The organism is Peribacillus deserti (assembly GCF_016909175.1).
In the GTDB taxonomy this organism is placed as follows: Bacteria; Bacillota; Bacilli; order Bacillales; family DSM-1321; genus Paraperibacillus; species Paraperibacillus deserti.
The window spans coordinates 1-43658 of the sequence record NZ_JAFBFI010000023.1; the positions used below are offsets into that span (position 1 = coordinate 1).

General features: G+C 39.8%; 46 protein-coding genes and 1 riboswitch. Of the genes, 17 read left to right on the forward strand and 29 right to left on the reverse strand.

What is annotated here, in order from left to right; all coding sequences use genetic code 11:
- Window positions 1-578: 578 nt before the first annotated feature.
- The 6 genes from JOC77_RS18455 to JOC77_RS18480 form a co-directional block, all read right to left on the reverse strand.
- A complete protein-coding gene (locus JOC77_RS18455; protein ID WP_204546652.1) occupies window positions 579-1778 on the reverse strand; it encodes a sensor domain-containing diguanylate cyclase in 1200 nt (399 codons plus the stop codon).
- 399 nt (window positions 1779-2177) lie between these two features.
- The gene (locus JOC77_RS18460; protein ID WP_204546655.1) at window positions 2178-3470 is read right to left on the reverse strand and encodes an ABC transporter ATP-binding protein; all 1293 of its coding nucleotides are present in this window, start codon (window positions 3468-3470) and stop codon (window positions 2178-2180) included.
- 1 nt (window position 3471) lies between these two features.
- On the reverse strand, window positions 3472-4536 hold the full coding sequence (locus tag JOC77_RS18465; protein ID WP_204546658.1) for a FecCD family ABC transporter permease: 1065 nt from the start codon (window positions 4534-4536) through the stop codon (window positions 3472-3474).
- Window positions 4502-5479, reverse strand: coding sequence for an ABC transporter substrate-binding protein (locus tag JOC77_RS18470; RefSeq protein WP_204546661.1), 978 nt, complete (start codon window positions 5477-5479; stop codon window positions 4502-4504). The genes JOC77_RS18465 and JOC77_RS18470 overlap by 35 nt, the downstream gene beginning before the upstream one ends.
- A 58-nt stretch (window positions 5480-5537) precedes the next feature.
- Entirely contained in the window at window positions 5538-5687 is a 150-nt protein-coding gene (locus JOC77_RS21905) for a nicotinate-nucleotide--dimethylbenzimidazole phosphoribosyltransferase (protein WP_204546675.1), read from the reverse strand.
- Window positions 5681-5806, reverse strand: coding sequence for a nicotinate-nucleotide--dimethylbenzimidazole phosphoribosyltransferase (locus JOC77_RS18480; protein WP_204546692.1), 126 nt, complete (start codon window positions 5804-5806; stop codon window positions 5681-5683). Before JOC77_RS18480 ends, JOC77_RS21905 begins: the two co-directional genes overlap by 7 nt.
- A 458-nt stretch (window positions 5807-6264) precedes the next feature.
- Window positions 6265-6450, reverse strand: a riboswitch (cobalamin riboswitch).
- A 135-nt stretch (window positions 6451-6585) separates the two neighbouring features.
- On the opposite strand from JOC77_RS18480, the gene JOC77_RS18485 reads away from it, so the two are divergent.
- On the forward strand, window positions 6586-7575 hold the full coding sequence (locus JOC77_RS18485) for a potassium channel family protein (protein WP_204546695.1): 990 nt from the start codon (window positions 6586-6588) through the stop codon (window positions 7573-7575).
- Here JOC77_RS18485 and JOC77_RS18490 read toward each other — a convergent pair.
- The 3 genes from JOC77_RS18490 to JOC77_RS18500 all read right to left on the reverse strand — a co-directional run bounded on the left by JOC77_RS18490 (window position 7572) and on the right by JOC77_RS18500 (window position 11060).
- Entirely contained in the window at window positions 7572-7973 is a 402-nt protein-coding gene (locus tag JOC77_RS18490; RefSeq protein WP_204546698.1) for a YugN-like family protein, read from the reverse strand. The two genes, JOC77_RS18485 and JOC77_RS18490, sit on opposite strands and share 4 nt — an antisense overlap.
- A gap of 100 nt (window positions 7974-8073) precedes the next feature.
- A complete protein-coding gene (locus tag JOC77_RS18495; protein ID WP_204546701.1) occupies window positions 8074-9420 on the reverse strand; it encodes a glucose-6-phosphate isomerase in 1347 nt (448 codons plus the stop codon).
- Window positions 9421-9896: 476 nt separating this feature from the next.
- The gene (locus tag JOC77_RS18500) at window positions 9897-11060 is read right to left on the reverse strand and encodes an iron-containing alcohol dehydrogenase (protein ID WP_204546704.1); all 1164 of its coding nucleotides are present in this window, start codon (window positions 11058-11060) and stop codon (window positions 9897-9899) included.
- 260 nt (window positions 11061-11320) lie between these two features.
- Here JOC77_RS18500 and JOC77_RS18505 point away from each other — a divergent pair, with 260 nt between their 5' ends.
- Window positions 11321-11560, forward strand: coding sequence for a DUF378 domain-containing protein (locus tag JOC77_RS18505; protein WP_204546707.1), 240 nt, complete (start codon window positions 11321-11323; stop codon window positions 11558-11560).
- Between the two features lie 320 nt (window positions 11561-11880).
- Here the strand turns inward: JOC77_RS18505 and JOC77_RS18510 are convergent, their stop codons facing one another.
- Both JOC77_RS18510 and yugI read right to left on the reverse strand, forming a co-directional pair.
- The gene (locus JOC77_RS18510; protein ID WP_204546711.1) at window positions 11881-13080 is read right to left on the reverse strand and encodes an ornithine--oxo-acid transaminase; all 1200 of its coding nucleotides are present in this window, start codon (window positions 13078-13080) and stop codon (window positions 11881-11883) included.
- Between the two features lie 189 nt (window positions 13081-13269).
- Entirely contained in the window at window positions 13270-13671 is a 402-nt protein-coding gene (yugI, locus tag JOC77_RS18515) for a S1 domain-containing post-transcriptional regulator GSP13 (RefSeq protein ID WP_204546714.1), read from the reverse strand.
- Between the two features lie 231 nt (window positions 13672-13902).
- Between yugI and JOC77_RS18520 the strand changes: the two genes are divergently transcribed.
- On the forward strand, window positions 13903-14271 hold the full coding sequence (locus tag JOC77_RS18520; protein ID WP_239558895.1) for a helix-turn-helix domain-containing protein: 369 nt from the start codon (window positions 13903-13905) through the stop codon (window positions 14269-14271).
- A 620-nt stretch (window positions 14272-14891) separates the two neighbouring features.
- Here JOC77_RS18520 and JOC77_RS18525 read toward each other — a convergent pair.
- On the reverse strand, window positions 14892-15212 hold the full coding sequence (locus JOC77_RS18525) for a transporter suffix domain-containing protein (RefSeq protein WP_204546721.1): 321 nt from the start codon (window positions 15210-15212) through the stop codon (window positions 14892-14894).
- A 182-nt stretch (window positions 15213-15394) separates the two neighbouring features.
- Between JOC77_RS18525 and JOC77_RS18530 the strand changes: the two genes are divergently transcribed.
- The gene (locus JOC77_RS18530; protein ID WP_204546734.1) at window positions 15395-15652 is read left to right on the forward strand and encodes an alpha/beta-type small acid-soluble spore protein; all 258 of its coding nucleotides are present in this window, start codon (window positions 15395-15397) and stop codon (window positions 15650-15652) included.
- Window positions 15653-16060: 408 nt separating this feature from the next.
- Window positions 16061-16906, forward strand: a complete 846-nt coding sequence (locus JOC77_RS18535) for an alpha/beta fold hydrolase (RefSeq protein WP_239558897.1) — start codon at window positions 16061-16063, stop codon at window positions 16904-16906.
- A 6-nt stretch (window positions 16907-16912) separates the two neighbouring features.
- Here the strand turns inward: JOC77_RS18535 and JOC77_RS18540 are convergent, their stop codons facing one another.
- Window positions 16913-17173 (reverse strand): DUF1871 family protein, encoded by a 261-nt coding sequence (locus tag JOC77_RS18540; protein WP_204546737.1) that lies wholly within the window; start codon window positions 17171-17173, stop codon window positions 16913-16915.
- A gap of 161 nt (window positions 17174-17334) precedes the next feature.
- On the opposite strand from JOC77_RS18540, the gene JOC77_RS18545 reads away from it, so the two are divergent.
- On the forward strand, window positions 17335-18504 hold the full coding sequence (locus tag JOC77_RS18545) for a MalY/PatB family protein (RefSeq protein WP_204546754.1): 1170 nt from the start codon (window positions 17335-17337) through the stop codon (window positions 18502-18504).
- Between the two features lie 495 nt (window positions 18505-18999).
- Window positions 19000-19188, forward strand: a complete 189-nt coding sequence (locus JOC77_RS18550) for a hypothetical protein (RefSeq protein WP_204546757.1) — start codon at window positions 19000-19002, stop codon at window positions 19186-19188.
- Between the two features lie 39 nt (window positions 19189-19227).
- Here JOC77_RS18550 and JOC77_RS18555 read toward each other — a convergent pair whose 3' ends face one another.
- Together JOC77_RS18555 and JOC77_RS18560 are read right to left on the reverse strand one after the other, a co-directional pair.
- Window positions 19228-20244, reverse strand: a complete 1017-nt coding sequence (locus JOC77_RS18555; RefSeq protein ID WP_204546762.1) for an STAS domain-containing protein — start codon at window positions 20242-20244, stop codon at window positions 19228-19230.
- A gap of 288 nt (window positions 20245-20532) precedes the next feature.
- Window positions 20533-20733, reverse strand: coding sequence for a cold-shock protein (locus tag JOC77_RS18560; RefSeq protein WP_204546765.1), 201 nt, complete (start codon window positions 20731-20733; stop codon window positions 20533-20535).
- Window positions 20734-21028: 295 nt separating this feature from the next.
- Here JOC77_RS18560 and JOC77_RS18565 point away from each other — a divergent pair, with 295 nt between their 5' ends.
- Window positions 21029-21235, forward strand: coding sequence for a hypothetical protein (locus JOC77_RS18565; protein ID WP_204546769.1), 207 nt, complete (start codon window positions 21029-21031; stop codon window positions 21233-21235).
- Window positions 21235-21438, forward strand: a complete 204-nt coding sequence (locus JOC77_RS18570; protein ID WP_204546772.1) for a YwbE family protein — start codon at window positions 21235-21237, stop codon at window positions 21436-21438. Before JOC77_RS18565 ends, JOC77_RS18570 begins: the two co-directional genes overlap by 1 nt.
- Window positions 21439-21485: 47 nt before the next feature.
- Here JOC77_RS18570 and JOC77_RS18575 read toward each other — a convergent pair whose 3' ends face one another.
- Complete coding sequence (locus tag JOC77_RS18575; RefSeq protein ID WP_239558898.1) at window positions 21486-23729, reverse strand: bifunctional diguanylate cyclase/phosphodiesterase; 2244 nt, start codon at window positions 23727-23729, stop codon at window positions 21486-21488.
- A gap of 214 nt (window positions 23730-23943) precedes the next feature.
- On the opposite strand from JOC77_RS18575, the gene JOC77_RS18580 reads away from it, so the two are divergent.
- Both JOC77_RS18580 and JOC77_RS18585 read left to right on the forward strand, forming a co-directional pair.
- The gene (locus JOC77_RS18580) at window positions 23944-24138 is read left to right on the forward strand and encodes a hypothetical protein (RefSeq protein ID WP_204546775.1); all 195 of its coding nucleotides are present in this window, start codon (window positions 23944-23946) and stop codon (window positions 24136-24138) included.
- 12 nt (window positions 24139-24150) lie between these two features.
- Entirely contained in the window at window positions 24151-24450 is a 300-nt protein-coding gene (locus tag JOC77_RS18585) for a spore coat protein (protein WP_204546777.1), read from the forward strand.
- A 766-nt stretch (window positions 24451-25216) separates the two neighbouring features.
- Here JOC77_RS18585 and JOC77_RS18590 read toward each other — a convergent pair.
- The 3 genes from JOC77_RS18590 to JOC77_RS18600 all read right to left on the reverse strand — a co-directional run bounded on the left by JOC77_RS18590 (window position 25217) and on the right by JOC77_RS18600 (window position 27482).
- On the reverse strand, window positions 25217-26344 hold the full coding sequence (locus JOC77_RS18590; RefSeq protein WP_204546779.1) for a serine hydrolase domain-containing protein: 1128 nt from the start codon (window positions 26342-26344) through the stop codon (window positions 25217-25219).
- Between the two features lie 82 nt (window positions 26345-26426).
- Window positions 26427-26630, reverse strand: coding sequence for a hypothetical protein (locus tag JOC77_RS18595; protein ID WP_204546780.1), 204 nt, complete (start codon window positions 26628-26630; stop codon window positions 26427-26429).
- Window positions 26631-26747: 117 nt separating this feature from the next.
- A complete protein-coding gene (locus tag JOC77_RS18600; RefSeq protein ID WP_204546781.1) occupies window positions 26748-27482 on the reverse strand; it encodes a peptidylprolyl isomerase in 735 nt (244 codons plus the stop codon).
- A gap of 127 nt (window positions 27483-27609) precedes the next feature.
- Between JOC77_RS18600 and kapB the strand changes: the two genes are divergently transcribed.
- Complete coding sequence (gene kapB, locus JOC77_RS18605) at window positions 27610-28008, forward strand: kinase-associated lipoprotein KapB (protein WP_204546782.1); 399 nt, start codon at window positions 27610-27612, stop codon at window positions 28006-28008.
- A gap of 38 nt (window positions 28009-28046) precedes the next feature.
- On the opposite strand, the gene kapD is transcribed toward kapB, so the two are convergent.
- Window positions 28047-28673 carry a 3'-5' exonuclease KapD gene (kapD, locus tag JOC77_RS18610; protein ID WP_204546798.1) on the reverse strand — a complete coding sequence of 209 codons (627 nt, stop codon included), beginning with the start codon at window positions 28671-28673 and terminating at the stop codon, window positions 28047-28049.
- A gap of 241 nt (window positions 28674-28914) precedes the next feature.
- On the opposite strand from kapD, the gene JOC77_RS18615 reads away from it, so the two are divergent.
- Entirely contained in the window at window positions 28915-30786 is a 1872-nt protein-coding gene (locus JOC77_RS18615) for a transglycosylase domain-containing protein (protein ID WP_239558900.1), read from the forward strand.
- 159 nt (window positions 30787-30945) lie between these two features.
- Here the strand turns inward: JOC77_RS18615 and JOC77_RS18620 are convergent, their stop codons facing one another.
- From JOC77_RS18620 to JOC77_RS18635, 4 genes are all read right to left on the reverse strand, one after another.
- Window positions 30946-31503: a DUF5366 family protein gene (locus tag JOC77_RS18620; RefSeq protein ID WP_204546801.1), complete on the reverse strand. Its 558-nt coding sequence runs from the start codon at window positions 31501-31503 to the stop codon at window positions 30946-30948.
- A 118-nt stretch (window positions 31504-31621) separates the two neighbouring features.
- Window positions 31622-32008 (reverse strand): hotdog fold thioesterase, encoded by a 387-nt coding sequence (locus tag JOC77_RS18625; RefSeq protein ID WP_204546817.1) that lies wholly within the window; start codon window positions 32006-32008, stop codon window positions 31622-31624.
- Window positions 32009-32602: 594 nt separating this feature from the next.
- Window positions 32603-32881, reverse strand: a complete 279-nt coding sequence (locus JOC77_RS18630; protein WP_338047248.1) for a hypothetical protein — start codon at window positions 32879-32881, stop codon at window positions 32603-32605.
- A 175-nt stretch (window positions 32882-33056) separates the two neighbouring features.
- Window positions 33057-34562: a leucyl aminopeptidase gene (locus JOC77_RS18635; RefSeq protein ID WP_204546823.1), complete on the reverse strand. Its 1506-nt coding sequence runs from the start codon at window positions 34560-34562 to the stop codon at window positions 33057-33059.
- Between the two features lie 376 nt (window positions 34563-34938).
- Here JOC77_RS18635 and JOC77_RS18640 point away from each other — a divergent pair, with 376 nt between their 5' ends.
- Together JOC77_RS18640 and JOC77_RS18645 are read left to right on the forward strand one after the other, a co-directional pair.
- The gene (locus JOC77_RS18640; RefSeq protein WP_204546825.1) at window positions 34939-35415 is read left to right on the forward strand and encodes a divergent PAP2 family protein; all 477 of its coding nucleotides are present in this window, start codon (window positions 34939-34941) and stop codon (window positions 35413-35415) included.
- 11 nt (window positions 35416-35426) lie between these two features.
- On the forward strand, window positions 35427-36233 hold the full coding sequence (locus JOC77_RS18645) for a cobalamin-binding protein (RefSeq protein ID WP_204546827.1): 807 nt from the start codon (window positions 35427-35429) through the stop codon (window positions 36231-36233).
- A 56-nt stretch (window positions 36234-36289) separates the two neighbouring features.
- Here the strand turns inward: JOC77_RS18645 and JOC77_RS18650 are convergent, their stop codons facing one another.
- The 4 genes from JOC77_RS18650 to JOC77_RS18665 all read right to left on the reverse strand — a co-directional run bounded on the left by JOC77_RS18650 (window position 36290) and on the right by JOC77_RS18665 (window position 39509).
- Window positions 36290-36988 (reverse strand): 3D domain-containing protein, encoded by a 699-nt coding sequence (locus tag JOC77_RS18650; protein WP_239558902.1) that lies wholly within the window; start codon window positions 36986-36988, stop codon window positions 36290-36292.
- 226 nt (window positions 36989-37214) lie between these two features.
- Window positions 37215-37532 (reverse strand): YuiB family protein, encoded by a 318-nt coding sequence (locus JOC77_RS18655; protein WP_204546829.1) that lies wholly within the window; start codon window positions 37530-37532, stop codon window positions 37215-37217.
- A gap of 155 nt (window positions 37533-37687) precedes the next feature.
- Entirely contained in the window at window positions 37688-37810 is a 123-nt protein-coding gene (locus JOC77_RS18660; RefSeq protein WP_204546831.1) for a YuiA family protein, read from the reverse strand.
- 481 nt (window positions 37811-38291) lie between these two features.
- The gene (locus JOC77_RS18665; protein ID WP_204546833.1) at window positions 38292-39509 is read right to left on the reverse strand and encodes an FAD-dependent oxidoreductase; all 1218 of its coding nucleotides are present in this window, start codon (window positions 39507-39509) and stop codon (window positions 38292-38294) included.
- A 416-nt stretch (window positions 39510-39925) separates the two neighbouring features.
- Here JOC77_RS18665 and yumC point away from each other — a divergent pair, with 416 nt between their 5' ends.
- Window positions 39926-40921 carry a ferredoxin--NADP reductase 2 gene (gene yumC / locus JOC77_RS18670; protein ID WP_204546836.1) on the forward strand — a complete coding sequence of 332 codons (996 nt, stop codon included), beginning with the start codon at window positions 39926-39928 and terminating at the stop codon, window positions 40919-40921.
- Between the two features lie 830 nt (window positions 40922-41751).
- Here the strand turns inward: yumC and JOC77_RS18675 are convergent.
- Window positions 41752-42114, reverse strand: coding sequence for a HesB/IscA family protein (locus JOC77_RS18675; protein WP_204546839.1), 363 nt, complete (start codon window positions 42112-42114; stop codon window positions 41752-41754).
- Between the two features lie 189 nt (window positions 42115-42303).
- Here JOC77_RS18675 and JOC77_RS18680 point away from each other — a divergent pair, with 189 nt between their 5' ends.
- Window positions 42304-42987: a DUF2225 domain-containing protein gene (locus JOC77_RS18680; RefSeq protein ID WP_204546842.1), complete on the forward strand. Its 684-nt coding sequence runs from the start codon at window positions 42304-42306 to the stop codon at window positions 42985-42987.
- Window positions 42988-43658: the final 671 nt, after the last annotated feature.

Genomic DNA, 43658 nt, shown 5'->3' on the forward strand with positions numbered 1-43658 from the left:
TTTTCGTGTTGCCTTTTTTACCCTTCTAGATTACTTTGGAGAGGATTGATCCCTAGTTCTTTTTTTATTTTCACAGAAAAAGCGGCAGCGAAAGGTCGTTCTTGCCTTTTGATGGCGATTGGCTTATGACCGAAGGTGTCAGTTCGCAGCTGGACAACAGGAAAAGCGGAAAGCGGTGCCTTCCAATACATCACTTAATTATGAGATGAATGATCTGCTAATAATTTTCATAACTTTTAAAAATGGAAGGCAGAGACCCGATAAAGAAGACTTGCTGATTGGCGAGCGAGAGTGAAGACAGAAGCTTAGTCGCACTTATGCGTTAGCCAAGCATAAGACGAGCAGGCCGTGAGAAGCGCTTTTTCTTCTCATGGACTGATTGGCTTATGACTCGAGGGTCTCAGCTTGCAGCTGGACAACAGGAAAAGCGGAGAACGGTGCTTTTCAAAAAGTTCTCGTGACATTCAGGATGATGAACAGTATTATTTAACACTATTAAAATGGCCAGGCTCTTCTCATCATATAAGAAGAAGAGCCTGGCCTTATTTAATCCCGCTTCGATTCATTCGGAAAGAACTCTAGAATCCTGTACCTGAATATATCATGTCTTGGTTTTTCCCCATTCTTTTAGACATATAAAGAACGTGATCTGCTGTTTTCTTTAATTCTTCTGCGGATTGAGCGTGGTCTGGATAAATAGCCGCTCCTCCGCTAAAACTCACAAATATGTCCGCTTCATTTATGCTGATAGGCTTATTTATTAAATAAGCTCTTAATTCAGTAAAAATACTGCTTAGATTGTCCATGGTAGGGTTTTTTAGAATTATCATAAATTCATCGCCAGAATAACGGTATACACTCGCATCAGGAAGTTTGATGTTTTTTAATGCAGCGGACAACGTTTTTAAGTATAAATCACCGGCATGATGACCATATGTGTCGTTAATGCCTTTTAAACCATCTGAATCTATCATCACTAAAGCAAGAGGATTACGATCCTGAATTAATCTCTCCAAGTCAGAATGAAAAGCTCGATAATTCCCGAGGCCAGTCATCTCATCTGTAAGTGACATCTTGTAATTCTTTGAATAGAGCTGTGCAGTAATGATCGAGCTCATCACCTGGTTTCCTATCATTTGAAGCAATTCTTCATGCTCTTTCCGATAAGCAAATTCTTGGTTGCTTTGGGCTGAAATAACCCCTTTTACTTTGTCATCAATAATGATTGGAACAAAGATGCAGGTTTTCCCTTGATTTCCAGTCCCAAACGTTTCATCGAATTCATCCAGCTCTTCCGCCGTTTTAGCATGAATTGTTTCTTTAGATTTAATAACCTTAGCTGTAAAGCTGTTGCTGTCTAATGGAATAATATCAGGCATAAGGATTTCTCCTTCATCAGCCATGAAAGGAAAATGAATTTCTGGACTTTCTTCTGTATGCAGTGCTATAAAGAAGGCGTCTGTTGGCATAACTCTAGACACAAGTTCATAGGCCTTTTCCATCAAGACCTGCTCATTCAAGGTCTGTGTACACGTTTGCCCGAAATCCTGTAAAATTCGCAAATGACTATTCAGCCATGTCATATCCTTTAATTTTTCATCGAGCTTATTTAGTTCTTCCTTAATTGATGAGAGAAGCTTGGTATGTTCTGTCTCTATCACACTATTCTCTGATACTTCCAGATTGCAGAAAGAAGTAGAGCCAATGGTTTTAAGTGCCGAAAGAATGCTGGCCAGCTGATTTGCCTCATCAATATTTCTCATTTTAACATCATCCATATCTTCACTCTTTTTTATGTTAATCTATTGAATATTAGTTTCGAATCCAGGAAACACATCAGCCATTGTTTGATATCAAAAAAATAGGCTAAAGCCCTAATTTGGCTAGATATGAACCGCCTCTGCATTTATTAATACCTATATATCCTTAAACAATGTAATAATAGTTTATCACTGCAAAAAAGAAAATGGTATAAAATTCTAATTATTTCAACTAATTTATATTAAAAGCGAAGATGATCTTCTACTGCTTTGGAACTGTGATACCCGCTTCATATAAATGATATTTTTCATGGTAATTAAGTAATCAGCTATTTTATTTTTTTCGTGAAATCATGCCAGCTATAATAAACCGATTTATTCCTTGTACACCCTGCTGAACCCAGGGGTTAGTCACCTTTACCTGAGGTTCTGAACTTTAGCCAATACCCAAATTTTTAATTCTTCCAAGAAGACCTTTTTCATTTCGTCTGTCTTGTTTTTTCTTTTGCTTCTATCTGTTCCTACCACTATACGGCCAGTCATTGATACAGGATATAACTTCATCCGGGATTCTGTAATGCTTATTGATAGATTCATTAAGTCGATATCACTTAGAGGGAATTCTGTAAATAGAGCCAAATGAACCTCTGCTCCATCCCAATGTTTCATAAGAATACAACTACTTCCAAGCAAGTCTTCCTGTATACATTCTATGCTGCTTTCAGGATATTCCCATCTTATGTAATGCTCGGGGACTTCCGCGTTAGATATTATATTTGTACACATCATACCTGCGCTCCAGGCCAGACCGTCTCCATCCTTACCAAGAGCGAGAGTTCTAAGCTGAGAGTCAAATTGAAGGATTAAACGATCTTTCTCTTCATTAACAGAAAAGGGGGAAGTTGATACCCTTTTTGAGGTTATCTGCTGCCGGGGCATAAAGGAAACTTGCATCTTAGCCATTTCAGGGTGAGCGGCAATATGTAAATCTGTCTCATAGACCTTCCGTAATAATTCTTCATCATTCTTTAAAAAGCCTTCGGATATCTGAATCAGTTTTCCTTGTTTCAGCATTCCAAGAGCATCCGCATAAATCGAGGCAATATTAAGGTCGTGAAGAATTGCAAGTACAGTTAAATTCTTCTCTTTTTGCAGTTTTTTCAGCAGATCCAATATTTCAAGAGTATGCTTTATATCCAAATGATTAGTTGGTTCATCCAGTATGATTAGTTCGGGTTCCTGCGCCAGTGCTTTGGCAAGGAGAACTCTTTGTTTTTCTCCTCCGCTTAAGGAAATAAACGGCTTTGATTTATAGGAATCTAAATGTGTCAGCTTCATTGCCTCTTTAACGGCCTCTCTGTCTGTTTCAGATTCTTCATGGAATAATCGTTTCGCCTGATAGGGATAACGCCCAAGGGCCACAATTTCTTCCACAGTGAAATCCAGCCCCATTTGGTTTTCCTGGCTTAAGACGCTTACCTTTTGTGCCAGCTCTACAGAGGAATAGCGGTCAATAGGCTTTCCATCGAGCAAGGCTCCGCCGCTTGAGATGGGAATGACACCCATTAAGAGTCTGATAATGGTAGTTTTACCGCTGCCATTAGGACCGAGAAGGGCAAAAAAACTGCCTTTTTCCACTTGGAAACTCACATCATGAACAGCAGGGTGTTTCTTATCATATCCACCTGAAAGGTTCTGAACGTGCAGCATGTTATATTCCCCCCCTCCTCATTCTTTCTTTTATAAGCAGCATGGTGAAAATTGGCGCACCAATCAGTGCCGTAACAACACCTATTGGGAGTTCCCTTGGCGAGATAATGGTCCTAGCGGCTAAATCGGCCAGCACTAAATATCCTCCGCCAATAAACAGGGTCAGCGGCAAAACATGCTTATGATTCGCCCCTGAAATCAGTCTGACCAGATGGGGAATTACAAGCCCTACAAATCCAACTGCACCAGAAACAGCCACTGCTCCCCCTGTTAATATAGAAGCAGCGATCAAAATCAGCCTTTTCTTCTTTTTTACGTTAATTCCCGTAAATTGTGCTGATTGGTCTCCCAGAGCTAGTCCATTTAACTCTTTGGCATGAAGCAAAAGGATAACAGCACCAATGACAAAAAACGGAATAATCAGCTTTACATGTTCCCAGCCTCTCATAGACACACTTCCCATAAGCCAGTAAAGGATCTGTCTGACATCTTCTCTTGGAGTGAGTGCCATGAGCAAAGATACCAGTGCTCCGGTAAAAGAGGACAAAATAACCCCCGCTAAGATGATGGTTTCATTAGCAAGCGTACTGCTGGCCAGCCTGGTGATTCCAAAAACCAGGAGCAGCGTCAGACCTCCACCGGCAATAGCAAAAACGGGAAGAGTAAAGCCGTTAAGCCAAATAATATTAAGCTGAAAAAAGATAACCAGTACTGCACCAAGGGAAGCACCTGATGAGACTCCGATTGTATAAGGATCAGCCAGCGGGTTTCTAAGTAAACCTTGAAAAGCCGCGCCGGCAAGAGATAGAGCGGCCCCCACAAAAAAGGCCAGCACCACCCTTGAAAATCGAATTTCCCAGATAATCATCTCTGTGCTCTTCGGTCCTTTATAAAGCGGTATTCCGGTTAAATGCTCAGTGACAATCCTTAAAATATCAGGAACGGTAATTGCAACCGTTCCTAAAAATAAAGCTATAATTATTGAAAAAATGACAAATAGAATGCCAAAAAAATAAAAAAACTTATTTCGATTATTTATATATATCCGGGTAAATAGACTTCCCAAGAGCTTCCACTCCCTCTACAAGACGAGGACCGGGGCGAGTTACAGTATCACTGTTAACATCGAATACCTGCTTGTTCTTAACTGCCGGTACAGCTGACCAGCCTTTTCGGCTTAACACCTGTTGAGCTGAATTTTTCACATAGTATCCATAAGTTGTAATAACCACATCCGGATTATATTTAACTGCTTCTTCTTCATTTACTTTTACCCAGCCCTGCTGTCCTTCAGCGACATTAACCGCGCCGATTGTATCAAGCATTTCCTGCATAAAAGTCCCTTTTCCTGTTGTATAAATATCTGGCTGTGGCGCAACCTCTACCCAGACGCGTTTTTTCTCTTTAACTTTCGCCGCTTTTTCTTTCACCTCTGCCAATTTGTCCTTCATATCTTTAACGATGGTTTCAGCTTTCTTAGAAGTACCTGTCGCTCTGCCTAATAGTTCGATAGAATCATACACCTGATCAAAGGTATTTTTTGTGCTATTTACAATTACAACAGCAGTCCCTGCTTCTTTTAACTGTTTGATAACCTCTGCATGGTTTTTATAATGATAAGTATCTAAAAGTGCTAAATCTGGCTGAAGAGATAGCATCTTCTCAATGTTAAGCTCCTGTGCTCCAACCTTCTCTTTTTTTAATGCTTCTTGCGGATAATTATCAAAATCTGAAACTCCAACGATTTGATCTTCCAGGCCAAGTGCAAAGGCAATCTCCGTGTTGCTGGGTGTAACGGATACAATTTTTTCAGGTTTTTTTTCGATCTTTACCTTTTTGCCTTCATCATCTGTAATGGTGATTGGAAATGCTTCTTTTTTCGCAGTTTGTTCAGATGTCTTTTCCTTTTTCGGTTCTGTATTAGAATTATTGCAGCCTGTTAATACAACCAGAGTCAGAATGAGCAGAATAGAAAGCAAGCCTATACCTTTAGTAAAATTAGTTTTCATTATTATCCTCCAAATAAGATCATTGTAGTTTAACTTCTTCCAGAAACAAGATTATATTCTAGATGCTGCATATAGCATGCTTCCAGCCCTTTACTGGCTGTCTGTTCTTGATAGCTTGTTTTATAATCCGTGTTTTATGTAAATGCTGAGTTTCCTGAATCCCAGTTCCCGTACTAACGACTGTTTCTATTTCACAGCCAGTCAGCACAGGATTGGAGCAGAGCTGGCTGATGTATTCCCGATTCCCATCTCAACTAAAATCAAGAGTCTTGCCCCGTTATCGATCATTTGTTTTGCCCGCTCCATGCCTATCGAAGTGGACTCCATAACCTGATCCCTGTCATCAGAAACTAAGTCAGATTGCTCTCAGCTCGTCTTTGGCAACTCGGCCGGTAATTATGACATGCAGGTTAACAGGCTTTTTTGAAGCATTTACTTTATCTCGTTTAGCGGCAGGTTGTTTTCCTCCTCTCCTTGATTGTCCGGTGGAATTAAGAATGCTGAATCATTTGTAAAATCGGAATCTCGCGTGTATTTAGAAATCGCACGTTGCGTGTCCAGAATCGCGTGTAGACTCCTTCGATTTATTCCAAACAGCCTGTCCCTTGGCACGCTGCCACCTCATTTCAAGAACCATCCACTATGATCCGCTGCGCATTAAAGGATACCGGACCTAAAAGCATTCTTATTTCTGAACACAAAAACCCCTGACATAATAAGTCAAGGGTAGGCATGCATGATAAAAGCATCGCTCGTCTTGGCTTATTCTTCCCACCGAAGCATAAGTACTGGATTCTTTAAAAGCAGGTCTCCTGGCTAGCGTTTTATATGGCTGCGGCCTTCCCGGCATGAATGCCAGTGGCTTGATTGCAGTGTTCTTTCAACGCTTACAGTAGCGGGGGCTGCACCGGATTTTCACCGGTTTCCCTATTATCCCTTTCAATAAGGGCACTTTTAAAAGATTATTCAGTTCTTTACCATTCTAATAGAAAAGTTGAAATTTGGAAAGAATGAAAACTTAATACGGCAGAATGACACCTGGATTATGTAAAGCGTTCACTTTGTCCATACTGTACTGAGGATACTATTTATTAGGAGGGCTGTGCATGATCAGACCTAATTTGAACGAGGGCTATGTTAGGCCGATTAGAATTGTTACGCTTGCGGCGGCGGCCGTTTTAATTGCGGCTGTATTTGGAACAGCCATACACTTTATAGAACCCTATACCTTTCCCAGTGTTTTTGAAGGTATCTGGTGGGCGCTTGTTACAGCATCTACTGTCGGATATGGTGATTTCGCACCCGTGACTCCTGTTGGAAGGGTACTTGGAATGATCTTAATCATTACGGGAATCGGGCTTTTTACAACCTATATTACGACCCTTGCATCCGCTGCTGTCACTTCACAGGCCAATTATCTTACCGGCAAAAAAGCGTTCACTAAAAATGGCCATTATATCATTATTGGCTGGAATGAACGCTCAAGGCAGACCATTATTAAACTAAGAGATGCTGAATTTAACAACCGGATTGTGCTCATCGACAACACCCTGGAGATTAATCCATTCAAGGATCATGTTTTTCATTTTATCCGTGGAAATGGAAGCCATGACGATGTTCTCAAAAGGGCAAACATTTCGGAAGCCTCTACGGTATTGATTACTTCAGGGCAATCTAAAGATGAGTACCAGAGCGACACTTTCACAGTCATGTGCCTGCTGGCGATTAATGGATTGAATCCAGGAGTGCGCTGTATAGCAGAAATATTAACAGAGGAACAAACAGAAAATGCGAAGCGTGCCGGTGCAGATATCATTTTAAAAACAAATTCCGTTCTAAGCTCTGTAATGGAGCGCAGCTTAATTAATTCAGAAAATAGTTCTGTTGTTGTAGACCGTCTAATTCCTCAATTACAAGTTGAATGTTTATCAGCACCGCCTGAATTTGAACAAAAAAGAATAGATGAAGTAAAGGAGCTTTTACTAAAAAAGCAATACATCCTGATTGGCATAAAAAAGGGAGCTGAGGTTGAATTCACACCGCTCCCTAATTACATCGTCGAGCAGGAAGATCAGATTATCGCCGGAAGGTTTTAATCCAAAAGAATCGACTCTAGCTCATGAACAAGGGATTTCCCAAGGTCGACATATTTTTCAGGGAATTCTGCGTCCGCTTTAACAGGCTCCTGAAATTGATTAAATGAAGCAGAGATATTACCTATAAAGGCATCATCCAGATCTTTTTGATACTTATGCGACAATAAAAAGGGTCTCTCCATTTGGACTGCCGCCCCGCGGGTATCGAGCTGCCCCTCAGCAGCACGAAAAGGTACTCTTAGAAATTGGTACCCTTTATGGTCGTCAATTTTATAATCAAAATATCCATGATCATAATCCCAATTTCCACTGATGATATACCCCTTAGGTTCAAGCGTACTTTCCAGATCATATAGCGAAAAAGTGTGTCCCTCAATCCGGGAAGGTATTTCAATCATTTATAGACCTCCTAGTTTCGTTTACTTTAGCTTAACCCCAAAACCAGGGAAATAAAATGGGAAATAGAAAAAGGATGGCCCTTGGCCACCCTTTTATTAATTATAATCTTTTTTCAAGTTCTGCTTTTTTCTCTTCGAAGCCAGGTTTGCCTAACAGGGCGAACATGTTAACTTTATAGGCTTCAACGCCTGGTTGGTCAAACGGATTTACACCCAGCAGGTATCCGCTGATTGCACATGCTTTTTCAAAGAAATACACAAGGTATCCAAATGTGTAAGCGTCCATCGCAGGAATCGTTACAATAAGGTTAGGGACCCCTCCATCTGTATGCGCGAGAAGCGTTCCTTGAAAAGCCTTATTATTAACGAAATCAACGGTTTGTCCAGCTAAGTAATTTAACCCATCAAGATCATTTTCTTCGCTTTCAATGGTAAGTTCATGCCTAGGTGTTTCGACCTTAATAACCGTTTCAAACAGGTCTCTGCGTCCTTCTTGAACATATTGGCCGAGCGAGTGAAGATCGGTTGAGAAGTTTGCGGATGAAGGATAAATCCCCTTTTGGTCTTTCCCTTCACTCTCGCCCATCAGCTGTTTCCACCACTCTGAGAAGTACTGTAATCCTGGTTCATAATTAATCAGCATTTCGATTGTTTTTCCTTTATTATAAAGAACATTGCGGACTGCAGCATATTGATAGCTGGCATTTTCCGCAAGCTCAGAACTGCTGAAATCGGCTCGGGCCTGTGCTGCCCCATTCATCATATCCTCAATATTAGCTCCGCTCACTGCAATGGGCAGTAAGCCAACCGCTGTAAGAACAGAGTATCTGCCGCCGACATCATCAGGAATTACAAAGGATTCATAGCCTTCTTCATTAGCAAGCGTTTTAAGTGCCCCTCGCTCTTTATCTGTTGTTGCATAGATACGCTTTCTTGCTTCTTCCACTCCATATTTTTCTTCCAAAATTTTGCGGAAGATACGGAAAGCAAGTGCCGGTTCAGTTGTTGTTCCCGATTTAGAAATGACATTAATTGAGAAATCCTTGCCGTCAAGAAGATCCATAAGATCTCTCATATATGTAGAGCTAATGTTGTTACCTACAAACAAGACTTGAGGAGTACCTCGTTTTTCTTTTGGGAGAGCGTTATAAAAGCTGTGCTGCAGCATTTCTATCGCTGCACGGGCACCTAGGTAAGAACCCCCGATTCCAATCACTAACAAAACATCTGAATCAGATTTAATTTTTTCAGACGCTTTTTGAATGCGCGAAAATTCTTCTTTGTCATATTGATCAGGCAGTTCAACCCATCCAAGATATTCATTGCCTGCTCCAGTACCTTCATGAAGAGCTTGATGTGCAGCTTTTACAGCATTACTTAAGTATGTTAATTCGTGTTCTCCAAAGAATGAAAGTGCTTTGGAATAATCGAAACGTACATGTGTCATGTTTGTTCCTCCATATTTTAGATTACCATTCCACTTTATCGAAAGCCGCCGCTCTTTTCAAGCATACCCCATTATGTAAGCGTACCCATTTTTAGGTATTTTTAAAACTCTATTTCAGTCAGTGAAATTCTGCTTGGAACCCTTCTTCACGACTCCTACTGGAGGTCGAGTCAAACAATGTAAGTGTTATATATTTCGGTATTTTTTGAGCAGCTTCTTACTAATAACAATGGTTAAGAATCAGGAAGCGAAAATTTCATAGGGACTTGGAAGGATTGGGTTAATAGCGGTTTAGAATGAATCTTCGTTACCAGGCTATAGAAGAAGATCAAGAAGCCCTTTCAGTAATAAACAAATACACCATTTATCTTATATCCTCTCCTTAATAACTTAAAATGGGACACATAACAAGCAGCTATTAAAAGGATTAAAGCAATCAAAAAACACACATCTATTCGATGTGTGCCGCTGCCAAATTATAATGAAGCTCTATAAATAGCTAAAACATCTTCACGATTTAATTTTTTAAAATTGCCAAATTCGCCGTTAATCATAGCCTTATCAGCCATAACCTCGATTTTGGTGTCATCGATATCATAATCTGCCAATCGTGAAGGTGCTCCAAGGCTGCTCCAGAAATCGCTGAGCTTGTTGATTCCTTCGAGGCCTGTTTCCTCTTCTGTTTTTCCTTCAGGATCTACGCCTAAAACTCTGACAGCCAATTGTTTTACTCTTCCCGGGTTCTCGTTAAGTACATGTCTCATCCAGTTAGGGAATAGAATTGCCAGACCGCCTGCATGTGGAATATCATATACGGCCGAAACAGCATGTTCAAGATTATGTGTTGCCCAGTCGCCGCGAATACCCATAGAAAGCATTCCGTTCAGCGCTATAGTTCCTGAATATAAAATGGTTTCCCTATGCTCATAGCTTTCTAAGTTATCAAGCAGTTTTGGAGCGGTTTCCATAACTGTTTTCAGAACAGATTCACACATTCTATCCTGCAGGACTGTATTAGTTCCTTGATGGAAATAAGTTTCAAGAACGTGAGACATCATATCTACAATTCCATAGATCGTTTGGTCCCGAGGCACAGTAAACGTATTTTCCGGATCAAGGATTGAGAACTGAGGGAATGTCAGCGGGCTTCCCCAGCCATATTTCTCTTGAGTTTCCCAGTTTGTAATAACAGAACCTGCGTTCATTTCAGAGCCTGTTGCCGCAAGTGTAAGTACAGTTCCAAATGGAAGAGCTGACTCTACCTGCGCTTTTTTTGTTACGATATCCCAGGCGTCTCCTTCATACTTGGCTCCAGCTGCTATTGCCTTTGTACAGTCAATCACACTGCCGCCGCCTACTGCAAGCAAGAAATCAATTCCTTCTCTTTTGCAGATTTCAACACCTCTATGGACCGTTGTTAATCGTGGATTCGGTTCCACCCCTGCTAGTTCAAAGATTTCTGCATCCAACTCTTTTAGTGTGTTAATTACCTTATCATATAATCCGCTTTTCTTAATGCTTCCTCCGCCGTATACAAGCAGAATTTTATTTCCATACTGAGGTATTTCATTTTTTAACTGATCTAATTGACCACTGCCAAAAATTAATTTAACTGGATTTTTAAAAGCAAAATTTAACATTTTTTTGCCTCCTTTCCTTACTTATTATGCAAAAGAAGACAAACAATATCAAAGAAAAAGATTACAAAAAAAGCGGAGAACGGTGCCTTTCTAAGAAAATGTATCTGGAAACAAAATCACATTTTAAAAATCGCGTATTATTAGAGCAAAAATTATAAACAAATTTTCACTTTCTATATATTAAAAAATCTGCTCCGCTGCATAATTTTTTTCCCTATAAGCATTCTAATGATGAACCATTAATTAAGGAGGTATTTCGTATGAGTGCAATTCAGCGTATTGCTCTAGTACTTACAATTATAGGCGCCATTAACTGGGGATTGGTCGGATTCTTCCAATTTGATCTTGTAGCAGCTATTTTCGGAGGCCAGGATTCAGCTTTAGCCCGTATCATTTATGGATTAGTCGGTCTTGCCGGGTTAATTAATATCGGGCTTCTATTCGTAAGAGATCCACAAACTCAAACCTCAACACAGCGTGAGCCCGAAACTACAAGATAATCCGTTAGTTAAAGCTTCTGTCTTTAAATAGCTTGAATATATGGCAGTAAAGTCATACTGTTACAAAACATAGCCTCTAGTTCTGGCTATGTTTTTTTCAATACGGCAGAATATGGCTAGTTAAAACCGGAGATAAATTCCGTGAAGGCTAGATACATTCTACTTTTATGATACCTAGAATTTTTCGAGATTAATCTCACCAATAAGAAAACAAGTAATTCCTTTTTGATTTATAACTGCTTAATTAGATTGAAATGGTTTTATACTAAATAAATAAAGCTGCCGACTTGGCCGGCAGCCTGAATATTTATAAATTTTTATTAAGCTAAAACTTTTTGAATTCTTTCAATAGCCCAATCTAAATCTTCTCTTGAGATAACAAGAGGAGGAGCAAATCGGATGACTGTATCATGTGTTTCTTTGCATAACAGCCCTTCTTCTTTAAGCAGTTCACAATATTTACGGGCCGGCTCTGTAAGCTCTACTCCAATGAATAGTCCTCTGCCGCGTACTTCTTTAATCTTAGGATTTTTAATTTCTAGAAGTTTCGCCTTGAAATAATCTCCAAGTTCATTAGAACGTTCTGCAAGCTTTTCATCTATCAAAACATCCAGAGATGCTAGGGAGACTGCACAAGCCATCGGATTGCCTCCAAAGGTTGAACCATGAGAACCTGGATTGAAGACTCTTAGAATGTCTTTATTTGCAGCTACACAGGATATCGGGAAAACTCCGCCCCCAAGTGCTTTGCCCAGAATGTACATATCCGGTTCTACATCTTCCCATTCACAGGCAAACATTTTACCTGAGCGGGCCAAACCTGCCTGGATTTCATCTGCTATGAACAGTACATTGTTTTCTTCGCATAATTTTTTAGCGGCTTTCATAAACCCTTCCGGCGGAATAACAATTCCAGCTTCTCCCTGAATCGGTTCAATTAAAAAGGCAGCGGTGTTCTCTGTAATTGCTTCCTTTAAAGCCTCTAGATTTCCATACGGAATAAGGGTAAATCCTGGAAGCATCGGACCAAAACCACGCTTATATTCTTCTTCAGAGGAAAGAGATACAGCGGTCATTGTCCGGCCGTGGAAGTTACCCCTGCATGCAATAATTTCAGCTCTGTTCTCTTCTACCCCTTTTACATCATAAGCCCATCTGCGCGCCGCTTTTACAGCTGTTTCAACGGCTTCTGCGCCCGTGTTCATCGGCAGAGCCATTTCTTTTTTTGTAAGGCCGCAGATTTTCTCATACCAAGGACCAAGCTGGTCATTATGAAATGCCCGGGAAGTCAGCGTCACACGGTCTGCCTGATCTTTAAGGGCCTGAATAATTTTAGGGTGACGGTGGCCCTGGTTTACAGCCGAATAGGCGCTGAGCATATCCATATATTTATGTCCTTCTGGATCTTTTACCCAGACACCTTCAGCTTCTGCTATGACAATTGGAAGCGGATGATAATTAGGTGCACCATACTTTTCTGTTTGTTCAATTAAACTGCTCGTTTTAGTTTGTAATGTCATTTTAAATTCCTCCCATCCACTACTTCAATATCTATTGTACATGGTAAACAATGATATTCAAACCTAAATTATTGAAGCGCTTTCTAAGCGGCAAAGTCAATTTGCATATTTATAATCTACACTTGATTATTATTTAAACATAATAAAAAAGCGGGAATGAAATAGATTCATTACCCGCTTTTTGTCGAATTACTTTTTAATTAAATCTTCACGTTGTGATTGGTCAATCCACTCTTGTAATTTGTCTTTTAGAGTGTTGAAACCTTCAGTATTCTCAGTTGTAGATTTAACAGTAGCCTGGCGCTTCTTTGGAGCACGTTTTGGCTGTGCTTGAGGACGCTCTGGAGCTTCCTCAGTTGCGCGGATGGAAAGGCCGATTTTTCCAGCGCCTTCATCTACAGAAAGAACCTTAACATTCACTTCATCGCCAACTTTTAAATGCTCATTAATATCTTTTACATATCCGTGCGTAATTTCCGAGATATGAACTAATCCTTGAGTTGACTCATCAAGAGCAACAAATGCACCATATGATTGTATACCCGTTACTTTTCCTGTTACTACAGATCCTACTTCGAATTTTTCAGACATGAAAACACTCCTATATACTTAAATTTTTCTATTCTATATACGCAATATCAAATTATAACACAAGCTGTCCTTTTAATCAAAAATTCCTTAAACTGCGATTGAATGTATGTATTTACATGCAAACTTCAAATTGCGAAGTTTGTGTCATAAAAAAGGGCGATTTGTATCGGCCTGTGCACTTAATCTAGGCTCCCCTAATAAGATATAACAAAAAAAGTTGGAGGAAGAATGATGCAGCCAGGTCAAATCCTTAAATTCCTAAGAGAAAACAGAAATCTTACCCAGAAAGCTTTGGCCTTACAAATAAGAGTAGGGACTCATGTTATAGAACAATTTGAAACTGGAGAGAAAGTTCCTGACATCCCCACACTTTTGCGTCTCTCCGCTGTACTGGAAGTGCCTGCTTCCGAACTATGCTGGCAAAGCCCATCCCCCTCTATACCGATGGTTGACAATGAAATAACACAGTTAATTTCAGGAATGGGGCCACAGAGAGCTATATTAATTCTAAGAAAAGTAAAAGAGTTAACCGAGGAAGAATTTGATTATATGATGAGCTGGCTTTATGACGATGAAAATAAAATAAACCAGCATTTATAATCGTGTATAAATAATAAAAATATGGACATAATGTTTGATAAGGCTTTCTAGCTTTCTAGTATTCCCCCCCTTTTTTGGACAAAACGATTAGTTTTGTCCCTTTTTTTATTTAGCTTAAAACTTGTCTGTTGATTTCCGCTACAGGCACTCGCTTTCCGCGGGCGGTCCGGGAGCCTCCTCTTACGTGTACGCCAGCGGGGTCTCCCTTAATAGAAAAGCGGAGGACGGTGACTTTCAAGGTACTTCTCTTTAGAGAATTGTGATGAACAAACTCGTTTTAGAAATCACTATATAGAAAGTCAGATATCTGAAAGACATAAGACAAGCGGCAGCGAAAGGCGCTTTTTGCCTTTTGATGGCGATTGGCTTATGACCGAAGGTGTCAGTCCGGATCTGGACAATACGCGCTTTTCCCGCAGGAGTCTCGCACCTGCAGCGAAGATCAACTTAGTGAGTAAATCAACATTAAGCTCTAACATCGCCTTTTATTTAGAAATGTAAATTTGGTAGTATCTTTGATCGAAAATGTTACCGAACATGCCTATCCATACAGGCCAAGCTCTTTCAACCATAAAAAAACTGCAAAGATCCGCTTTGCAGTTTTTGGTACATAACTGAGTTTATGAGTCCCGTCTTTGCGGGTCTGTTTCTTCTTCACGTGCGGCTTCGTTCCCCATTTTTTTGTTTGGGTCCTTTGTTCCGGCAAACCACGTCTTTGGGTTTAAATAACCTCTAAAGCGTTTTGCAGCTTCTTTGCCGGCAAAAAATACTCCTGCCCAAAATAGTATTTCAGCGATAACAAGGAGCACTGCAGTGATCGCTAATTTTGTTTTCCCATTAACATCTAGGAAAGGGACTAGCAAAGGCGCTATCCAGATAAGGGTGGATACAACAAGCAAAATGATTCCAAGCTTAAAAGTCGACTTTCGTTTAGGAGGCATTCATGAACTCCAATCTTTTAGTTAGTTTCTATAACCCCATTGTAACGGGACCTCCTGGAGTTCTCAAGAATAGCACCTTATAGTCAATCCTTACCCAAGCGTTCATAACACGAGAAAACACATGTACATGGATAAATGAACGATTTACTTTCTGGGCATCTTAAAATCAGGAGGTTGGTGTAATGGCTAGAAGAAACAATAATATTCTGGTGCCCAAGGCAAGAGAAGCTCTTGATCAGCTTAAAGCAAAGGTTGTAGATGCTAGTAGTCCTGAAGACGCAAAATTTGAAGCGGCCGCAGAAGTGGGAGTTCCGCTGCAAAAGGGATATAACGGGCGCCTTACTTCCGAGCAGGCAGGGAGAGTAGGCTGCAGGCTGGGCGGAAGTATGGTTAGAGAGCTTGTCAAAATGGCTCAGCAAAACTTAAATAATAAGAGCTGAGGACAATTTATTAAGATTAGTAAGCGAAGCTTTGCTTAGATAGACAAGGCTTCGCTTATAAAAAGCTTTTGCAGTGATTCCTCCTTATCAATGAAGGCAGTCACGTACGGAAGTAGTACACTCTATAAAGATTTAAGTTACCTGTTATTGAACCTTTGAATACTAATGTTATTCCAAATGGTTGATGGAATACCCACAAATAAGAGCTTATTCCCATGATTAGTCTCGCATACCTTTCCTCTCGATTCTTGTAATAAAAACCTGATTGTTTTTGTATCTGTATAAAACAGTTTTCTATATTCCTAGTTAATGGGACTAACTGCCTTTTTCTAATAAATGATGATTCACAAATTAGAATTATTCATAATAAATGGGTAAAATACCATTATGTTAGAGAGGTGGATGGTGATGGAGAGTATTCAGGCACAGAAGGTAATGAAGGGGCAAAAAAAAATTTTTGGAAATGAAATCTATTATGAGTATTATCAGCACCCTTCTTCAACCACTACTATTTTGCTATTGCATGGTTTTCTATCTTCAACATTTAGTTTTAGAAAACTTATTCCTTATGCAGCTCGCGACTACAATATTATATCTGTAGATCTGCCTCCCTTTGGCAACAGCGGCAAAAGCAATAAATATATTTATTCACATAAAAACCATTCCAGAATGATCATTGAATTACTAAAATCGCTTGATATAAAAGAAGTGATTTTGACCGGCCATTCTATGGGGGGGCAGACTTGCTTAAATATTATGAAGGATGCACCGGAGTTAGCAGCTAAAGGGGTGCTTCTATGCAGCTCTGGCTATTTAAAGAAATCCAGCGCCTCCCTTACATTCACCAGCCGCCTTCCATTTTTTCATTTGTTTGTTAAAAGGCGGCTTGCGAAAACCGGGATAGAAAAGAACCTGCAGAATGTAGTATTTAATCACTCTCTCATAGACCAGGAAATGGTAAAGGGCTATATGGAGCCTTTTTTAAATAATGAAATCTTTAAAGGGCTGACTAAAATGATACGTGAATGGGAGGGCGACTTAAGCCAGGACGATTTGAAAAGAATCGAAACCCCTTGTCTTCTCTTATGGGGAGAGCATGATAAAGTGGTGTCTCCAGACATTGGCAGGAGACTTCATGCAGATCTGCCAAACTCTTCTCTTAAAATATTTGAAGGGGCAGGGCACCTTCTGCCGGAAGAGGAGCCTGAGAAGGTTTATTCCTGCATGAAAGAGTTTATTGAAGCAGCTGAATAGTTCCTGCTAAATCGAACAAGAAGAATCATTTTTAAGCAGCAGCAGCATGTTAGCGGCAGCCAGACTTTTTTCCGTGCTGATAGTTTCTCCAAAAGAAAATTCAAGAATTTCTTTTATTTTTTCAGCAACTATACGCGGGTTGTCAGAAATATATAGAATTCCCATTATATCTGCTTTTTCAGTATCATAAGAAGATGGTCCTATATCTAGAGGATCCCATTCATCCAGCCACTGGTTCAATGGGATCGATTTATCTTGTTTATTCAAAATATTCACTCCATTTTGATAATTTATTATTTATAAATGTACATTATATAGTATCATAAAAAAATAATTAGAAAAACTCGTGTTTTTTACTTGTTTTTCTTACCGCTAAGAAAGCCATTTTATATTTTTTCGTCAAAAATTAAATAAACGGGGTGAAAGACTTGTTAGACATCGCTTTTGATCAAGTAATTGTTAGAAAAAATACATCCTGTTTAAAATGGGATGGAGTTGGAGAAAGGTTCGGTGATCACGAGCTGCTGCCAATGTGGGTTGCCGATATGGATTTTCCCTCACCGCCGTCTATAACAGCAGCCTTGGAGGCAAGAATAAAGCACCCTGTATTTGGCTACACATCTCCTTCGAAAGAATTATATGATTCTATCACTCTCTGGATGGAGAAACGGCATAACTGGTATATTGAAAAATCATGGATTCAATTTAGTGCGGGAGTTGTGTCTGCATTAGGTACCTGCATCCAGGCACTAACAGAGCATGGGGACCGTATATTAGTTCAGTCTCCTGTATATGCACCTTTTTTTAACATGGTTACACGCAATAACCGTACGCTCGTTAATAATGAATTAGTGCTGGAGAACGGCCGTTATGTGATTGATTTTGAAGATTTTGAGGAAAAATTAAAGTCGGGTGTGAAATTATTTCTCTTATGCAGCCCCCATAATCCTGGAGGACGGGTATGGACAAGAGATGAGCTCGAAACAATTGGAGAACTGTGCAGACGGCATAATGTTATCATCATTTCTGATGAAATACATGCTGACCTTGCGCTTGCCCCTAACCGGCATATACCGATTGCATCCCTCAGCCCGGAAATGGCAGATATTACGATAACAGCAATGGCTCCCAGCAAAACCTTTAACATTGCAGGCCTGCAAGCCTCTATAGTAATTTCTCAAAATGAAGAATTGATGAGAAAGTTTAATGATGTACACGACCGACGTGGTTTTGATGGTCTAAATATTTTCGCTTTAACGGCAATGGAAGCCGCCTATACGGGAGGATCCGATTGGCTTGATTCTATTGCGGCATATATTAAGGAGAATGCTGAGTATGCCAACAGCTTTATTAAAAGAGAGCTTCCTGCCATCTCTTGCATGATGCCTGAGGCTTCCTTTTTACTATGGATGAACTGCCGGAACTTACACCTCTCAGACACGGAGCTAAATGAAATGCTTACTAAAAAAGGCAAGCTTGCTCTCGACCCTGGAACAAAATATGGCCCTGGAGGAGAAGGTTTTGTACGGATGAATATTGGATGCCCCCGGGAACTGCTTGCAGACGGGTTAAACCGTTTAAAGACAGCACTTACGTAAAATAGAAAAGCGCGGGTCGCCCGTTTAGCGATGTATGGACTGAAGCGCTCCGCATGAGATAAAGGAAACACGAAGAGCGTAAAATGGTGCCTGCCACTCTGAATGTACATCCTGCCTATTATAACCATGTGAATTAAAATGGCAGGCAAGACATCCGATAAAGTAGACCTGCTGATTCGCGAGCGACAGCGAAGACAGAAGCCTAGTCGCACTTACCACGCTCGAACGCGCCACGTCCTGTGGCCTCGCCTGGCTCGCCCATCTTGTGCATCGTGCACAAGCCGTGCATAAGACGAGCCGGCGCTGTGAGAAGTGCTTTTCTTCCATGGACTGAATGGCTTATGACACGAGCGTCTCAGCTTGGAGCTGGATAATTATATAAGCTCAAATTTTTATACTTCCTTTTTGAAGCTAAATTGCCATGCTTTTGTCAAAAAGTTCTTTATTCCTATCACTTTTTTTATTGTAGAATACAATTAATGGAGTGATGATAAGATGAAACTGGCTATATTTTTAGTAATTATTATAGGTATTTTTTCCTTAATCGGCACCATTTTACTAGGCGGTAAAAGTGATGAAGACTACAGCTCTGCAACGAGAGGGAATTTGTCACGGCTAACATGGATGTATGTTATTTTAGCCCTTATATTATTATTAGGGATCGCTGGCTATGTAATTACATAAAAAAATGATAAAAACCGATCTGAGATCGGTTTTTATCGTTTAAATGATTTTTCTTCCCGCCTGTCCTAAAGCATAGTAAATGCCATGCTGAAGTGTCTGGAAACAATCGTACTGGGCTAATCCGGTATTAGAATTGGAAATAATGATGGATAGTTCAGGGGATATTCCTACAAGGATCGTTTTCATTCCAATCAGGTTGGCAGTTGAACCAAGCTTATGAATAAAGTGAGCTGTATAATCACTTAAATCTTTATCCAGGCCTGTTAAATCCAGGATCAGATAGTCAGCCTGGTATTTAGGGAGGTTATTCAGCGTTTTCTCAATTAAATCTGTTGAACGCGCTTCGTCATACCTGCCAAGAAGCGGCACAACCACGACTCCCTCAAGAACAGGTATAATGGGGGAAGAAAGCTCCTTCACAAGGCCCTGCAGCTCCCTCGTTTTATCCTCAACCACTGCTTCAAGCATCTGTATCTGTTCTGTTTCCTTTTGTCTGGCAAGCTGGTGAATATTCTTGGTAACCGTGATATCAGAAGGGAAGTATTCGACTATATCATGGTCTTTTCCTTCAATTTGGCTTTGACGAATTTCATACCAAATATTAGTACCAAAGAGTCCTGAAAAAATCCCGGCATAATGGGCTGGCATAAAGCTACCTGCTTTTGTTTTACCCTGAGCCTGATTAATTTTATATTCCCAGCTGTTTTTCAGCTGTACGAGAATGGATTTCTTACCAGGATCCAGTTCCTTAATAACAATTTCACCCCAGCCGGCCGAACCGTATGTATTGGGAAGAACCTTTGCCACATCGCTGATGTTCAGCTTCATTTTTTGAAAATACTCTCCCACTACCAGGCCCTGCCGGAACCCAGTGGTTTCTAGCACCAGACTGGCTGATTCAAGACCTGATATCTCCTCAATCGAATCAAATAAAGTTTTCATTGCTGAACTAATCCAGAATAGTACAGCATCTTCGCCTTCATATTTGAATTGACCCTTTTCTAAATTCCATTGAAAAGAGAGTCCCCCAATATTTATGCTTGATTCTTGACTCATCTATGATACTCTCCCTTTTAGCAATATTAGCAAGGTGATGATCGAATAATCTAAAGTAAATAAATAACGGTCAAATAGAGCCGCTTTTTTAGGATTCCTTATATACGTTTAATTAACCATTTCTTAAAGAACACGCTGATATCAAGCGTCCATACAGGCCCTATTCTCTCTTATTTAATAGGTAAGGGCAAGCAATACATGCAATACTGCAGCTTGGATAGTTTAAAATTTACAATAAAAATAGAAAAAAGCAGACTCATAGGATGAGTCTGCTTAGCAGTCATTCAATTATGCTTTTTGAACGTTAGAAGCTTGAGGTCCACGGTTACCTTGTTCTACGTCAAAAGTTACGCTTTGACCTTCTTCAAGTGATTTGAAACCTTCGCCTTGGATAGCTGAGAAATGTACGAATACGTCGTCTCCACTTTCACGCTCAATAAAACCAAAACCTTTTTCTGCATTAAACCATTTTACTTTACCTTGTTCCATTTTTGTTGCCTCCTAGTGTGAGTACACCATATTACTATCCTTGCTCTAAGTGATCCAAGACGAAAAGTTATCACTTACTATCCTATACACCGAACAAAAATAATTCTATTTAAGATTAACAGAAACTTAAAAAAATAGCAAGTAAGTATCGTTTAGAACGCCTTCCTATTTTTATTAAACCAGCCCTAGAGCTTTATTCCCTTTAAGATTTTTTCCTCTTTCACCCTAATTCAATATTCACATTTATCTAGAATAGGCTATACTAAACTTAATACGTTTAGCAGGAGGTATTAGGATGACTGAATCCAATCAATCAGAACAAGTAACGGAAACTTCTAAAAAGAAAGTAAGCCTTCAGGATGCTATTAAGCAGCAGCTTGCAAATAAGAAAAACCAATCATCGGGCGGGAAATCCATAACAAGCACTGGGCAGGCAGGAAAAAAAATGAAAAGCCAGCAAACCAAAAAAGTAAGTAATCAGCGCAGAAAAATGGGCACCTGATGAACGGACAGAATAGACCCGATATCAAGCCTGGACTGCCTGTTGATATTGTTTTAAAAGCAGATCAAAGAACAGGTAAAACCACAAGCGGAATAGTAAAAGATATCTTAACCAATTCAAGCTTTCACCCTCATGGTATTAAAGTAAGGCTGACAGATGGACAAGTTGGCAGGGTTAAAACGATTCGTTCAGAGTCTAAGTAAAAAGCATTGCAGCTGTCTGCAATGCTTTTTTTATGTGGCATAAGCGGTTAATGAATGAACATTTCCTGAAAACGCCGCTGCAGGATATCACTGATTTTATCTGCCGGCACCGGTTTGCTGAAATAATATCCTTGGCCTATTTTACAAGAGTTCTCTAAAAGGAATTTTACTTGTTCCTCTTTTTCTATTCCCTCTGCTATAACTGTAAAGTTCATGTTCTGTCCCATATCAATGATAGCTTTAGCGATCGACCCAGGACTGTATAATTCTAAGATATCATCAATAAAGGATTTATCAATTTTAATGATGTCTATCGGCAAATGTTTGAGATAGCTCAGGGATGAGTACCCTTTGCCAAAATCATCTAAAGATAACAAGACTCCAAGGTCCTTTAACTGATTTAATATAACCGTAGATCTTTCTATGTTCTGCATAATACTTTCTGTAATTTCAAGCTCCAGATAACGGGGTTCAAGACCTGTTTGCTCCAGAATCTGCTTAACATCATGAATCAGGCCGTCATCCTGAATTTGCCGTACCGATACATTTACGGCAACCGGCACTGGCGGAATGCCTTCATCCTGCCACTTCTTATTTTGTTCACTTGCTGTGCGCAAAACCCATTTCCCCATCTGCACGATGAGCCCGGTCTCCTCTGCTAGAGGGATGAATTCTCCCGGAGGTATCATACCTAGTTTTGGATGCTCCCAGCGGATCAGCGCTTCTATCCCCACTATAATACCTGTCTCTACTTCTACCTGAGGCTGATAGTGAAGCACAAATTCGTTTTGTGCCAGCGCTTTTCTAAGCCCTTTTTCCAGTTCCATTTTACGCATTGAAAGTTTATCCAGATCCGGGGTATAAAACTGATAATTATTCTTCCCTTTTTCCTTAGCCAGGTACATAGCCGTGTCTGCATGTTTTATCAGTGTGTCCTGATCCATTCCATCCCCTGGAAACATACTGATTCCTATGCTGGGAGTTACAAAAAACTCCTCTCCATTCAGCACAAATGGCTTTGCAAATTTGAAAAGGATCCTCTGGGCAACTGATTCCACATACTCTTTATCCATATCTTTCAATAAAATGATAAATTCATCACCGCCCTGCCGGGAGACTAATCCCTCATCATGGACAGCTGTATCCAATCTATGAGCCACTTGTTTCAGCAATAAGTCACCTATTGTATGGCCTTTCGTATCATTGATTATTTTAAAACGGTCTATATCTAAAAAAAGCACGGCTAAACTTTTAACGGTTTTTTCTTCCATCATGGTATGTAAGGTATTTCCAAACATATTCCTGTTAGGCAGACCGGTTAAGGAATCGTAATATGCCATATACTGAATCGTTCTTTCAGCTTTCTTCCGCTCGGTGATGTCTCTTCCAACCACCTGCCTGGCATGTCTTCCTTCATAAAGAATAGGCATAGCGGACATCTCAACATCGATTGTCCCCCCATCCAATCGTGTTGCTTCCATTTCAAAACGAACCATTCCCAGCTCCGTTTGTTCCGATTCTCTTAATACCTTACGGATCTCTTTAATAGAATGCTGAGAAGCAAATGCAGAAATCGGCTTGCCTATCAGCTCACCTGGACTCGAGGCACCCACCAGCCTGCTTCCAGTTTCATTGATATAGTCAATTTGCCTATTGCTGATCACTGAAATGATGTCAGGGGACATCTCAATCAAGCTGCGATATAAGTCTTCACTTTCCCTTCTATCCGTTATATCAAATAAAACACTGGTGAAATCAACCAATTTTCCTTTATCGTCCAAAGTCGGAATTCCTCGGTCCTGTATCCACCGCACCTCGCCATCCGGACGCTTGATACGGTAAAAACTAGTTACAGGAAGCCCTAATTGTAGCTGTTTAGTTCTTTCAGCCAATACATGATTATCTTCAGGGTCAATTACTTTTTTCCATAGACTCAAGTCCTGATAAAACTCCTCTTTTGCGTACCCATATATCTTCTCGATCTCGGGTGAAATGATCAGAGTATTAGCCTTCATATCATGAGACCAAATGGCAACATCCAGTGTATCAAATATATTTCTAAGCTTCTGGTTGCTTTTATGCAGTTCAACAGAGGTTTTATCAATGCCGCCAAGTAATTTAACCATAAAAATAACAATTCCGAAACTAAAGGATAAATGTACAAGCCGCAGAACCAGATTGTTTTCCGGCAGAAAGAACGTTCCTGCATCAAATAGTATCTCTGAGACAAGGATACAAACACTCAAAATGGTAATCCATCTTCGTTTCTGTTTACTGAGTTCCATTTTCATTTTTTATCTCCCAAAAATAAATGACTGAATATCAATTCTTCTTATTGTTCATATCGGCAAATAAATGAAAATTTTGAGAACGTTTAGCCTAAATAAAAAAACCTATCTCCTAAAAATCTCTTTTCTTTTATTTCTGCTTTATTTATGAATGATTTTTTGGATTTAACGAAAATCTAATTTTGAAGATATTATTTCTCAGGTGGAGGTTTTGTTCATGCTAAAAAGGTTAGGACTTCATGAAACATTGGAGCTTCATGAATTAATCATTTTTAAAAGTACGTGTTTAACCAAATCTGCTGCTATGAGCCCTCTGGCAAAAGATGAGGATTTAAAAAGTATACTCTCAGAAGATGCAGCCAAATCTAAAGAACAGCTTCAGGAACTTCAGAGTTTTGTTTCACAACATTAGGAGGTATAAAAAATGAATGGATTTATTCAAAATATGATCGGTATGGGTGACCTGACTGATCAAGTAATAGCATCAGATTTTTTAATTTCGGCGAAATCTGCCATAAAAATGTATGCTTTTGCGATTACGGAGACAGCAACACCTGAGCTGAGAGACTCCCTGCATAATCAATTAAACGAAGCTATAGATATGCATGACCGAATTTCTAGTTACATGATCTCTCACGGCTATTATCACCCGGTAAATGTCCAGGAGCAGCTGGCACTCGACACTAAAACAGTAAACACAGCCTTAGATATTCCTTCTCCTTGATAAGTAGAGCTGCATGAGAAAAAGCTGTCAATGACAGCTTGTTTCTCCATATATATCCCCAGTTTTTATTTTCCTGCATAATTACAGATTATTTTTTTTAACTTCTCTCTAATCTCCGCTAGATTGAAATTCGAATTATTAATCCGAACCTTTGCGATATGTAACTCATTAAATATGGCTTCCTCTAGTTTACTTCTTTACTTAAGAACTGTTAATGCACCATCTAGTACCTGCAACCCGTGTTTCTTGCCATATCCCTGTCGTAGAGTATCCAGCAAATCCTTCTGACGTTTAACCTGGCTGCCATGATCTGGAAAAATACAGATGCTTACAAGAACGCTATGAAAGGTAAAAGCGGCAGACTAATCCTATGTCTCTAAGTAAAACTTTTAGTGTTCCCGAATCGAAAAGATTAGAACTTCATGAGCGGATACCTGCACTTTCCTTGTTTAGTTCTATTTCCCTAAAACATAAGTACCTTTAGCTTAATTTTTATTTGATTATACAATTTTCTGAAAGGCTCTTTTTTTAAAGATTGTTGTTATTTAATAAGTTTTACAAAGTCATTTCATTGTTAAATCAGGTTGATTGGAGCGTAAGGTGCGAGACTCCTGCGGGAGCAGCGGGACAGGTGAGACCCCGCAGGCAAAGCCGAGGAGGCTCACCGCCCGCCCCGCGGAAAGCGAGCAACCTGGAGAGGAAATCAACCCCTCCTTGTTCGATAGCAACAAAGTTTGCGAAAACAGCCTTCTGAAAACAGAAATAATCATTCATCTTCGAACATAATATCCATTATTTTTCGGTTAATGGTTTTATGCAGACCGCTATCTGAATTCATTAATACTACAATACCAAGCTCTCTGCGGGGCACCATCGATATTAAGGACCGTACAGCCAGCTGTCCGCCGCCATGCTCAATGACTGTTTCATTTTTATAGGTCCCAATAAACCAGGCTAACCCATATTCCCATCCCTTCGGATACCAATCGGCAGAAACCTTTCCAATCGGTTTTTGCATTTCTTTTATTCCATGATGAGATAATATGGAAGGCGTTCCTGTTAAATGAAACGCAAGATATCTCCCTAAGTCATTTGCTGTTGAATACAGAAAACCGATCGGAGCAGAGATTGGATTAATAGGGAAGGGCGTTTCTATCTTCCCCGGGCCCATATAGTATCTACTGCTATTATCGTCACTTTCAGCGTATGTAGGATCAGTAGTTGTGCGATTCATCCCTATTTTCATCAGGATATTGTCTGTTAAATGTTTCTCCCAGTTCTGGCCGCTCACCTTTTCAAATAAATCAGCCAGCAGCACATAGGCATCTGTGCAATAATTCCATTTTTCTCCAGGGTTAGCTTCTAATTCAACTTTTTTGAACCATCTTGTAACATCTTCCCGACTTTTAATTTCCTTCAGTTCCTTTTCCGTTAATCGATAATATTCAAGAGCTTCTTGGAATTCATTTGGAGTATCGGAAAATATTTCCTTTACATTCGGTGCAATCATATTGGCAATGCCTAAATCATGAGGAAAGCCAGCAGTATGGCTTAAAATCTGCCGAATGGTAATTTGATCACTTTGTTCTTTATTAGCTGTTGTAAAGTAATCTAGGTATCGGGATAAGGGAGCATCCAAGTTCAGATTCCTTTTTTGTGCCAGCTGTAAAACACTTAGGGCCATAAAATTTTTTGAAACACTTTGGATACTCATAATGGTATCAGGAGTCATCTTTCTAGGAACAGGAGTAATTTGGGATAGTCCGAATCCTCTGGAATAAAGGATGGAACTTCCTTGTACTAGACAAACGCTCACCCCTGCTGCTTGACCTTGATCTACTTGTTCTTCAATATACTCTGTAACTCTATCTACCTTAGAGCTTATATATTTCATATGCACGACCTCTCTAAACAAACATTCGCAGATTCTTTTTACTAGAAAAAAAGCGATGCATTTTGATGCACCGCAAGCAGTTTTACACTTTATGTTTTTTAATAATAAGTTCTTCCATCTCTTTAGCCTTTAGAGCTTCTCTCCGTGACACCTTTATTATTAAGCGCATCGTCAGGAAAGCAGCGATCAGAAAGATTACACAAGTGATGGCCGCGGGAATATATTCAGACTTATCTTCAGGAAAATAAAGAAAGAGGCCTAGTATATGGCTGTTCAATGATAGCATGGGTGACATCCTTTCTGTTCAAAGCCGTAATACGCACACATCATATCTTTCTAGATATCCTGCAGGTGACTGCTAAAGAAATGAATGAGAAAGATGTTGATTTGGCCGGCTGCTGTTTTACTGAATCACTTTAATCGATTTAATCGTTATGCTTTCGGCAGGAACCCCTTGTTCATCAGCCTTTACTTCAGCTATTTTATCTACGGTTTCCATGCCTTCAATAACTTGTCCGAAAACAGTATGCTTTTGGTCAAGCCATGGTGTTCCGCCATTATCCTCATAAGCTTTAATAATTTCTTTAGAATAGCCTGATTGTTCCATCTGATCTTTCAGGCCCGGGTCAATAGTTTTATTTTGTACAATAAAAAACTGGCTTCCGTTTGTATCAGCTCCAGAGTTTGCCATAGATAGAGCACCCCGAAAGTTGTAAAGCTTAGTAGAGAATTCATCTTCAAAAGGCTTGCCCCAAATGCTTTCTCCCCCGGTTCCATTTCCTTCAGGATCACCGCCCTGAATCATAAAATCCTTGATAACCCGATGAAAGGAAAGGCCATTATAATATCCTTTTTCACTGTGCGCCACAAAGTTTTTCACAGCTTTCGGAGCAAATTTAGGAAATAATTTAATCTTAATACTCCCCTTATTCGTTTCCATTACAACAACTTTATCACTTTGTTGAACAGCCATAAATTGCGGGTATTCCTCTATGGATAAAGATTTCTCCTCTTTCCCGGAAGATTTAGTCTGTTCGGATTCCTTATTTCTCTGCGGCTTTGTTTCATCGCCGCTTGTCCCGCAGCCTGCAAGAAATGCAAAGCAAGATAGAATCAGCAGCATATTTTTCAATTTCATAACATCCACCTCTTACTCTTAACTTTACAATATATTGAATAAAAAATCACTACTGTACTCGGGCTGGAGCTTGTGAACATAATTGTTATTTATGTATGATTAACGTAATGAAAAATTAGGGGTGAAGATGTTGACAGTTGGATCATTTAAAGCAGGGGACCAGGTAACGGCATTTTATAAAACCGGAAAGTATATCGGGGAAATAACGGATGCTTCCAGGCCGCAGAGTTATCTTGTAAGAGTCCTTGCAGTTGAAAAACACCCAATGCAGGGAGATTTGCATAATCCTAAGGAGGCAGATGTGCTGATGTTCCACCAAAGAAAAGCACTTGCTTTCAGGGAACAGACTAATGTGCCAAAGAACATGGTAAAGCCTTATAGCGGGGATATTCCTTCTTACGGACAATCCTTACAAGAGGCCGTTGCTCGTGCGATACAAGAATTAGAAGGCAAGGAAGATCGCTGGAGCAAGAAAAGCTTGGAGAGTCTAAGGGAGCTGGAAAAAGAATATTCTGCAAACCAATAAAATGCTAAAAGCCAAATCAACTTAGAAAAGATTTGGCTTTATAAGGCAAATTTGTCAAACACTTTCGATAAATCGATGCGATCTCCAATTGTAGTCGGCTCAGGTTTTTTCAAATATCTTTTATCCTCTTCTACTAATTTAAAAATATTATAAGTCGTTAAGGCATCATCGAGTGCCCTGTGGTGTTTACCTGTACCTTGCTTTCCATACTCCTGTACAGCTTTCCACAAGCCGGTCTGGTTTTGATCGCCAAAGAACCTTTTATATTCCATAGAAAGATCAAGCTGCTTTCCGCTAAACGGAAATTTCACATTGGCTTTAAGACAAGTGTTCCGCAAGACCTTCATATCCATGTTCCCCCAGGTTACAATGGTGCTGCCGGGATACTTTTGTTCAAATTCACTGAGCAGATTGACGAGATCCTTAAAAGTCATGCCGCCATTTACTTGTTCTTGGGTGATGTTTAAGAATGTTTTACATCGTTCTGTCAGGGCGGGAAAACGGTCTGGAGACACAAAAGAGGAGAATTTCCTTGTAATTTTATCGTTAATAACAGAGACAATGCCAACCTCTACAATTTCGGGGTAAAATCCCTCAGGCCTCGCTTTTCCTTCGGGCATCGTAAATTCAAAATCAATGAATAAATATTGATGGTCGAATTCCATATTTATACCTCCCTTACATAAAATCATACATAAAATATTTCGTTCCGGTATAACGTTTTTTTCTCTTATTATATCAAATATTTATTACGAAACTGATATTTTTATATAGTTGTCCACCCTTTTTTTACCTTTTCTCCTTAAAACTTGTTTTTCAAAGAATTCACAAATATTTTCTGAAATACCATCATGCGGTTATATTAGTCATGATACGATAGGTTCCTAGAATATTTTGGATTGGAAGATGAAAAAAGTGCGCACATTTTTTGGATATACAACGATCGTTCTCCTTATTCCTTTGCTGGCTGTACTTTTATTTTTCACTTACAAAGAATGGAGCCAGGCAGAAACCGCTCAAGCTGAATGGAACACAAAAGTCACACAGAAAGAAATCAAACTTCCTCTGACCAGCACCATTACAGCAGATGATGAGATGATTATTACCGAATTATCAAAGTCCCAGAATCGGATATACCTTGACGAACAGGAAATTCCAGAATTTCTCAAACAAATTTTTGTAACGATAGAAGATCAACATTTTTATGAACATAAGGGCATCGATCTTTCCGGAATCTCAAGAGCCATTCTTACTAATGCTAAGGCCGGCTCCTCCAGCCAGGGCGGAAGCACTATTACGCAGCAGTTAGCCAGAAATCTATTTCTAAACCACGAGAAAACCTATAATCGTAAGCTCTCTGAACTTCTTTATTCATATAAACTGGAAAACAGGTTTTCTAAAAAGCAAATTCTCGAGTTGTACATAAATGCGATTTACTTCCAAAACGGCGCTTATGGCATTGAAGCTGCATCTATGCTGTATTTTAATAAGCATACAGCCGGGCTTTCCAAGGCTGAAATGGCCTTTTTAGCAGGAATTCCTAATAATCCAGCCATGTACAATCCGTTCACCCATTATGCATCTGTTAAGAAAAGGCAGGAAAGAATCTTACAGATCCTTGCAGACCAAAAGCTCCTGTCCGCCGAAGAGTTTAGAAACATTAAAGCTGAACTCATCGTCCTGAATCCTCGTCACCGAGTAGACCTTTATCCCGATTACTCTGCTTTTGTTGAAGCAGAATTTAAAGAACTTGTTGCGAGTTCTGAAGGATACATGACAAAGCTCCAAACCGCTAATCCAGATAATAAGGAAAGATTAGCTCAAAAATTAAATGATCGGGTGCGGGAGCTGCTGGACTCCGGTATAGTTATTCATACTGCGCTGGACACGGACATACAAGATTCTGCAGGTAAATCTATTAGAATCTCGCTGCCTGAGAGAGATATTGAGAGTGCAGCTGTAGTTATAGAACATCATACGCACGAGCTTGTCTCTTTGATTGGGGGAAAATATTATAAAAAATATTCTTTTAACAGATCCTTTCAAAGCTATAGACAGCCTGGTTCTGCCATTAAGCCGCTGCTCGTTTATGGTCCTTATCTTGACACAGCGGATCATTCTCTTTCAGAGAAAATAAGTGCCGGTCCCTTCTGTCAAAACGGGTATTGTCCCCAAAATTATGGTAATGCTCTGTACGGCCTCGTGACGATAGAAGAAGCTTTTTCTCATTCGTACAACACTCCCGCTCTCAGGTTATTCAATGATACAGGGATACATAAATCGTTCAGCTACTTACAAGCTTTTCAATTTAAGAAGCTTGTGAAAGAAGATTACAGTCTGCCAGCCGCAATTGGCGGGTTTACTTATGGGGTAAGCCCTTTGGAATTAACAAATGCGTATTCTTCTTTCAACAATGGAAATTACCAGCCCGCGCGTGCTATCCGCACTGTTACAGATCGAAAGGGAAAAATTCTGTACAAGTGGAAAGAAAAGCCAGTAAAAGTATGGAATGCTGATACAGTGAAGGAAATGCGCCTTCTTTTATATAAGACCGTTTTAGATGGTACGGGAAAAAAAGCCTTTCTACCTTCCACATATATAGGAGGGAAAACTGGAACGACAAATAATTATAAAGATCTCTGGTTTGTGGGACTGACAGATAAATATACCGCCGGTGTCTGGGTAGGAAAAGATATTCCATCAAGCATCGAGTATAAAAAAGATCAGGCTCCCCACCTTCTCATTTGGAAAAATATAATGGGCAGCCACAGTCATTAAAATAAAAGCTGAAGTCTTTTATATTTTGGCTATGTTAAAGCCCATTCTTCCATTATTGGCACTATGTTCATCTTCGCTGCAATCAACAGGCAAGTATAACAGAGCTTATATTTTGAAAAAGAGCAGCTCCATAAGCTTTACGGGCTGCTCTTTTGTCCTTTATAGCGGCAGGCTTGCCATTATACTGTTATATAGTTTAAGCAATGAAAACGACACAATAAATAAAAGAGAGGACCATACTAGTGTATGAAAAAATATCATTCCAGCAAGTCCGGCAGTTGTCAGTGCCGGACTAGTTTGATACACCATATAAATAAAAGCTAAAAGAGTTGACACCATAAAGATCAGGATAATTCCAGGCAGCCAGCTTGAACTCAATAATGAAGCAATCCCGCCAGTAAAGTAAATAACTGAACTTTTACGAATGTTCCTTAATGATTCCCCTTCGGAATCCTTAGAAAAGAACAGGAGCGATAATTCAAGGATTGTATCTGAAATTAATTTTAAGGCTGCAAAAACCATGAAGAATACGAGCAAAAAGACAACTAAAAGGGTGAACTTCAGCCCCGCTTCAGAAAAGAATTCCCGCATTCCTTCATAAATGCCAATTTGTTTTAGCAGAGTGATAGATTTCATTTCTGAATACACTGCAAAAGATAAACTAAAAAGAATAATTGCAATTAAAGGGAAATATCCCGTAAAATATGTATTTTTCATTTTTGCCTCTTTAATAATTCTAATTTAAGTGTCCAGACCTGTCAGCGAGCAGCTGCTCAACAGCCGGATTTAATTCAAGTTGTATAGGAGAAAAAGAGAATGGTTAAGCGTTCTCGGCCTAAGCCTTTAGTTGAATGACTGCAAGTGTACACCTGGATACTGAAATTAATTGATCCTGCTCATCCGTAATCTTAACTTCCCAAACCATCGTAGTTCTTCCCTGATGGAGAACCTTGCCAGCTGCATAGACTGTTCCTTCTTTTTTGCCGCGTATATGGTTAGCATTAATCTCCAGCCCTACAACTGCCTCGGTTTCCTTATCAACCAATTCATACCCGCCAATACTGGCAACTGTTTCAGCAAGGGCCACAGAAGCTCCGCCATGCAGCAGTCCAAAAGGCTGTCGTGTTCTCTCGTCTACTGGCATGGATGCCCTGACTGTGCCCGGGGAAACCTCCAGGATTTCAATGCCAAGAGAATGTAAAAGCGTTTTTGTTGTTTCCATTTTTATCCTCCTCTTTTTAGATGTTTTTATTCGAATATTTTTGCTTTGCAAGCGAGCAAGTACAACCCGTTTGGGAGCAGCATACTACCCAATAGGAGCAGCTTTTTATGTGTGCGGGCAGATCTCCGGTTTAAGAGCAACTTCACCTTTTGCGAGCAAAATTTCCTCCTCCAAAACATATCTTCAGCATATTATAACTTCCAGCCATTAGCATAGAGAAAAGAAAAAAGCTTCCTCGTTTCCACCCACATGTATAATTTTTAAAATACAAGAGAAATCCACATAAAGACGGTTGAAAAGGAGTACAGCTCAAAATCAGATAGGGGGGTTATAAAGACCATACAAAGATGGAAGCAGAAATCTTATAAACATCAGCTTTTTTCAGGCGGTAATGTTATTATTCGCTATAACCGGATTCATTCCTTCAAGTTTTTATAAGAAGCTGCTTGACTTTTAGTTTTCGTTCAGCGAAAACAGGGTCAGCATGCTTTTCTGTATAAACGAATGGAGCACCCCGTTTAGAAGGGTGCTCCGTTCAAATAAATGCAAGTCATTCTATAAGGTTATGGATCGGGACCTTATCACTTCAAAGATTTAATAATACCCGCCAGGTCCTGATCCATAACCTCCTGGTCCTGGTCCTGGTCCTGCCCCGTAGCCTCCGTAAGCCCCGTAGCCTGGATATGCTCCATAACCTGGTGCGGCAGGATAAGCGCCTGCAAAGTATGGATAAGGACGGGGCCTTAATATCGCACTTCCAATCAAGCCGCCAACCAGGCCGCCTAAAAACGGCGCACCGATACTCCAGCCTCCTCCGCCATAGTAAGGCCGCTTTCCATAGCCTCCGTAACCGTAAAACGGTCTATAACCCACATGAATAACCCCCTCTTTGTCTGGCATTGTATTCTTTATTATTTATGCCGGATAAATAGGATTTGAGTGGGCTTGAAGCGTGTCTGACTATAAATGCGTCTTTCTTGTTTTGGGTCTTCTTCATTTTTTGCTAATTAAAATAAACCGAAGCCCTCAGGGCCTCGGCTTATTCTGTTTATTCAGATGCGGATTCGAATCTTTCCACTAATAGAGCCAGAGTTCTGGCCATAACCCCGGTAGCGCCGGATGTACCCAGATCTGAATCCTTTTTAGCAGTGGACGTACCGGCAATATCTAAATGAACCCATGGTGTATCTTCTGCAAATTCGCCTACAAAAGCACCGCCCATAATCGCATGGCCTTCACGTCCAGGTGAATTGTTTAAATCAGCTAATTTACTATTTCTTACACGTTTTTTATCTTTTTCTGTAATAGGAAGCCTCCAAATTGGTTCTCCTGCTTCTGCTGATGCTTCGAGCACCTGCTCAAATAAGGCTTCATTATTAGTCATAGCACCTGTCATTTCTGTACCAAGAGCGATAATAACTCCCCCTGTAAGAGTAGCTACATCAACAAGATAGCCGGCCCCGTGCTGTTTAGCATATGTCACGGCATCCGCAAGAGCAAGACGTCCTTCAGCATCCGTATTTGTCACTTCAATCGTCTTACCGCTCATAGATGTAATCACATCATCCGGCTTAAAAGCTTCTGCACTTACCATATTGTCTGTGGAGGCAATAACAGCTACTACATTTTGTTCAGGCTTCATTTCCCCGATGATTTCCATGGCACCCAGAACTGCAGCTGCACCGCCCATATCGGTTTTCATACCTACCATACTCTCACGGGGCTTTAGAGAGTAGCCGCCAGTATCATAAGTAACCCCTTTACCAACAAGACCAATTACATTTGTCCAATCTTCTTTACCTTGATACTTTAAAACAATCATCTTAGGCGGTTCAACAGATCCCTGGTTTACTGCAAGAAGAGCGCCCATTCCAAGCCTTTGCATCTCTTCTTTTCCTAAAATTTCAGTTTCAAAGCCATATTTTTCACCCAGGCTTTCTGCATAGTGAGCAAGATCCGTTGCTGTGAGCATATTTGGAGGCAGATTAACGAGATCCCTTGCAGAATTCGTCGCTTTGCCATAAACATAGCCGACAGTAAGAGCTGCTTTAATTTCAGCCTCATCTTCTGCAGTGAACACAAGGAGCTCTTCAATCCTTTTTTCAGGTTCATTTGACTTTTGCTTATATCCCTCAAATTGATACGATGCCAGAGCAAGTGCCTCGCTGATAGCATGGGCGGCGTCAGTTCCGCTGACTGTTTCGCCCGTAAAAGATTCCAAATCGACAGCAGCAGAAGAAGCCTTTGAACTATTGAGCTGTTTTACAGCTTTTCCTGCAGCCTCCTTTAAAGTCTCAAAGGTTAATTCCTTTTCTTTTCCCAGACCTACAAACACTAAGCGTTTAGCGCCAAGTTTCCCCAGTGTATGAACTTTAGAAACCCTTTTAGCTTTTGCTGAGATTTCCCCTTCTTTTAGCAGTTCTGTAAGATGTCCGCCCAGCGCCTCATCTGCAACTTTTGCAAATCCAGAAAATTTAGACGGATGATCATAGACGCCTACAATAACATTTTCAAGCTGTTGTTCAGCCGTTAGATTATTATGTATATGAAACATAATGCACCTCCCAATTTTAACTATTTCATTATAACTAACTTTTCAATTTATTTCGAATTAAAAACTTTATACTTTCTAACTAAAAAATTCTTCTTTCTGTTCCCCTGCTCTAGAAGCTGGAATAAAGATATGTGAGCTCTTTTTAAAAAGGTAACCTGTCCGTAGAATGTTTATCTTTCTTTTGATTGGTTTAAATGAATACATATATACAAAAGATAATGAAGATCAGGTCACTTTTGAACTTCGCCTGCCCTTTCATTATTCCACCCACCGGTCTAGGAAGCGGCAGAAAGCCAGCTGATTCAGGCAGTTACCTATCAGCTAAAGGCACCGAACCAAAATTTGAAATAAAATATGAATGTAAAGGAGAATGTCAATGGATATACTCTTAAACTTTCCCTTGCTCGCTTCGCTGTTTGCAATCTTCTTTGCTCAGTTTATAAAAGTACCAATCCATTATATTGCACTGAGAAAGCTTGATTGGTCCTTGTTAAACAGTACAGGCGGCATGCCGAGCTCACACTCTGCCGCAGTAACCGCGCTTGCGACAGGAGTGGCACTTGAAAGTGGTCTTAACTCGAACGTCTTTGCTGTAGCCGCGTTATTTGCTATTATTACTATGTTTGATGCAACCGGTGTTCGCAGACAGGCTGGCGAACAGGCAGCTATACTAAATAAATTAGTCATCGACTTTGGCAAATTTACAGCAGAAGCCAAAAACTGGCAGCAAAAAGGCCCCAAAGAAAAGCAGAAAGAATTAAAAACTCTTCTTGGCCATAAACCAATTGAAGTATTCTTTGGCGGATTAACCGGTATCTTCCTAACATTAATTTTATACAAGTTTCTAATGTGAGGGTGAAGAGCATGAGACTTATCTCAATATGTCCAAGTAACACGGAACTGTGTGTATTTCTAGGAATTGAAAATCAGCTGATTGCAGTGGACGATTTTTCAGACTGGCCTGCATCCATAATGAATCTTCCGAGACTCGGGCCGGATTTGTCAATCGATATGGACTTGACAGAAAGCCTGAAGCCCGATTTGGTCCTGGCATCATTAAGTGTCCCGGGCATGGAGAAGAATATTGAAGAATTACAGAAAAGGAACATTCCGCATGTAATACTCAATCCGCAATCTTTAGCTGATATTTCAGAAGATCTCCTAAAAATCGGGAGACTGCTGGGAATAGAAAGAACAGCAGCAGAAAGAATAAGAGTTTACCAGTCTTTAATCAATTCAATTAAAGAGATTTCCAAAACGATAACTGAAAGGCCTTCTCTTTATTGGGAATGGTGGCCAAAGCCTATTTTTACTCCGGGAAAAATTAACTGGCTGACAGAAATCAGCCGGCTTGCAGGAGCTGAAAACGTCTTCCAAGATGTAGAATTAGCGAGTGTCCAGACCAGTGAAGCAGATGTGGCAGAGCGGAACCCTGATGTCATCTGTCTGGCCTGGGTGGGAGTACCCTTAAAGAAAGTACAGCCCGGCATTGTTAAGAAGCGTCCGGGATGGGAGAACCTGAAAGCAGTTAAAAATAATCATATCTTAGTGCTGGAAGAGCCGTTATACTGCAGGCCTTCCCCAAGGCTTCTAAACGGTCTTATCAATCTTGCAAAAACTTTGCATCCAGAAGCATACCGAGATATACATAGCGATGGATTATGGCTGTAACATACAGCGAAAAAGGGAGTACTCTAAATGATTTCATTTTAGACTCCCTTTTTATTTTATTCGTTACTTTTTTTCATAAGTTCCTGCTTAAATACTTGCAGCTCTTTGCTTTCATTTAACGACTTTAATGTTGTTTCCGTCAATTCACCCTGGCCTCGTTTTATGATATATATGTCTAATGTTTTTTTTCCCCAATATGTATAAACGTCTTCAACGGTATCATAAAACAAATCTAGTTCATTGCCTTTGATTGCTCCACCTTTATCTGCGACCACTCCATAGCCATAGCCTGGGATAAACAGGATCGTGCCGATCGGAAAAACTTTTAAATCCGCAGCGACTGTGGAAAATAAATCCCGCTTCACTTTCACTCCAGAATAAGTAATTCCGAAGCTTGGACTTGTTTCTCTTTTACCGGTCGATTCAAATCCTGCGGTATATCCAGTTGCTGTCACTGTAGTTTTAGGATAGTTCTTGTATTTCGCCCACTTCTCTAAACTGCCGCGTTCGGAAGTAGAAGCTTTCGCTGTACTCGAAGAAATTTTAAGAGCCTCGGGATATGTATGATTTAAACTCTTATTACTCAAACCGAGATAACGAAAAGTATGCTGCAGACCCTCTTGAATTCTTGAACCGTCGGACAACCATAGTGTCTCTGCTTTTACTCCTGTTATACTAAAATAGGTCGAGTGTAATGCTAATATGAACAAACATAAAAATAACACTCTTAAAAAGATTCTTTTTATTTTTATCAATATAATATTCCACTCCTCTCATCCACTATTTCTTTCCCATTCTAGAAAGAAATATTCCTAAAAGGAGTGAAATCAGAGTTTGTGACAATGATAAGAAAATAAAAAAGCCCATTAAACTTGGCTGAGAATCAAAATTCACCAAAAAATAAAAAACCTGATTTCAGGATTTCATCCCAAATCAGGCTCATTTACTATAAACATTGATTCATGCTGCATTCGACATGCTTTAAAACATCCTATAGCCTCTTTCACGCAGCATCTTAATAGTAATTCCGGCACTAATCGCACCCAGTAATCCAAAACTTAAAATTAGAATATCCGCCAGATGAAGAGACAAAATTTTATCCCAAAGCTTAGGGAATGCTGCATCTGGATCAGTGAAATAGACTGCTAGTTTTTGATCATTGATAAATAATGCAGCAATGACCGGGTAACAAATGGCAACCAGCCAGGTTTTTCTTAAAAGCATGTTCATTATGAATCCAATTCCAAATAACAAAACAAAAAATAGAACCATCGATATAATTAAAATAGCTATATTCATGGAAAATTTGTCCTCCCTAGAAGCATCACCTTCTAGTGTACTTAAAGTACATAAACTCGTCAATAACTCAAAAAGCGGGATACTTCAGGAAGAACACTTTTCTTTAGAACCTGACTCTAATGGCAAGAAAAAAAACTCCACAAAATTGTGGAGTCTTACGCTTCATTTTCTACTGTTCCGCTGCCCTCACAGCAGGAACAAGTTTCCGATCCCCCAAGCAGCAGCTGGAAATATCCCTTACCTGAACAATAGGTACATTCATCCTGTTTTCTCATCATTATACATCCCTCCGAAAAATTCTTTAATTGTCAGATAATATATCAAGGATAAGAAAAAAATTAAAGTTCTATAAAAGGTGATTTAAGCTCATGTAAACGGATACATTAAGCCTTTCCTTTTAATATCTAACTCTTTATTAAAAATACAGAAAATTTAAAAAATATAGAATACTTTTTTGGCGAAACCGTGAATAAGTTTAGTTTGTGCAGGGCGTTAGATATTCTCTTCACCGGATACCGTTTTGAATGATAGTCTTTGCGGCATGTGAAGCTAAGGTAAATAAATAGCGTTTAATTCAGAATAATCGGGTGTAATAACACAACTGTTTCCAAATTAAGAATCTTGGTTTCCTTATATTTGGAGCAAAGGAGATTTAATGTTGGAGAAAGCGCCCGCTTTCACACTGTTGGCACATAGAGCTTCCGAATTTACTAAAAATTAAAAGAGACTGCCCTCTAAGGCAGCCTCGCATGCACTATATTAAAAGAACTTAAATTTACCTTTTTTAAGTGTTAGACCTACTCCGCCGATCATGAATAGAGCACGGTTATCAACCATTTTTTTCATGAATGAAGCTTTGGATCCTGTTACTTTTTTGCCAAAGACGATACCGATGGCATCATCTTCACCTAAAGAACAAACGGTTCCTTTATTATCGAAGTGGAAAGTATCTAAGCCTTCTTGTTCACGAACAAGTGCTGTAAGGTTTTTCGCTACAAGCTCACCTTGCTGCATGGCAATTTGAGCCGTTGGTGGATATGGACGGTTAATTTCTTCATTAATAACTAATGAGCTGTCTCCAATAATGAAGATATCTTCATGTCCTGGAACTCTTAAGGTTGGATCTACTTTGACGCGTCCGCGCATAGCTTCGATTCCTGATTTCTCAATTACTGAGTTTCCACGGACACCTGCTGCCCATACGATCGTGCCAGCTTTGATTTCTTCTACTTCTTCCTCACCTTTACCGACAATGATTCCCTCAGCAGTAGCTTCCTTGATGGCTGTTCCAATCCGGAATTCTACGCCTTTCTTCTCTAGTTGAGAAGTTGCATAAGATACTAGCTCAGGATCAAATCCAGGCAGTACCATAGGAGCTGCTTCTACACAAATGATGCGTACTTTATGGAAGTCTACATCAAACTCTTTGCAAAGCTCTGGAATACGGTTAGTAAGTTCGCCCAGGAATTCGATACCAGTAAATCCTGCTCCGCCGACAACGATAGTCAGGCGCTCATCTCTTTTTACTGCTTCGTTATGGTAAGTAGCAAATTGTAATTCAATATGTTCTCTAATCTGGCGTGCACTGTTTACATTTGAGATTGTGAAGGCGTATTCTTTAAGGCCTGGGATACCAAATGTTTCAGGCTCTCCGCCTAAAGCTACTACCAGGTAATCATATGAAACTTCTCCATTTTCAAGGATAACCATTTTTTCAGCAGTTTTAATCTCTACAACTGAGTCCTGAATAAAGTCCACTTTATTTTTATCGATTACATCACGAACATCATAACGTACACGATCAGGGCTAAGTGTTCCTGCCGATGCTTCATGCAGCCATGTTGTTTCATAATGGTAATCATTTTTGTTTACTAACACGAGGTCTGCTTCATTTACTCCTAAGCTTTTTTGCAATCTGGTAGCAGTAATCAGGCCGCCATAACCAGCGCCAAGAATAACAATTTTAGGCTTTCTCACGAGTATCAAATCCACCTTTTTTGTTTTGTAATGTTGTTATGTGTCAAATCACAACAATTCTTACCCTCTATAAATTGTATAATAAAGTATGAAGTTTGTGATATAATTCACGAATTAGTTCAAAAAAATGTTAGAGATTTGTCACAGAATGTTAACAATGTCCTATACAACATATTATTCCTTTTTATATGACATTTCAAGTCAATAAATGATAATTTTTACGTTAACAAATATTCTCATTCCTGCCATTTTAACATTTTATTTCAGAAATTATGTAAGCGGATACTTTTCTGGAATAGTTATAATTTTCCCTTTTTTCTTTATTTTCTATTGATTAATAAGAGTTCCAGCGGGACTATCATTTTTTATTTGTGTTAAAATAGTGAAAGATTGAATTTTATTTGGGGGGTACCAGTGTGAAAGAAAATCAAACTGTTTATGATATTACCATTATTGGAGGCGGGCCGACTGGGCTTTTTACTGCTTTCTACGGCGGTATGCGCCAGGCTTCCGTTAAGATTATAGAAAGTCTTCCTCAGCTGGGCGGTCAGCTATCTGCACTGTATCCGGAAAAATACATATACGATGTAGCGGGTTTTCCGAAAGTTAGAGCGCAGGAACTTGTTGATAATCTTAAAGAACAGATGGCCAAGTTTGAGCCGACAGTATGCCTGGAACAGGCTGTAGAAAAAGTTGAGAAGCAGGCTGACGGCGTTTTTAAAATTACCACGAATGACGAAATTCATTATTCCAAAACCATCATTATCACTGCTGGAAATGGTGCATTTCAGCCCCGCAGGCTTGAATTAGATAACGCGAGACAATATGAAAATAAAAACCTGCACTATTTCATAGATGATTTGAATAAATTTGCCGGACAAAAAGTCGTTGTGTTTGGAGGCGGAGATTCTGCTGTAGATTGGGCTTTAATGCTTGAGCCGATCGCAGAAAAAGTAACTATTGTTCATAGACGGGATAAATTCCGTGCTCATGAGCACAGTGTAGAAAACCTTCACAATTCTAAGGTCGAAATCAAAACTCCTTACATCCCTGCTGAAGTGATTGGAGACGAGAATGGCATTAAGCAAGTTGTTCTTGAAAGTGCAAAAGGCGAAGAGAAAGAGATATTGGATGTAGATGCTGTTATCGTGAATTACGGCTTCGTATCTTCGCTGGGGCCGATCAAGGAATGGGAACTTGAAATCGAGAAAAATTCCATTGTTGTTAACTCTAAAATGGAGACGAATATTCCTGGAATCTATGCAGCCGGCGATATTTGTACTTATGAAGGAAAAGCTAAGCTGATTGCCACTGGTTTTGGCGAAGCACCTACTGCCGTGAATAATGCTAAAGCCTATATAGATCCGAAAGCAAGAGTGCAGCCGCTTCACAGTACTTCCATGTTTTCTTAATCGAAGAACTATAAATTAAAAAGACAGCCTGTATTGCCAAATGGCCGCACAGACTGTCTTTTTTTTTGTTGCAGGGGATTAGACAAAGTTACATAGTGAGAAGGTGAAATAGCATAAAAATCGGATCCTGCAAGAAGACTAACACATATGACATAAACATAAATCTATCATCTGAATCATCAACCTGCCAAAATAAGCATAAATCAATTTATAGAAAACTAGACCTATTTAGTTAAGCATTCCAAATATAGGGATAAGCATAAAACCTTGAAAGATAAGCATAAACAGTTAAAACTTAAGCGTAAAATCGCAAAACTAAAGCATAAAAGGGAAAAACATAAGCAAATAACTCAGGCGGCAAGAGTAATATTGTTAAAATCCCCATTATTTTTGAAATTCTTCAGACGAGATCGTCTTATACTCGGTAATACAATTTAAAAATATAAATTAATCTAAAAAACTGCCAATTCAGGCAAAAAAGGGTTACCTAAAAGCAGTTTTACACATCACAGGATATCGCAGCCGGAATTGACAGTAGAAATTGGATGTACAGTTTGCTTCATATTCTTTTTCACCCCAGCGAGAAAGTGAAAAAAATGTTCAACAACTCACAGTCCCGTTACAGACCGTGTTCCTATATATCGCAGCCACTAAGCCTTATCTTGTGGCCTTACTTATTTAGCCTCTGATCTGCTTACCGTGTTTATCCATCTTTCACATATCAAAAAGCACTGCCTGCATATCGATAAATACGTTCGGCAGCGCTTTATTTGGGATGTTATCAATACACAAATCCTAAAGAATTATCCTTCCACTACAATGGACATCATTCAGCACTCTTCCGGTTTACCCGCATTAACAGCTGTACGGAAAGAAGATCCGCATCCGCATGCGGCAATAGCATTTGGATTGTCGATTGTAAATCCGCCGCCCATTAAAGATTCTTTATAATCGATGACAGTTCCCTTTAAGATGAGGGAGCTTTCATTATCTATTAACAAAGTGAGTCCATGCTGTTCAAGCTTTGTATCGGATTCTCCTTCTTCATGGGCAAAACCCAATCCATAAGAAAGGCCGCTGCATCCGCCGCCATTTACAGATACTCGTAAAAAGGCATCTTCTTCTTCATTTTGTTTCATCATATCTTTAATATGGAGCGCAGCAGCTTCTGTTAGAGTTATTAAATCACTCATCATTTTTGCCTCCTATTCATATTTCTTCATCTTTATATATTATAGTATATATCAGTTCATTTATTGTGCTCAACTTTGCAGTTTTACCCGAACTTTTAAGTTATTATAGTTTTTTGATGTATGTCCAACTATAATAATACACATAAGGGTAATATTACCTATTTTCTATTAACATAAGGGGAGCTGCACATGGAACAGATCACACCTTTCTTTGAAAAGAAATCAGACTGCATGTTCTGCGGAAGCAGTTTTCATTCGATGAAGCTCCGTTCTAAGTTTATCAAGATCCTGAGTTATGATACAGACTTTCGGCCTATATATTCTGACATCGGCATAAATCCATTATTGTATAAAATTCTGGTTTGTCCTCATTGCGGGTTCTCCTTTTCAGAAGAGTTTTCGACATCCTTTCCTCCGCTTACAAAAGATGTGATAAGAGAAAAAGTGACAAGCCGCTGGGTACCCCATCAATACGGCGGTAACCGTACTATTAGTGATGCCATCAAAACGTACAAGCTTGCTTCTTACTGTGCTCTTTTAAAAAAGGAAAAGCATATCACTTCCGCTGGATTATTTTTAAGAATTGCATGGCTGTACAGAGAAACCCAGCCTGAGCATGAACCCCGTTTCCTTGCCTTGGCTCAAAAGGAATACGAACAATCGTACTCATCTGCTGACTTCAGGGGCACCCAGGTATCAGAAATTAAACTGCTTTATATAATAGGGGAAATTTCCCGCAGAATCGGAGATTTTTCTAATGCAGCCAGACATTTGTCGATGGTTATTGAAAAACAGAAACACACTACCGAAACGAAAATTGTAGAAATGGCGAAAGACCAATGGCAGCAAATCAGACAGCTAAAAGCCAATTAATCATACTGAAAAAGGAAACCTCATAAAGATTTCCTTTTTTATTGGGTAAGAAAGTATAAAATTTCAACTTCTATGAGCTGCCGCCTGGCAGGCGTCTGCCTTTCCATCTATTTATTTGAAAGGCACCGTTCTCCGCTTTTGTATCTGTCCAGCTCCGGACTGACTCCCTTGAGTCATAAGTCAATCAGTTCATAGGAAGAAGTGCACTTCCTACGACCTGCTCGCCTTATGCTTGTCGGGAGTCTGCTTTTCACTTAGTAGGTGAAGACATATATAAAGCTTGCCAATAAGGCCAGCTTTTTTAAAAGTGTACTAAGCAGAAAAGCATCGTCCTCCGCTTTTGTATCTGTCCAGCTCCGGACTGACTCCCTCGTGTCATAAGTCAATCAGTTCATAGGAAGAAGAGCACTTCCTACGACCTGCTCGCCTTATGCTTGTCGGGAGTCTGCTTTTCACTTAGTAGGTGAAGACATACATAAAGCTAGCCAATAAGGCCAGCTTTTTTAAAAGTGTATTAAGCAGAAAAGCATCGTCCTCCGCTTTTCTATCTGTCCAGCTCTGGACTGACTCCCTCGAGTCATAAGTCAATCAGTTCATAGGAAGAAGAGCACTTCCTACGACCTGCTCGCCTTATGCTTGTCGGGAGTCTGCTTTTCACTTAGTAGGTGAAG

Excerpts from the sequence above, each read along its gene's own strand:
- JOC77_RS18505 (WP_204546707.1), top strand. The coding sequence starts at position 11,321 with ATGAGTGCAATTCAGCGTATTGCTCTAGTACTTACAATTATAGGCGCC.
- JOC77_RS18485 (WP_204546695.1), top strand. The coding sequence starts at position 6,586 with ATGATCAGACCTAATTTGAACGAGGGCTATGTTAGGCCGATTAGAATT.
- JOC77_RS18460 (WP_204546655.1), bottom strand. The coding sequence starts at position 3,470 with ATGCTGCACGTTCAGAACCTTTCAGGTGGATATGATAAGAAACACCCT.
- JOC77_RS18510 (WP_204546711.1), bottom strand. The coding sequence starts at position 13,080 with ATGACATTACAAACTAAAACGAGCAGTTTAATTGAACAAACAGAAAAG.
- JOC77_RS18620 (WP_204546801.1), bottom strand. The coding sequence starts at position 31,503 with ATGAAAAATACATATTTTACGGGATATTTCCCTTTAATTGCAATTATT.
- JOC77_RS18480 (WP_204546692.1), bottom strand. The coding sequence starts at position 5,806 with ATGGAGTCCACTTCGATAGGCATGGAGCGGGCAAAACAAATGATCGAT.
- JOC77_RS18570 (WP_204546772.1), top strand. The coding sequence starts at position 21,235 with ATGAACGGACAGAATAGACCCGATATCAAGCCTGGACTGCCTGTTGAT.
- JOC77_RS18560 (WP_204546765.1), bottom strand. The coding sequence starts at position 20,733 with ATGGAACAAGGTAAAGTAAAATGGTTTAATGCAGAAAAAGGTTTTGGT.
- JOC77_RS18575 (WP_239558898.1), bottom strand. The coding sequence starts at position 23,729 with ATGAAAATGGAACTCAGTAAACAGAAACGAAGATGGATTACCATTTTG.
- JOC77_RS18635 (WP_204546823.1), bottom strand. The coding sequence starts at position 34,562 with ATGTTTCATATACATAATAATCTAACGGCTGAACAACAGCTTGAAAAT.
- JOC77_RS18500 (WP_204546704.1), bottom strand. The coding sequence starts at position 11,060 with ATGTTAAATTTTGCTTTTAAAAATCCAGTTAAATTAATTTTTGGCAGT.
- JOC77_RS18470 (WP_204546661.1), bottom strand. The coding sequence starts at position 5,479 with ATGAAAACTAATTTTACTAAAGGTATAGGCTTGCTTTCTATTCTGCTC.
- JOC77_RS18580 (WP_204546775.1), top strand. The coding sequence starts at position 23,944 with ATGCTAAAAAGGTTAGGACTTCATGAAACATTGGAGCTTCATGAATTA.
- JOC77_RS18600 (WP_204546781.1), bottom strand. The coding sequence starts at position 27,482 with ATGAAATTGAAAAATATGCTGCTGATTCTATCTTGCTTTGCATTTCTT.
- JOC77_RS18595 (WP_204546780.1), bottom strand. The coding sequence starts at position 26,630 with ATGCTATCATTGAACAGCCATATACTAGGCCTCTTTCTTTATTTTCCT.
- JOC77_RS18680 (WP_204546842.1), top strand. The coding sequence starts at position 42,304 with ATGGAACAGATCACACCTTTCTTTGAAAAGAAATCAGACTGCATGTTC.
- kapD (WP_204546798.1), bottom strand. The coding sequence starts at position 28,673 with ATGGAATTCGACCATCAATATTTATTCATTGATTTTGAATTTACGATG.
- JOC77_RS18675 (WP_204546839.1), bottom strand. The coding sequence starts at position 42,114 with ATGAGTGATTTAATAACTCTAACAGAAGCTGCTGCGCTCCATATTAAA.
- JOC77_RS18645 (WP_204546827.1), top strand. The coding sequence starts at position 35,427 with ATGAGACTTATCTCAATATGTCCAAGTAACACGGAACTGTGTGTATTT.
- JOC77_RS18550 (WP_204546757.1), top strand. The coding sequence starts at position 19,000 with ATGAAACTGGCTATATTTTTAGTAATTATTATAGGTATTTTTTCCTTA.
- yugI (WP_204546714.1), bottom strand. The coding sequence starts at position 13,671 with ATGTCTGAAAAATTCGAAGTAGGATCTGTAGTAACAGGAAAAGTAACG.
- JOC77_RS18615 (WP_239558900.1), top strand. The coding sequence starts at position 28,915 with ATGAAAAAAGTGCGCACATTTTTTGGATATACAACGATCGTTCTCCTT.
- JOC77_RS18455 (WP_204546652.1), bottom strand. The coding sequence starts at position 1,778 with ATGGATGATGTTAAAATGAGAAATATTGATGAGGCAAATCAGCTGGCC.
- JOC77_RS18640 (WP_204546825.1), top strand. The coding sequence starts at position 34,939 with ATGGATATACTCTTAAACTTTCCCTTGCTCGCTTCGCTGTTTGCAATC.
- JOC77_RS18495 (WP_204546701.1), bottom strand. The coding sequence starts at position 9,420 with ATGACACATGTACGTTTCGATTATTCCAAAGCACTTTCATTCTTTGGA.
- JOC77_RS18585 (WP_204546777.1), top strand. The coding sequence starts at position 24,151 with ATGAATGGATTTATTCAAAATATGATCGGTATGGGTGACCTGACTGAT.
- JOC77_RS18660 (WP_204546831.1), bottom strand. The coding sequence starts at position 37,810 with ATGATGAGAAAACAGGATGAATGTACCTATTGTTCAGGTAAGGGATAT.
- JOC77_RS18525 (WP_204546721.1), bottom strand. The coding sequence starts at position 15,212 with ATGCCTCCTAAACGAAAGTCGACTTTTAAGCTTGGAATCATTTTGCTT.
- JOC77_RS18530 (WP_204546734.1), top strand. The coding sequence starts at position 15,395 with ATGGCTAGAAGAAACAATAATATTCTGGTGCCCAAGGCAAGAGAAGCT.
- JOC77_RS18565 (WP_204546769.1), top strand. The coding sequence starts at position 21,029 with ATGACTGAATCCAATCAATCAGAACAAGTAACGGAAACTTCTAAAAAG.
- JOC77_RS18655 (WP_204546829.1), bottom strand. The coding sequence starts at position 37,532 with ATGAATATAGCTATTTTAATTATATCGATGGTTCTATTTTTTGTTTTG.
- kapB (WP_204546782.1), top strand. The coding sequence starts at position 27,610 with ATGTTGACAGTTGGATCATTTAAAGCAGGGGACCAGGTAACGGCATTT.
- JOC77_RS18625 (WP_204546817.1), bottom strand. The coding sequence starts at position 32,008 with ATGGAAACAACAAAAACGCTTTTACATTCTCTTGGCATTGAAATCCTG.
- JOC77_RS18535 (WP_239558897.1), top strand. The coding sequence starts at position 16,061 with ATGGAGAGTATTCAGGCACAGAAGGTAATGAAGGGGCAAAAAAAAATT.
- JOC77_RS18490 (WP_204546698.1), bottom strand. The coding sequence starts at position 7,973 with ATGATTGAAATACCTTCCCGGATTGAGGGACACACTTTTTCGCTATAT.
- JOC77_RS18555 (WP_204546762.1), bottom strand. The coding sequence starts at position 20,244 with ATGAGTCAAGAATCAAGCATAAATATTGGGGGACTCTCTTTTCAATGG.
- JOC77_RS18520 (WP_239558895.1), top strand. The coding sequence starts at position 13,903 with ATGCAGCCAGGTCAAATCCTTAAATTCCTAAGAGAAAACAGAAATCTT.
- JOC77_RS18590 (WP_204546779.1), bottom strand. The coding sequence starts at position 26,344 with ATGAAATATATAAGCTCTAAGGTAGATAGAGTTACAGAGTATATTGAA.